The sequence below is a fragment of the Streptomyces sp. NPDC014907 genome, assembly GCF_055562975.1.
In genome coordinates this window covers 1,107,399-1,161,132 of record NZ_JBVHEG010000001.1, presented here as the reverse complement: position 1 = coordinate 1,161,132, position 53,734 = coordinate 1,107,399, and the positions used below count along the sequence as shown (strand labels likewise).

The following is a 53,734-nucleotide window of genomic DNA, read 5'->3' as shown; positions in this document are numbered from 1 at the left end:
AGCTCGTACTCCTCGCAGCTCCCCATCGTGGACCTCTCCGCCGCCGACCGCGGCCCGCGGGCCCGGAGGCTGCTCCACGCCCAGCTCCACTCCGCCGCCCACGACGTGGGCTTCTTCCAGCTCGTCGGCCACGGCGTGACCGAGGCCGAGACGCGGGCCCTCACCTCCGCCGTGCGCGCCTTCTTCGCGCTGCCGGAGGCCGACCGGCTCGCCCTCGACATCACCGGCTCGCCGCACTTCCGCGGCTACACCCGCGTCGGCGACGAACGCACCCGGGGCGCCCGCGACTGGCGCGACCAGCTCGACATCGGCGCCGAACGCCCCGCGCGCGTCCCCGCCCCCTGGGAGGCCCCGTACTGGTGGCTCGAAGGACCCAACCAGTGGCCCGAGGCCCTGCCCGAGCTGCGCACCGCCGCCCTGCACTGGATCGACCGCCTCGGCGGCGTCGCCGAGCGCCTGCTCCACGAACTGCTCGCCTCCATCGGCGCGGCCCCGGACTTCTACGACGACGCCTTCGGCCCGGACGCCCACCCGCAGCTCAAGCTGGTGCGCTACCCGGGCGGCGGCGGCGAGGGCGACGGCCAGGGCGTCGGCGCCCACAAGGACTACGGCTTCCTCACCCTGCTGCTCCAGGACCGGGTGGGAGGGCTCCAGGTCCAGCGCGAGGACGGGAACTTCCACGAGGTGCCGCCGCTGCCGGGCGCGTTCGTCGTCAACCTGGGCGAGCTGCTCGAAGTGGCCACCAACGGCTACCTGATCGCCACCAACCACCGGGTGGTCTCGCCGCCCGGGGCGACGGAACGGTTCTCCGTCCCGTTCTTCCACAACCCGCGCCTCGACGCCCGGATCGCCCCGCTGGACTTCCCGTACGCCTCCACGGCCCCGGGCGTCACGACCGACCCGGCGAACCCGCTGTTCGCGGAGTACGGGCGGAACGCCCTGAAGGGGAAGCTCCGCGCCCACCCGACGGTGGCGGCCCGCCACCACGCGGAGCTCCTGCCGCACCCGGAGGGTCAGCCGGTGATGTCGGCGTAGCCCTCGATCTCGCGCGGGTCCCGCCGGCCGGGACCCGTGTAGCGGGCCGAGGGGCGGACCAGGCGGCCGGTGCGCTTCTGCTCCAGGATGTGCGCCGACCAGCCCGCCGTACGGGCACAGCTGAACATCGACGTGAACATGTGCGCCGGGACCTCCGCGAAGTCCAGGACGATGGCCGCCCAGAACTCGACGTTCGTCGCCAGGACGCGGTCGGGGCGCCGGTTGTGCAGCTCCTCCAGGGCGGCCTTCTCCAGGGCCTCCGCGACCTCGAAGCGCGGCGCGGCCAGCTCCTTCGCCGTCCGTCGGAGCACGCGCGCGCGGGGGTCCTCGGCGCGGTAGACGCGGTGGCCGAAGCCCATCAGGCGCTCGCCCCTGTCGAGGGCCTGCTTGACGTACGCGGTGGCGTCGCCGGTCCGCTCGATCTCCTCGATCATGCCGAGGACGCGGGAGGGCGCGCCGCCGTGCAGCGGGCCGGACATGGCGCCGACCGCGCCGGAGAGGGCGGCGGCCACGTCGGCGCCGGTGGAGGCGATGACGCGGGCGGTGAACGTGGAGGCGTTCATGCCGTGCTCGGCGGCCGAGGTCCAGTACGCGTCGACGGCCTTGACGTGCTTCGGGTCGGGCTCGCCGCGCCAGCGGATCATGAACCGCTCGACGATCGACTGCGCCTTGTCGATCTCGCTCTGCGGGACCATGGGCAGGCCCTGTCCGCGCGCGGACTGCGCGACGTACGACAGGGCCATGACGGCCGCGCGGGCGAGGTCGTCGCGGGCCTGCTCGGGCGAGATGTCGAGGAGCGGTTTGAGGCCCCACACGGGCGCGAGCATCGCGAGCGCGGACTGCACGTCGACCCGGATGTCACCGGAGTGGACGGGGATCGGGAACGGTTCGGCGGCCGGCAGGCCGGGGTTGAAGGCGCCGTCGACGAGCAGCCCCCACACGTTGCCGAAGGAGACGTGGCCGACGAGGTCCTCGATGTCGACGCCTCGGTAGCGGAGCGCGCCGCCCTCCTTGTCGGGTTCGGCGATCTCCGTCTCGAACGCGACGACTCCTTCGAGTCCGGGTACGAAGTCGGACATCAGGCGGCTCCTCAATCGATGATCGATCAACCGGGTTGGTCGATGGCGGAAATCAACAGTCATCCAGCCGAAGAGTCTGTCCGGTTCCCATGATGCGGGGAAGCGTGACATCCGGCACACTCCACCGACCCGTCAGCAGAGGATTAGAGCCCTTCCGCGCCGGGCAGACTTGACCGCTGCCGCAGAATGGGCCCCGTGACCGACGCCGTGCCCGATCCCGCGACCGACCTCCCGGACCCCGCGACCGTGAACCCCGATCCCGCGACCGCCGATCCCGTGGCCGTGAACCCCGATCCCGTGGCCGGGGCCCCGGACCCCGCCGCCATGCGCGAGCAGTACCGCACCGTGGAACTCTCCCCGGACGACCTCGCGCCCGGCCCGGTCGCGCAGTTCGCCCGCTGGTTCAAGGAGGCCGTGGAGAGCCCGGCGATCCACGAGCCGAACGCGATGGTCGTCTCCACCGCGACCCCCGACGGCCGCCCCTCCTCCCGGACGGTCCTGCTGAAGCACTACGACGCGGCCGGCTTCGTCTTCTTCACCAACTACGCATCCCGCAAGGGCGGGGAGCTGGCGGCCAACCCGTACGTCTCGCTGCTCTTCCCCTGGCACCCGATGGCCCGCCAGGTCGTCGTCACGGGCCGCGCGGACCGCGTCGGGCGCGACGAGACGGCCGCGTACTTCCGCACCCGCCCGCACGGCTCGCAGCTCGGGGCCTGGGCCAGCCCCCAGTCCTCGGTGATCGCCTCCCGCGCGGAACTGCTCGCCCGCTACGAGGAACTGGCCGCCCGCCACCCCGAGGGCGAACAGGTCCCGGTCCCGCCGCACTGGGGCGGCATCAGGGTCGTCCCCGACACGGTCGAGTTCTGGCAGGGCCACGAGAACCGCCTCCACGACCGCCTGCGCTACGTCCGCGAGGACGGCGGCACGTGGCGGGTGGAGCGCCTGGCCCCGTAGGGGCCCGGAGACCCGGCGGGGCCCGGAGGCCCGGTAGGGGTCCGGAAGCCCCGTAAGGGTCCGGAGCCCCCGTAAGGGCCCGGAGACGCGGACGACCCGTGAGCCTTGGTCCCGTCCGAAGGGCTTCGGGCGGGAGCCGGCCGGACTGACCGGCGACTCACGGGTCGGGTGACTGCGTTGGTGTTCGGCAGAGGGCCTGCCGGGGTGCACAGAGTGCGACGGCAGGCCTCAGCCCGCAGTCACCTCACGAGTCCGAAAAGAAACCATGTTTTCGGATCACCTCCTTTCGCGTGTACCTCCACACTAGGTACCGCCCAGGCCCCCTTCAAGCGATTTAAAAGTCACCTCACGAGGCGGTGGCCGGGGCGATGACCACGGCCGTTCCGTAGGCGCAGACCTCGGTCCCGGCGTCCTGGGCCGTCGTGACGTCGAAGCGCGTGGCGAGCACGGCGTTCGCGCCACGGGCGGCGGCGGCCTCGACCAGGCGCTCCATGGCCTCGTTGCGGGTCTGCACCAGCGTCTTCGTCAGGCCCTTCAGCTCGCCGCCGATCACCGACTTCAGTCCGGCGCCGAGCTGCGAGCCCAGGTTGCGGGAGCGGACCGTGAGCCCGAACACCTCTCCGATGACCTGCTTCACCTCGTGTCCGGGCACGTCGTTGGTGGTCACGACCAGGATGTTCGAGCCCTGCGCAGGGCCGCCGGTGTAGTCGTCAAGGGGCATGGGACCGCCTCAGGTCGAGAAGAAAATGAAAGATCGAACACCTGCCCAACGACGCCGGCGCGGCGCCGGTTCACCAGGTCCGCGCGATCCGGTCCGCGTGATCCGGTCCCTGCGTGATCCGGCCCGGGCGCCCGTCCCCACCGGACGCCCGCAGCCTCCGGCCCCCGGCCCCCGGCCTCCGGCCCCCGGTCCGTCCTCCCGGCCCCGGTCCCGGTCACCGGTCACCCGGTCCGTCCTCCCCGGTCCCGGCTCCGGTCCGCCCGCCGCCGCTCCGCCCGCCGCCCGCCAGCAGGTGGACGAGGCTCGCGAGGGCGAGCACCGCCGTGCCCGCCACCAGTGCCAGCACCACTCCGATGACCACTCTCAGGATGAAGTCCGCGCCCATGTCCGTCCTCGTTCCGCCGTACGCCGTCTCTCCGCGTGCTACGGACGCGGGGCCGGACCGGTTCGGACGGGCGGGAGTCCGGGCGGCCTCCCGCGCGTTTCCGGAGGAGGGCACTTCGGCCGAAGCCGGTGTGTTCCGCGTCACGTTCCAGTTGAATGGTCACAGCATGGGGGGAGTGCCGGGTGAGTGCTTTCACGGGGTCCGCGAGCGACACCGCTTCCGTCTCCGGGGCCGGGGCCGATCTGCTGGCCGCGCTGCTCGACGGGATGGACGCGGCGCTGTGCGCCTTCGACGCCGACGGGACGGTCACGCACTGGAACCGGGAGGCCGAGCGGATGCTCGGCTGGTCCGCCGGGGAGGCGGTCGGACGGCACGGGTTCGGGGGGTGGGCGGCGCGCAGCGCGGACGCCGAGGAGACCCTCGGGCGCCTGATGGACACCATGAGGGGGACCGGGCGGCAGGTCCACGAGTTCGTCCTGCTCCGCAAGGACGGCGGGCGGGTGCTGGTGCGCAGCCAGGCGGCCGGGGTGCGCGGTGCCGACGGCGCGCCCGCCGGGGTGTACTGCGCGTTCAGCGAGGTCCACGTCCAGCTCGACCTGGAGCGTTCGGTCGCCCTGAGCGAGGCCCTGTTCGACGACGCCTCCTGGGGCGTCGTCCTGGTCGACGCCGATCTGCGCCCCGCCCTGGTCAACGCCCACGCGGCCCGTGCCTTCGGGGCCGGGCGCACGACCCTGCTCGGGCGCCCGCTGGGCGAGGTCGTCGTGCACGGGGTCGAGGAGCTGGAGGCCGCGTTCCAGCACGTCCTGGCCGAGGGCGCGGCGCCCGCGTCCGCCGGGGCGTGCGAGGTGTGGGTGACGCTGCGGACGCCCTCGGGGGAGCGGCGGCGGTGCTGGCGCAGTGGTTTCCTGCGGCTGTCCTCGCCGATGGCGGAGGCGGGGGCTGCGGCGCCGCTGGGGGTGGCCTGGCTGTTCCAGGACGTGACGGAGGAGCGGCTCGCGGCGCGGGAGGCGGACCGGCTGCGGTTCCGCTGGAGCCAGCTGCACCGGGCGGGCGCGGCGGCGGCCGAGTGCGAGGACCCGGCGGAGGCGGCGGCGGTCCTGCTGGAGTTCGCCCTGGCCGGGTTCGCGGACCACGCCCTGGTCGACCGGGCGCTGGGCGAACGGCACCTGACCCGGGCCCTGGCCGTCCCGGCGACCGCCCCCCGGCCGGCCTCCCCGCCCGTGGGCGGCGGCATCCCGCTGCGGTACGGGCCGAGGCACCCGGCGTTCCAGGCCCGGGACCGCACGGGCGCGGTCCGGGCGAGCGCCGGCCGCACCGCCGAGGTGTGGGCGGAGGCCCACCAGTGGCCCGGCGACGCGGCCCACGCCCTCTGCGTGGTCCTGCGCTCCCGGGGCCGGACCCTGGGCGTCCTCACCTTCCTGCGGGCCGCCTGCCGGCCGGCCTTCGAGCGGGAGGACGTGGTCTTCGCGGAGTCGGTGGCGACGGGGGTGGCGTCGGCGCTGGACCTCGGGGGCGCGGCGTAGGCACCGGCGGGGCCCCGGGACGGACGCCGTCGCGGCGGGGACGGGTCACCGCGGGCCCACGGGGAAGGGGCCCCTCATGAAGCCGATGACCGAAGGATTCCGCGGGGGCGAGCGGGGCGTGCGGGGCGAGCGGCTGCGGCGGTACGGCGTGACCGCGGCGGCCGTGGCGGCGGCGGCCACGGCCGGTGCCGTCGCCGTCGATCCGGACACCGCCTGGTACCGGGCGCTGCGCAAGCCCCCCTGGCAGCCGCCGCCGTGGGCGTTCGGGGCGGTGTGGACGCCGCTGTACGCCTCCCTCGCGGTCGCCGGCGGGCACGCGCTGGGCCGGACGCGCGGACGGGAACGGCTGCGGCTCGGCACGGCCCTGGGGGCGAACCTGATCCTGAACGCCGGATGGAACTGGCTGTTCTTCCGTCTGCGCAGCCCACGGGCCGCGCTGGCCGGAACGGCCCTGCTGGACCTCTCCAACGCCGACCTGATCCGCCGCACCGCCCGCGCCGACCCGGGGGCCGCCCGTGCCCTGGGGCCGTACGCCGCCTGGTGCGCCTTCGCCACCGCGCTCAACGCGTCCCTCGCCCGCCGCAACCCGTGACGGCGCGGGGCCCCGGCCGGGCGCACCGCCCCGGCGGGTCCCGCCGATCGTTTCGGCACGGGGCCGGAGGCTTGTGGAAGGAACCGGCCCGGCTGGTGACCCTCCATGTCCCGTGTGAAACTGGGAGGTGGGACTGTTCCGGGCCATGGAGGAACGCCCGGGCCGGCGGCTCGCGCCCCGCTCGGCGGGCGGCGCCGAGGTACCCCGGCCGCAATCATCAAGATTTCTTTTCGCGAAATGATTTCCTTAGTTTTTCGAGGAAAGTCATGTCTGAGAACGAGCGCGCCACAGGAGGCGCGACCTCGCCCCGGCCGGCCGGTGAACCCCCCTTCTCCCTGCTGTCCTCTGCGGCCGAAGAGGCCCTCCGGGGCCGGCGGGGCGGGAGTGCCACCGTTGTCGGGCGCATGGTCCTGCGGAATGCGGGTGGCGGTGGAGGTCGGCACGGCGGCCACGCCTGTGACGGTGAACTCGTCACCGACGTCTACTTCGACGGCCAGTGGCAACTGGGGATCTCCATCTGGTACGAGTGCGACAAGTACCTCGAAGTCGTCGGCTCGGTGCCGATTCCCGTTTCCGCTTTCTGAAAGGCCGGCTGCCGTCACGAACCAGGAGGTCCCGATCATGTCGTTCACACCCATGGTGTTGGGCGTCACGGCGGCCCATTGGGTGAAGACCCACCCCGAGCCCGGAATGACGGGTTTCAATCTGACCGGAATCGCCTTGGTGTCCGACGGCTCCGGCACGGGACAGGACTGGAACAGGTTCCAGGTGAGCTGGGCGGTGCAGCTGCCGACGCTCACGCCGGGCAAAAAACTGGCGCTGAAGTACTGGGCGCCCTTCGTGACCCCGAACGCCGTCTCGAACGACAACGTCGCGTCGAACGCGGGGTGGGCGGTCGACGCGTTCAGGCTGTTGGGAACCGGTGAGCCGAAGACCTCGGTGGAAGTCCAGGCGGATCTGGCCGTCCGGGACGCGGACGGCCGGATCCTCCGCCTCGGGTACGACGTGTACGTGCTCGGGACCGAAGTCTGAGGCGGGGCGCGGCTCGCGATCCCTTCGCTCCGGCGGGCCGTGGCGGGCCGTCCGGCACCGGCGCGTCCGCCTCGTCCGCGAGCGCGGGGGCGTCCCGGGCGGGCCGCCCCGGCCCTCGGCGCGGCGGCGCCGGCCCCGGGCCTCAGTGCCGGTAGAAGATCCGGTCCCCGTACTCCGTCATCACGCGCCCGTTCCACTCGTGGCCCCCGTCCACGTTCCCGGAGCGCAGCAGCGGCGGCTCGACGCCGCGCCGGACCAGCTCCTCGGCGGCGGCGGCCATCGTGGCCTGCATCAGGGCGCTGGTGACGACGGTGGACGCGGGCGCGAAGGGGGCCTCGATGCCCTCGTGGGTCAGCTCCGCGTCCCCGACCGCGATCCGGGAGTCGAGGACGATGTCGCAGTGGTCCTTGAGGTACGAGCCGGACACGTGGCGGGACTTCGTCTCCGTCGCGTACGCCACGGACGTGACGCCGATGACGGTGAGGCCGAGCGCGCGGGCGTTCATCGCCATCTCGACGGGCAGCGCGTTGCGCCCGGAGAGGGAGATGATGATCAGGACGTCCCCGGGGCCGACGGGGGAGGAGTCGAGGACCGCGCCCGCGAGGCCGTCGACCCGCTCCAGGGCGGAGCCCAGCGTGGCCGGCATGACGTCCACGCCGACGGTGCCCGGTACGGCGAGCAGGTTCATGAGCGCCAGGCCGCCGGCCCGGTAGACGACGTCCTGCGCGGCGAGGGAGGAGTGGCCCGCGCCGAACGCGAAGAGCCGGTTGCCGTTCGCGACGGCCTCCGCGATCGCCGCCCCGGCGGCGGCGATCTCGGCGGAGTCCCCGTCGCGCACCTCCTGGAGCAGGCCGATCGCGGCGTCGAAGAACTGTCCGGCCAGCTTGCTCTCGCCCATCGCGGCGGCTCCTTCTCGTCGTGGTCGCCGATCACGGTGCGGTCTGGACCATTGCTCTGTCAATACCGCCGTACCGGCGCGGCCCGGTTGCCGGTCCGATGCGTCAGAATTGGGGCAGGGCCAGCGCACGACTCATCGAGAGGCACGTATGTCCGGACTGATCGACACAACGGAGATGTATCTCCGCACCATCCTCGAGCTTGAGGAGGAAGGTGTGGTCCCCATGCGTGCCCGGATCGCCGAGCGGCTCGACCAGAGCGGCCCCACGGTGAGCCAGACGGTGGCGAGGATGGAGCGCGACGGGCTGGTGGCCGTGGCGAGCGACCGCCATCTGGAGCTGACGGACGAGGGCCGCCGCCTCGCCACCCGCGTCATGCGCAAGCACCGGCTCGCGGAGTGCCTGCTCGTGGACGTGATCGGCCTGGAGTGGGAGCAGGTCCACGCCGAGGCGTGCCGCTGGGAGCACGTCATGAGCGAGGCCGTGGAGCGGCGGGTCCTGGAGCTGCTGCGGCACCCGACCGAGTCCCCGTACGGGAACCCGATCCCGGGCCTGGAGGAGCTGGGCGAGAAGGCGGAGGCGGAGGCCTTCCTGGACGACTCGATGGTGTCGCTGGCGGACCTGGACGCGAGCGGGGGCAAGACGGTGGTCGTGCGCCGGATCGGCGAGCCGATCCAGACGGACGCCCAGCTGATGTACACGCTGCGGCGGGCGGGCGTGCAGCCCGGTTCCGTGGTCTCCGTGTCCGAGTCCCCGGGCGGTGTCCTGGTGGGCAGCAGCGGCGAGGCCGCCGAACTGGACGCGGAGGTCGCGGCGCACGTGTTCGTCGCGAAGCGCTGAGGCGCCGGCGGTCGGCGGTCTGCGCCGACGCGCGGTGCGTACGGGAGGAGGGGTGTCCGCCGGTCGGCGGGCACCCCTCCTCCCGCTGTCCGGGGCGGCGGCCCCCGCGCGCGTCCCGTTCGGGTCCGGGCCCCCGCGTGCCCCGTTCGGGTCCGCGTCCCGGTCCGTGTCCGGGCCCCGGTCCGCGTCCCGTTTCAGGTCCGCGTCCCGGTTTACGTCGGAATGGCCCCGCGCGTGCCCTTGCCGTGCCACGCTGGGCGGAGCGGAATCGGGAAGGGGTGGGACATGCGGCGGACGTGTTCCGCGCTCCTGACGCCGGCCGCTCCGGCGGGCGGACGGGGCCGGGCGACAGAAGACCCCGGCGCCTTCCGGCGCCGGGGTCCGTCCTCCCCGGTTTCGACCTGGAGCCCCGAGCTCTCAAGGTCGTTCCCGTCGGACCGTTTTTCCCCGAGCGGTCCGCCTCCCGCTCAAGATCTCCCCTCGGCGGCGGGCGTCAACCCTTGAGGGCTGTCACTCGAACGAGGGGTGTTGAGTGGCAGAAGAGTGTTCTCGAATACAGGTTCGATATCGTGGTGGGGTTCGACGGAAAGAGGGGGGTGCCGGAGACATGGCGCGACGACTCGACGTCACCGGGGCCGACGGCGTGCCGCTGGCGGCCTGGGACCACACGCCCGGCCCCACGGGCCGTGCCGGCAGGCGGAACCGGGGCCGGAACCAGGGGCTCGGCCGCGCCCGTGACCTCGGCGGCACCGTCCCCCGGCCCGGCCCGGACGCCGCCCCCCGCCCGGCTCCCCCGCATCCGGACGCCCCGCACCCGGCCCCTCCGCACCCGGTCCCTTCCCCTCCGTCCCCGGACGCCTCCGCCGCGCCCGCCGTGCTCCTCCTCCACGGCCTGATGGGCCACGCGGCCCACTGGGCCGGTGCCGCGAGCCGCCTCACCGGCGGGCACCGGATCGTCGCCCTCGACCAGCGCGGGCACGGCGCCAGCGGGAAGCCCGCCGACGGGCCCTTCACGCGCGAGGCGTACGTGGCGGACGCGGCGGCCGTGGTCGAGCGGCTGGGCCTCGGCCCCGTCACCCTGGTCGGGCACTCCATGGGCGCCCTGACGGCCTGGCAGCTCGCCGCCGACCGCCCGGACCTCGTCCGCGCCCTCGTCATCTGCGACATGCGGGCCTCGGCGCTCGGCGCGGCCTCGCAGCGGGCCTGGCAGGACTGGTTCCGGAGCTGGCCCGTGCCCTTCCCGTCCCTGGACGCCGTGCGCCGCTGGTTCGGCGACGAGGACCCCTGGGTGGAGACCCCGAACCCGGCCCGGGGCGCCTTCTTCGCCGAGGTGATGGCCGAGCACGTGGACGGCTGGCGCCCGGTCTTCGACCCGGAGCAGATGCTGGCCTCCCGGGCGACCTGGGTGCACGACGCCCACTGGGACTCGCTCGCCCAGGTCCGCTGCCCGACCCTCGTCGTCCGGGGCCTGGACGGCGAACTGGGCCGCGCGGAGGCCCAGGAGATGGTCAGGGTCCTCCCGCACGGGGAGTACGCGGAGATCCCCGACGCCGGGCACCTCCTCCACTACGAGCACCCGGACGCGTGGCGCGAGGCCGTGGAGCCGTTCCTGAACGGGGTCCTCACGCCGTAGGCCGGCGCGGGCGGCCCGCCCGGTTCACCAGGCGGGCCGGACCGGCCCCGGCGGGGCGAACCGGGCGAGTTCGCCGACGAGTTCGCCGAAGCGCTCCTCGCCCAGGGCCTCCCGCCAGGGTGCGACGGCGTCCCGGGCCGCCCGGTCGGCGGCGCGCGTGGCGTCCCGCCCCCTCCCGGTCAGCCCGAGGAGCTTGGCGCGGGCGTCGTGGGGGTGCGGGCGCCGCTCCACGTACCCCTTGCGGACCAGCTCCTCGACGAGCTGGGCGGCGGCCTGCTTGGTCACCCCCAGGTGCGCGGCCAGGTCGGCCGTGGTGGCGTCCCCCCGGGAGATCCGGACGAAGGCGAAGCCGTGCGCGGGCCGCAGGTCCTCGAATCCCTGCCGGGCCGTGCGGGTGTGGATCTCCTGCACCAGGTGCCCGGAGAGTGCGAGCACGAGCGAGGAGAAGGCCAGGGCGTCGTCCATGCCCTTGACTATAACTCGACAAGTTGCTTGTCTTTATGGACAAGCAACTTGTCCATAGTGAGGTCGGCATGCCCTTCATCCGCAGCACCGAGGCCGTCGAGCACGAGATCCACGGCGTCCGCTTCGTCTCCTACGTCCGTACGGGCACGGGCAGCCGCGACCTGGCCGCCTGGCGCGGCGAGATCCCGGCCGGCACGGCGGGCCGGGCCCATGTGATCAGTCAGGAGGAGGTGTTCTACGTCCTCTCCGGCCGCCTGCGCCTCACCGTCGACGGCGAAAGCGCCGAACTCGCCGCCGGTGACGCGGCGGTGGCGCCGGCCGGCTCCGAACTGACGGTCACCAACACGACCGACCGGCCCGCGCGCATGTGGGTCACCACCCGCACGGGCCTCACCGCCGAACTGCCCGACGGCACCACCCTCGCACCGCCCTGGGCCGCCTAGGCGTAGGGGCCCGCGGGGTTGTCGACGCGGGTGACGGGTGGGTGTCCGCCGAGTGCGGCGTGGAGCCCAGGCACCTCCACCACACCGGAGGCCTTCACCATGATCAGGACCCGACACCGTTGACAGCGCTCGTGATCCGCGCAGAGGCCGAGGTCATGACCGACCACTGCTGCGAGGCGCTCCTCCCGCGCGATCCGCGAGCACCTGCGCAAGCACGGCACCCGGGCGGTGATCCCGTCCTCGCCCGCCGGCGCACACACCGGCTGCGCCGGGACGGCGGGCCACCGGCCTTCGACCGCAGGGCATGCAAGCTGCGCCCCACCGTCGAGCGGTGCACTGACCGCCCGGAGCGGTGGCGCGGCATCGCCACCCCCTACGAGAAGACCGCCGTCATCCGCCTGGACGGCCTCCATGCCGTGGGCGTCTTCCCCGGGTCCGCCCGACGGCGTGGTCCCGGCCGGTGACCCGGGTGCTGTTCAGCGGCCGATGCCGTCCAGTTCGGCCATGTCGTCGTCCGAAAGGGAGAGGCCGGCGCCCGCGACGTTCTCGCGCAGGTGGGCGGTGGACGAAGTGCCGGGGATGAGAAGGATGTTCGGCGAGCGCTGGAGCAGCCAGGCCAGCGCGACCGACGTGGACGTCGCCCCCAGTCGGTTCGCGACCTGTGAGAGGGCCTCGGACTGCAGCGGCGTGAAGCCTCCCAGGGGGAAGAACGGCACGTAGGCGATGCCGTCGGCGGCGAGGTGATCCATGAGGTCGTCGTCGTGGCGGTGGGCGAGGTTGTACATGTTCTGCACGCACACGATCGGGGCGATGCCGCGCGCCTCGGCGACCTGCTCCCCGGTGACATTGCTGACGCCGAGGTGGCGGATCAGGCCCTCTTGCTGGAGGGCGACGAGCGTCTCGAATGCCTCGGCGATCGAGCCGGCCCGCGGGCCCTGGGCGTCGCCCATGCGCAGGTTGACCAGGTCGAGGGTGTCGACGCCGAGGGATTCGAGGTTTTCATGGACCTGCTTGCGCAGGTCTTCGGGGCGCCGGGCCGTGGGCCAGCCGCCCCGCGCGTCGCGGGTCGCACCCACCTTGGTGGCGATGAACAGCGACTCCGGGTAGGGGTGCAGCGCTTCGCGGATCAGCTCGTTCGTGATGCGCGGCCCGTAGGCGTCGCTGGTGTCGATGTGGGTGATCCCGAGGCTGACCGCCTCGCGCAGCACGGCCAGGGCGCCGTCGTGATCGGCGGGCGGCCCCATGACCCACGGGCCGGCGAGCTGCATCGCGCCGTAGCCGAACCGGGTGACGGACGAGTCCCCCAGCGTCCAGGTTCCGCCGGGAAGAGGTGCGGAGGGCGTGTTCATCGCGGTGCCTTTCACTTCGTGCGAGGGGGTGGCGTCTCCAGCCCCCGTGCACCACTCTCGGAGAGGAACTTCCCGTCGGGAAGTAGGCACTTTGAAGTGCGTAACACTCCAGAAGGTGGGAGGCGGAACCGGTGACGACGAAGGCCGGCAAGAAGGCGCGGGCCAAGGCGGAGTACAACGCGTTCCTGGCGGTGTGCCCGAGCCGTCTGCTCCTGGACCGGATCTCGGACAAGTGGGTCGTCCTGATCCTGTGCGCACTGGGCGGTGAAGCCCCCGAACGGTCCGGCGCACCGCACGCCCCGAAGGCGATGCGCTACTCCGAGCTGGCCCGGCTGTTGGCTGGAGTCAGCCAGAAGATGTTGACCCAGACCCTGCGGGCTCTCGAACGCGACGGCTTGCTCCTCCGCACCGTGACGCCCACGGTCCCCGTCACCGTCACCTACGAGCTGACCGACCTCGGCCTCTCGCTCCACCACCTGACACGCGGGCTCAGGCAGTGGGCCCAGACACACATGGAACAGGTTCTCGCCAACCGCGAGAGCCACGACGCACGAGCTTCCTGAGGGCCGTCCCGTGCGCTCGTGTGGTCGCGGGTGGGCACCAGGGTTCCGTCCACGATCAGTACGGTGTCCTTGCGGAACCGCCTGCGCGGCCGGAGCGCGGGCGACGGGCCGAGGTGGTCGATGACGCGGCCGGCCGCGGACTTGGAGGTGCCGAACGGCGGAGCGAGCTGCCGCAAGGTCGGATTCGTCCGCCAGTACGCAGCCACCAACAACACCCGGTCCTCCGGCGGCAGGCTCCACGGCCGGCCCTTGCGGACCGGATCCGCGCCCTCTCGCCGTAGAGCGGTGAGCGGCTTGCCGAGCTGACGTGGGCTCGGCCCGGTGAACGGGGCTGTCCAGGACGGCTCGGACGCCGTGATCACAGCAGTCGCAGCGAGATCGCCTCAAGGATCGACGCTGTGGAACGATGATCGTCATGGCAGGTCAGATCTGGGTGTCACTCATATCGTTGGGCGGTGTTGTCCTCGGCGGCGTGTTGTCCTACCTCGTTCAGCACAGGACTCAGCAGTCAGCGGAACGCGCCGAACAGCAACGGCAGCGGATCGCGCTGTCGGAGACCCGACGCGCGGAACGGCTGGCGCTGCTGGAGCGGTTCGTCGAGGTATCGGCAGAGGCGGAACGATGCGCCTACACCCGGCCGTCCGGGTGGGAGGACACCGATGACTGGTACCTCACGACCCGGGACGTCATGTACAGGTTGTGGGTCGCGGATCGGCTCCTCCGCATCCAATTCCCCCGGCCCGTGCATGAGGCCGCACACGCGCACTTCCTCGACCTCAACAGGACCGTGTGGCACGGCTTGCCCGACGGTGAGAGCGTGCGGGACCACCTGGAGGACAACCGGTCGGCGTTCCTCGACGCGGCCCGCGAGGTCATGGGGTAGCGCACCGCTGACTCCCGAAGACCTTTTGCGGGACAGCCCTTAGCGCGGCGGCGTTCTCCGTCTCTGCTGCCGGTCGGTGTCCATGCCGCCACCGGCGCGGCCTCGTGCCCGTCGGGCCGGCGGCCGTATCCGCCGGGGGAACGGACGGACGAGCCGGCTCGCTGTCGCGGGGCGGGAGTGCCGGACGAGCCGTTGCCCGTCAGGAGGAGCGGCGCCCGGCTCCCGGTCCGCTGGACATGCTCGCCGTCTGGATCGCCGTCGGCCGGACCGGTCTCGGGCACCAGCGGCTCAGTGGGCGGAACCCGACAGCTGCAAACCGATGACGCCCACGACCTGCCCCCTGTTGATCACGACCGAAGGCGCACCCTAGTAGTACCGGTGGCCCACGGCTTCGAGCAGGGCGACGGCGCCGACGTTGGCCACGGCCGTCGCGAGGAGGTATCCGACGGGCGCCCGGACCCCGGCGCCGGACGTCCTGGTCTGCCACCACACGAAGGCCGCGAGCAGGACGCCGGCGACCGGAAGCAGGACGGCGATGCCCGTGAAGTGCGGAACGGCCCCGCCGATCGCGATGATCCCGCAGGCGCCGAGCAGCACCCCGCGCCCGTCGGAGCGGACACCGGTACGGTCCGGACGGTCGTGCACCAGGGTCGCCGCTCCGATCAGGGCGGCCACCGCGAAGGGGACGACGGCGAACAGGCACGCGCGCCAGCTCAGGTCCGTCGGGAACAGCCAGGACGCCAGCAGGCCGAGCGCCGGACCGCCGCCCGCGATCGCGACGTAGGTCCCGAACGCCGTGCGGCGCTCCCGGGGGTCGGGGAAGGAGGCGGACACCAGGAGCGGCACGGACGACGAGACCAGCGCGGCGAAGGCACCCTGCAGGGCGCGGCCCGTGATCCACACGACGGAGGAGGGCGCCATGCCGCCGAGGACGGCTGCCGCCGCGAACCCCGCCAGGCCGACCAGCAGCGTTCTCCTGCCGCCCAGGAGGTTCGTGACGCGGGAGCCGAACAGCAGCAGGACGACGAAGGCCAGCGTGTAGGCGACGGGCGTGACGTCCAGGTAGACGGTGGAGGACACCTTCATGCCGTCGAGGGGGAGCCTCAGGTCGTCACCGGCTCCCCTCCACATCATCGCCGTGTGGGAGAACGCCGCGTCGAACAGCACGACCGACTGGGCCAGGGCGAGGGCCACCAGGCCCCACCAGCGCCGGGGCAGGGGGATCTCCGGGGCCGGGTCCGGGGAGCGGGCGGGAGCCGTCGGGACGTACGCGGGCGACGGGGGCGCCGTCCGGACGGGCCGGACGGGGGCGGCGGCCGGCCGTGCGGCGACGGCACCGGCGGGAGCCGCATCGGCGGGCGCGGTGGGAGCGGGTACGGCGGGGGCGGGCGGGGCGGGGGCGTAGTCCAGCAGGTGGGCGGCGCGGCGGCCCAGCTGGGCCAGTACCGCCCCCGGCAGCCACTCGCCGTCCTGGTCGCCCGTCGTGCGCGCGGCCACCTCACGGGGGGCGGGTCGCTCGGCCGGATTCTTGTGCAGACAGGCCCGTACGAGGTCGACGAGCGGCTCCGGTACGCCGGTCAGGTCCGCCTCCTCCTCCGCGATCCGGAAGAGGTGCGCGTTCAGACCGCTGTCCGTGGCGCCGAAGAGGAGACGCCCGGTGGAGGCGTAGACGAGGAGCGCGCCCAGGCAGAACACGTCGGACGCCGGGGTGAGTTCGAGGCCGCGCACCTGTTCCGGCGACATGAAGCCGGGCGACCCGATCAGCATGCCGGTGCGGGTGTGCAGACTGTCCCCGGCCAGGCCGTCCATCGCCCGCGCGATCCCGAAGTCGATGACGCGCGGGCCGTCCACGGTGATCAGCACGTTGGACGGCTTGAGGTCGCGGTGGATCAGCCCCGCCCCGTGCACGGCCTCCAGGGCGAGGGCGAGGCGGTTGGCGAGGGTGCGGACGGACCGCTCGGGCAGCGGCCCGAAGTCCCGCGCCACGACGGTGGTCAGGTCGGGTCCGGGGATGTACTGGGTCGCCACCCACGGCACGGCGGCCTCGGTGTCGGCGTCCAGGACGTCCGCCGTCCAGGCCCCGCCCACCCGCCGGGCCGCCGCCACCTCGCGGGCGAACCGCCTCCGGAACTCCGTGTGCTGGGCGTGCTCGGCCTGGACGACCTTGACCGCGACCGTGCGCCCCAGGTCGGAACGGCCCAGGTAGACCAGGCCCATCCCGCCCGCGCCGAGGCGGGCGATCAGGCGGTACGGGCCTATGGACGACGGGTCTTCCTCTGTCAGCTGTTCCACTGCGCTGTTCCCCCTGGCCGGCTGCGGAGTCCTCACCGTAGAACAAGGGCCGGAGCCGTCGGCGCGGATTGCCGGGAGAACCGGGCGGGCCGCCGTCACACCCCCGAGACGAACGCGGCCCAGGCGGCGGGGGAGACCTCGAAGAAGGGAAGGCCGGTGTCCTTGGAGTCGCGGACGTGGACGGTGTGGGCGCAGGTGGCGACCTCGACGCAGGCGCCGCCTTGGTCACCGCTGTAGGAGGACTTCACCCAGGTGACGGCGACCTCGACACAGTCGCCGCCCTGGCCGCTGCTGTAGCTGCTCTTGAACCAGTTGAGGTCGGTGCTCATAGCTCTCGTGCCACCTGTTCGATGATGCGTGCGGATTCCTCCGGGGTGTGGGCCTGCGCCCGCAGGGTGCTGTAGCGGGCGAAGACGTCTCCCACGTCCGGCTGCTCGCTCACAAAGTACCTTCCGCCCTGCCCTTCGACGTAGACAAGTTGACCTCGGCGTTCCTCGGTTTCGAGGAGGATGAAGGGCCCGTTCAACCCGGCGTGGGTCTTCGGGTTCTCCGGCATCACCTGGATCTCGACGTTGCGCAGTTTGGCCATGTCGAGGATGTGGAGGAGGTTCTTCCGGAGGACGTCCTCCCCGCCGAGCGGCTTGGTCAGTGCGGCCTGTTCCAGGACGAAGGTGACCAGTGGCTGGGGCTTGCGGAAGAACAGCTCCTGCCGCTTGAGCCGTGCGGCGACGCCCGCCTCTATCTCGTCGTCCTCCAGCGGCGGGACGGCCGAGTTGAAGACGGCCCGCGCGTAGTCGCCCGTCTGGAGAAGTCCGGGAATCAGGTGGTTCTCGTACCAGTGGATGCCCGCCGCCTTCGCCTCCTCCCACAAGTAGTCCTCGAACCACGCCGCGACACCGCTCGCCGTCACCTCCTCCGCCACCGCCAGAAGTGCACCTTGTGCACGCGTCATCTCGTCCGCGACGACGACGAAGTTGCCCTTCGCGCGCCGTTCCCCGCGCTCGATCATCGCCACCTGGGACTTGGAATATCCGGTCTCCCGGCCCAGCGCCTCCTGCGAGACGCCCGCGCGCTCGCGGTGGAAGCGCAGGAGGGCGCCGAACGCCTTCGAGGCTCCCGGGGCCTTCTTCTTCTCGTGGTTCACACCCGACCTCCCGAGTGCACAGTCCCGCACAACCGGACTGTGTCGCTGGTCACAGGAGACCACGGCCGGAAGGCTGGTCGCATGAATCTGCGCAAGACGCTTGACATCAAGCCCACTTGGGTTCCCCTGAACGGGCACGCCCTCCGGCACGCGGGCGTGCACTTCGACGCCGTGCGGATCGGCGGGTTCCTCGGCGAGGACGTGGCGTACCGCCTGATGGCGTTCACGGACTTCCGGGCGGGGCCGATCGTCCGGGAGGCGAAGGGGGCGCGGAACCTGTACTTCCTGGTTCCGCCGCGCACGGCGGCGGAGTACGTGTGGCCGGCGCCGGTGCGGGCGCTGAGCGGTGGTGGCGGGAGCGAGGCGTACGTGGGGATTCCGGCGCTGCACGGGTCGACGTGGCCGCTGGACTGGCGTTCACGGCCGACGCTCGAAGATCCGTTCGTGGAAACGGAGTTGTTGCATCAACTGGTGAAAAGTGCTGTACGGTAATCGCATCGTCACGCTCTGTAAGAGAGCGGCCCCCGAGGGTGCGCCAACACGCCTCGGGGGCCTTCACTTCTGGCCCCACCAAAGAAAGACCAGAAATGTTTCGTCATGTTATCGCTCCTGTCCGTTCGTACACCAAGGTTGCGAACGAAGTCGTACGCCATCCGCGTCTGAACAGCGACGCCAAGGTCCTCCTCCTCTACGTGCAGGGCCTCCCCGAGGCCGAGGCGGGCAAGTCGCTCGGGGAACACGCGGACGACCTGGGGATGCGGCCCCGGGAGTACCAGCGGGCGAAGAAGGCGCTGGCGGCGGGCGGGTACCTGCACGAGTGGAAGACGCAGGACCACCGGGGCCACTGGAGCACCTCCCAGTTCCTCTCCAACGTCACCCTCACGCGGGAAGAGGCGGCGGCCCTCCGGAACGGCGCACCGGCACGGAAGGCGGAGCGGACCGGCGGACCGAGTGGTGCGAACCCGGCGGTCGGTTCCCCGGGGGCGCGGTCGGTCGGCAGCCTTCCTCCAGGAGACGAAGACTGTGAGAAGACCTTCTCCCACCCACCCACCGAAGAGCCGCCGGGCGAAGAGCCGTCCACCGACGGGCCGTTCACCGAAGAACCCACCGGTGGGTCGTCCACCGAAGAGCCGCCCACCGGGGAACCACCGGCCGGGCCCGAAGTGGAGACGGCCGAACGCCTGCTGCTCTCCCTCCGGCACCAGAGCCGGGACCTGCTGCTCGGTGTCCGGGAGGCCAGGGGCCTCGCCGGGGTGGCGGCGGAGTGGCTGCGGCGCGGGGTCTCCGTGGCGGAGCTGCGCCACGCCCTGACGGCCCACCTGCCCGCCGGGGGCGTCCGGTCGGCGGTGGGGTTCCTGCGCCACCGCCTGACGGAGAAGCTCCCGGCCCCGGCGCCCCGCCCCGAGTGGCAGGAAGGGACGCCCGCCGCTTCCGCCACGGCCCGCGTCCGGAGCGAGATCGTCCTCTGCGAGGGGCCGGGCGACGACCACACCTTCCGCCGGGTCGGCGACGAGACCCACTGCGGTCCCTGCCGCCGGGAGGCGGCCCGGCGGCAGTACGCCCACCGCCACCCGGAGCCGGACGGAAGGCCGGTGTCCTGGCGCGACCGCTTCGGGGAGTACGCCCGCGGGGCCGTCTCCTGAACGGCCCGCCGGGGCGGCGCGGGACGCGTACCGGCCGGTTACCCCTTGCTCACCGCCGTCAGGATCTCCGGCAGCCGGTCCGCCGCGCGCGGGGCCGCCGTCCTGAGGCCCGCCCACAGCAGGAGGGCGCCGTACAGGACGCCGGCCGGGAGCAGGAGCCAGAGGAAGGAGTGCCGGTCGGCGAGGTGGCAGTACAGCGCCGCGCCGATCAGCGGGGCGCACAGCAGCGCGGCCACGAACATGCCGCCGAAGATCGAGATCCAGGCCAGCCCCGCCTGCCCCGGAGCCACGTTCTTGTAGCCGCTGTCCTGGGGGATCGTGTACGGGAAGAGCGCCGAGGACACCGCGCCCGTCCCCAGCATCGCGCCGAGCAGCCCGAGCGCCAGGCCCAGCGCCTCCGGCAGGCGCGACCAGTCGCCCAGGACGGCGGTGGTCACGACCGTGACGAGGATCGCGTACGGCAGGGTGACGGCGAGCATCGCGAGCGCCCGCGCCCGGAGTTCGGCGTACGCGTCGGCCTTCGTCGAGATCGTCTGCGCCACCATCCAGAACGCGGACGAGTCCTGGCCGAACTGGTTGTACATCAGCGTGCCGAGCATGCCGGAGGCGAAACAGGCCCAGTAGACCGAGCCCGCCCCCTGGACCGCGTTGAAGACCGGCACGATCAGGCCGAGGGCCAGCGAGGTCACCCAGGCCGCCTTCGTCTTCGGGTCCCGCCACGCGTACCGCAGGGTGCGCTCCATGACGGTGCCCGTGCGGCCCGCCGGCAGGACCCGGCCGAGGAACCCCGTACCGCCGTCCTCGCGGACGCCCGACGGGGCCGCGCCGATCGTGGAGCCGTCCGGCTCGACCATCAGCCGTTCCAGGCTCCGCCGCCACCAGCGCACGAGCACCGCGAGCCCCGCCGCCGCGAGCAGCAGCCGGACCGCCGCCACCGCGTACGAGCCCTCGCCCGCCGCCTCCACCGCGCCGATCGCCGAGGCCGGCGGCAGCCAGCCGACGACGGACACGGCCGGCGCGATCGAGTCGAGGCCGCCGGGCTGCCCGAGGCGCTGGGCGGCGAAGTTCACGACCTGCATGCCGACCGCGATGACCAGACCGCTCAGCAGCGCCAGGTCGCGCCCCTTGCGGGAGGTGAGGAGCCGGATGTTGGCGGCGGCCACGGCCCGCGACAGCGCCACGCACGTGACCGTCACCAGCGGTACGGCGATCACGGCGACGACCGCCCCGGCCGCGCCGTGCGCCACGGACAGCGCCGCGCCGAACGCCGTGAGGAAGGTCAGCACGGGGCCGATGCCCACCAGCGAGGCCACCAGGAGGGCCCGGATCAGCGGGCGCGGCAGGAGCGGCAGCATCACCAGGCGCGACGGGTCCAGGGTCTCGTCGCCGCTCGGCACGAACAGCGGCACCATCGCCCACGTGAGCGCGAAGATCCCGGTGAGGAGGACCGCGACCGTGCCGGCGGCGGTGCTGCCCCGGAGCGCGACGAAGGCGAGCACGATCCCCGCCGCGAAGAGCAGGGCGAAGACGCCGGAGGCGACGTACGCCGCGGTCCGGCCGCCCGACTGCCGCAGCCCGTTGCGCAGGAGGGAGAGCTTGAGCCGTACGAAGACGGAGGTGAGGGAGGGGGCGTCCCCGGCGGGCGCGGAGGGGACGGGGGGTGCCGTGGCGGTGGAGGCGCTCATCACCGGGCCCCGCCCGTCACGCCCGTGCCCGTGCCCGCCGTACCCGTGTCCGGCGTGCCCGTACTCGTTGTGCCCGTGCCCGCCGGGCCCGTGTCCGTGCTCGTACCCGCCGTACCCGTACCCGTGCTCGTGTTCGTGTCGTCCGGAGCCGTGTCCGTGCCGCCGGTGGTGGTCCCCGTACCGCCGCCACCGCCGTGGCCGCCGCCGCCGCCCAGCCAGTCCAGGGAGTCGCCCGCGCCGCGCTCGTTCGCGCCCACCAGTTCCAGGAACGCCGCCTGGAGCGAGGGCGCCGCGCCGCGCACCTCGGCCAGGGGGCCCTGCGCGCGGATGCGGCCCGCCGCCATCACGGCGACCCAGTCGCAGAGCGACTCGACCAGCTCCATGACGTGGCTGGAGAAGACGACGGTCGCGCCGGACGCGGTGTAGCGCTCCAGGACGCCCCGGATGGTCTGCGCGGAGACCGGGTCCACGCCCTCGAAGGGCTCGTCGAGGAAGAGGACCTCGGGATTGTGCAGGAGCGCCGCCGCGAGCCCGATCTTCTTCCGCATGCCGGTCGAGTAGTCCACCACCAGCTTGTGCTGCGACCCTGCCAGTCCGAGCACGTCCAGGAGCTGGGCGGCGCGCTTGTCCACCTCGGCGCCCGGCAGCCCCCGCAGCCGGCCGGTGTAGGCGAGGAGTTCGCGGCCCGACAGGCGCTCGAAGAGCCGCAGGCCCTCCGGGAGGACACCGATGCGGGCCTTGACCCGGGCCACCGATTCGGGACCGGCCCACACGTCGTGCCCGGCGACCAGGATGCGGCCCGTGTCGGGCCGCAGCAGGCCGGTGATCATGGAGAGGGTGGTGGTCTTCCCCGCCCCGTTGGGGCCCACGAGCCCGATGAACTTCCCGGCGGGCAGGACGAGGTCGATCCCGTTCACCGCCACCTGCTCGCCGAAGCGCTTCCACAGCCCCTCGACGCGCACCGCGGGCGTTCCCCCGTCCCCCGGCGCGGTGTCCGTCGTCCCGAACGCTCCCTCGGATGCCTGGTCGGGCATGTCGCGTCAACCCCCTGGTGGTTCCTGTGTTTTACGGCACCACCCTAAGCTTGCCCTTCGACCTTCCCCCTGCCGCGGGGACCTTGCGGTGAACCGTTTCGGCGCCGGAAGGCCGGACGGGGCTCGCCGCGCGGGCGGGGCTCGCCGCGCGGACGCGGCCGATGAGTTCGGGCGGCGAGGGGAGTCCGAGGGAAGACACCCGATCTCCGGAGGCTGACCCATGGCTGGACCACACGTTCTGGAAACCCGGAAGGACCTGGAGGGAGCGATCCACGTCGAGCGGTCCGCGCTCGCCCAGGACCTCGCCGGGCTCGGCGAGGCCCAGTGGGCGGAAGCGTCGCTGTGCGCACGCTGGACCGTGGAGGAGGTCGTGGCCCACCTGACGGCAGGCGCCCGTACGAGCATGCGGCGCTGGCTGCTGAGCATGCTGGCCGCCCGGTTCGACCCCGACCTGCACAACGACCGCCGGCTCGCGGAGCACCGTGGTGCCACACCCGAAGAGACCCTGCGCCGCTTTCGCGAGGTCGTCGACGGGCGCGCCGGACCCACGGGACACACCGCGGCCTGGCTGGGCGAAACGGTCGTGCACGGCGAGGACATCCGCCGGCCGCTGGGGCTCGTGCGGACGCCTCCGGTCGCCACGACGACCGCCGTGGCCCGGTTCTTCGCCGGCCGCGACTTCACCGTCGCGAGCAAGACCGCGATCGCGGGTCTGCGGGTCGAGGCCACGGACGGACCGTTCGCCACCGGCTCGGGGGACCTGCTGCGGGGACCGACCCTCTCGCTGGTGATGGCGATGGCGGGCCGCGCGGCGGCCTGCGAGGACCTGGAGGGAGACGGCGCGGCGATCCTGCGCGCCCGGCTGGGCTCGGGCGGAAGGGCGAGCTGAGGGCGGCCCTTCCGGGGGCCGGGGCCGGGGCCGGGGGCCGGACGGCCCCGGGAGCGGGGCCCCGTGGGGGACGAAGCCCCCGGACCCTCCCGCGAACGGTTCGGGGGCACGCCCCTCCGCCGGCCTCCGGGCATCGCGACCGATGCCCGGAGAACACCTCCCGAACCCCTCTTCCCTTATGGGGCAAGGGCGTTGGAGGATGCGTCCATGAATCAGCCTGCGGCCGAACCGCCCGCCGAAGCGGCGATCACGTACCTCACGGCGCTCCAGGGAAGACTGGCGGCCGACGGCTGCACGGTGACCCTGCCGCGCTGGAACGACCACCAGGTGGTGACCGGCTTCCGCGCCGACCGCAAGGCCCGCTGGTTCGGGACGAAGGCCGAGCTGTCCGTCTTCGCGGCGGCCGTCCCCGTGATCGACCTGGCCGTCCTGGGGGAGTTCACCGAGTGGGCCATGAGCTACGCCAAGAGCCTGCGCGGCGGGATACCCGGCGCCCGCAACGCGGCCCTGGTGCTTCCCGCCCTGGTGAGCGCGCGGGTCCGGCCCGAGGCGGCCCGGTGGGCCGCCCAGGACGCCCGGGTCCTCGACGCGACCCTGATCGGCCGCCCCCTCACGGTCGAGACCGCCCCCGACGCCGTACGGACCACGATGTACCGGGGGCGGACCGTCTGGGGCGGCATGTTCACGGGCCACGTACTGGAGAAGGCCGCCCTGTACTTCCCGTGAGCGCCCGGCGCCCCCGCCCGGGCTCCGCGCGGCTCCCGGACTCCGGCGCACCCGCCCGGGCTCCGCGCGGCTCCCGGACTCCGCGCGGCTCCCGGGCTCCACACCGCTCCCGGACTCCGCACGCGATCTCCCGGGCTCCGGCGCGCGGCTCCCGGACCTCCGGGCTCCGGCGCGCGGCTCCCGGGCCCCCGGGTCACCGCGGGCGGGACCTCGCCTCCGCCGCCTCCCGCCCGCACGCGTACGCGAGGGCGCTGATCAGCTCCTCCGCGTCGGGCAGCCAGCGGTTCGCCGGGGTGGGGCGGCGCGCCCACTGCACGGCGCCCCGGCCGCCGACCCGGGTGGGCGGGGCCGCCACGTAGTGCCCCTCGCCGCGCGTGACGAGGTCGAGGGAGGCCGGGACCCAGCCCAGCCCGCGGACGAGGTCCGGGACCTTGGCGGCGGCGCCGGGCAGGACGAAGAAGTACATCCGGCGGTCGGGGGAGCAGGTCACCGGGCCGAGGCCCAGCCCCATGCGCTCCATGCGGGCGAGCGCGAGGAAGCCCGCCGACTCGGAGACCTCGATCGCGTCGAAGGAGCGGCCGGCCGGCAGCAGGATCGAGGCCCGGGGGTGCTTCGACCACATCCGCCGGGCGCCGGCGCCGCTGCCGGTCGCCTGGGTCGACCAGTCGGGCCGGACCGCGTGGGCGCCGGGCAGCGCGCAGTCGTCGGCGCCGCAGGAGCAGCGCTCCCGGCCCTCCGCGGCCTCCAGCCAGGTGCCGGGGAACACGTCCCAGTGCCGCTCTTCCGCGTACCGCACGGCATGGTCCAGCAGCGTCTCGCCGCGCTGCTGGGGGATCTGTGCGGCTTCCGTGACTGCGATGGTCTTTTCCACGATAAGCACAACTCTCCCCGCCACCCGGGGTTACGGGCACGGCGGAGAAGCGGGACGGGGCACCGGCCCCGCGCGCGGGACGCACCGGTGCGATGCCGGCGCGGGCGGCGCCCGGCGGGAAGACCGGCCCGCACACGGGGCGCACCGGTGCACGGACGGGGGCGCGCGGAGGGGGCGGGGAGCCGTGGCGGGTACGCACCGGTGGACGCGTCGGAGAGGGCCCGTGGCCGACGTGTCCGGTTTCGCGCGTTCGCATCGGCATTGACCGGATATCCGCCGGGCAGTGATCCCTTCTCCAGCGATCACGCACGGCTTCAGGGGGTACTCATGGCAGCCAGGCCACTCATTCCGCGCCAGCTCAACGAACGGCTCCAGGCGCTCATCCAGGAGGCGGGCTGCTCCAACGCCGGCCTCGCCCGCAGGGTCAACACGGTCGGCGCGGAGCGCGGCCTCGACCTGCGGTACGACAAGACGTCCGTGGCGCGCTGGCTGCGCGGGCAGCAGCCGCGCGGCCGGGCACCCGGGATCATCGCGGAGGCGCTCAGCCGCAAGCTGGGCCGCACGGTCACGGTCGACGAGGTCGGCATGGCCGGCGGCCGCAACCTCGCCGCGGGCGTGGGGCTCCGGTTCGCGCCGACCGTGCCCGGGGCGATCGAGCAGGTCTGCGAGCTGTGGCGCAGCGACGTGGGGCACCGGGACTTCCTGTCGGGCTCCGCGGTGGTGTCCTCCGCCCTGGTCGAGCCGAGCCGGGACTGGCTCATCACCAGCCCGGACAGCCACGTCGCCCGCACGGCGGGCGCCCGCGTCGGCGTCTCGGACGTGGCGGCGGTACGGGAGACGACGGCCTCCCTGGTGGACCTCGACCGGCGCTTCGGCAGCGGGCACGTGCGCCCGGTGGTGGTCCACTACCTGGACAGCGTGGTGGCCGGGATGCTGTCCGGCTCGTACCGGGAGGCGGTGGGCAGACAGCTCTTCGGGGCGGCCGCCCGGCTGACCGAACTCGCCGGGTACATGGCGGTGGACACGGGCGAACCGGGCCTCGCCCAGCGGTACTACATCCAGGCGCTGCGGCTCGCGCAGGCGGCCGGGGACCGGGGGTACGGCGGCTACGTGCTCGCCGCCTCGATGAGCCACCTCGCCGCGCAGCTCGGAAACCCCCGGGAGATCGCCCAGTTGGCGCGGGCGGCGCAGGAGGGGGCGCGCGGGAAGGTGCCGCCCCGGGCGGAGGCGATGTTCCTGGCGGCCGAGGCGCGCGGGCACGCGCTGATGGGCGACGTCCGCGCCTTCGAGACGGCGGCGGGCGGCGCCGCGCGGGCCCTGGAGCGGGCCGACCCGGAGGCGGGGGACGAGCCCGCGTGGATCGCCCACTTCGACGGGGCGTACCTGGCGGACGAGATGGCCCACTGCTACCGGGACCTGGGACGCGCGGAGGAGGCGGCGCGGGCCGCGGAGGAGTCGATCGCCGGGCACCCGGCGACGCGGACGCGGCGGCGGGCGATCGGCCTCGCCCTCCTCGCCTCGGCGCGGGTCCAGCAGCGGGAGGTGGAGGAGGCCTGCCGGACGGGCGCGCGGGCGCTCGAACTCCTGGGCACGCTGCGCTCGTCGCGGGGCGCGGAGTACCTGGAGGACCTGAAGGAGCGCCTGGAACCGTACGCGGGAGAGCCCTCGGTGCGGGAGTTCGGGGTGCGGATGGAGCTGCACGCGGCCTAGAGGCGGTGACCCGCGGGGCCGGAGACGGCCGGGGCGCCCGCCCCCGCCGTCGGTCCGGCCCCGGCCCGGGTGCGGAACGTCCGGTCACGGGTCCGGGAGCCGGTGGTGGCGGTCCCCCGGGAGGCGCGTTCGCCGTCGTGCCGTTTTCCGGCCGGAGGTAGAATCGAGGCAGAGGCAACGGGTGACGACGACTTCCCCTCCTGCGAAGGCGCCGAGCGGTACGCGCCGAGGGTTCCGAAGAATCGCACCCCCGAAGGGGAGCCGCGCGGGGCGCGGCCGCCCCGCACCGTGAGGTCTCGTCCACGGCCAAGGCGATCACTATGGCTGACAAAGAGGCGCAGCACCTGTTGGGGCTGCAACGGAGCCGTGAAGCAGAACCCGAACTCCACGAAGGGACGCGTGAGGAACTGATCGGCCTCGTCGCCGAGGTCGACGAGGCGACGGCCGCGCGCATGCGCACGGCGGAGGAGCGCGTGAACGCCGTGCGGGCGCTGAGCGACCCGAGCGACATCGTCGAGTACTACAAGATGCAGGCGGCCAAGGCGTCGGCGGACGAGATCCTCATGCGCGACATGGCGAACAAGTCCCCGGAGGAGCAGCAGGCCCTCGTGGACCGGTGGCACGGCCTGACGGATTTCGGCACGTGCATCGTCTACCACGGCTACGGCTTCGCCGGCCGGGGCGTGACGTTCAGCATCACGTGGCCCAACTTCAACTGGTGGCCGTACGACTGCAACGACGCGGGTTCCTCGGTCAAGGCCTGGGGCGTGAACGTGCTCTGGGAGCACTCCTACTACCGGGGCAGGTCCGTCACGCTCGCCGGTTTCCCGTACGCCGAGTTCCCCGACCTCAGGGACTTCGGCTTCGACAACCTGGCCAGCTCCGTCGTGTGCGTGGGGTGACCGCCCCGCCCCGCCGCCCGCCGCCCCGCCCGGACGCGGCCGGCGCCTGCCCCGCGAGCCGGTCCGCTCGGCCCCGCGCCGGCCGCACCCGGTCATGTGAACCAGTTCTGTAACCGGTCTCACACGTGTGTGCGGACCGCGAGGCCCACCCGGTAGCGTGAACCGACGATTCCGTAGGTCCATCAGTAGGAGTCCCGGTGACGCAGAACGGACAGGGTCCGGAGCCGCAGTACCCGGCGGTGCCCCCCGCGCGCGACGGTGCCCACGGGGAAGCAGGGTCGTGGGACGGCGGCTGGGGCCCCGCCGGCGGCCGGCCGGGAGGGCAGCCGCTGCCGCCCGCGCAGCCCCTGCCCCCGGAGGCGGCACCGGGCTCCGCCGACATGCAGTCCACCCAGTACCTCCCGCCGGTCCGGGACCCGCAGCCGGGGTACGGCTATCCGCCCCCGGCCGGCGACATGCAGGCGACCCAGCACATGGCGCCGGTGCCGGGAGGGATGCCGCCGGCCCGGGGCCCGCAGCCGGGCTACGGCTACCCGCCCCCGGCCGACGCCGACATGCAGGCCACGCAGCACATCGCGCCGGTCCCGCCGCGGGGGGCGGGGGGCGACTCGACCCAGTTCCTGGGCACGGGCCCGCTCACGCACCGGGGCCAGGGCGGTCACGGTTCCGGCGACCCCGCCGGGGCCTCGGACGCGACCCGGTACATCACCCCCATTTCCCCGGCCGAACCCGGTGAGCGGCAGCCGCCCCCCGAGTTCGACAGCCTGTTCCGCACGGAGGCCCCCCGCGCCCCGCAGGGCCACCCGGCGCCGCCCCCGGCCCCCGCTCCGTACCAGCAGCCTCCGCAGCACCACTACCAGCAGCAGCACCAGCAGCCGCCCCCGCAGCAGTACGGCTACCAGGACGCCTACGACGACGAGCCCGCGCCGCGCCGCAAGTCGCCGGTCGCGCTGATCGCCGTCGTCGTCGTCGGCTGCGCGGCCGTCGGTCTCGGCGCGGGGGCCCTGCTCAGCGGCGGGGACGAGAAGAACGCCGGGACGGACGGGAAGCCGGCGGCCAGTTCCGTCGCGCCCTCCACCGGGGGGAAGACCGAGAAGCCCGCCGACCCGGCCGATCCGGCGGAGCCGCAGGCGCGGGAGCTGAGCAAACTCCTCGCGACCAGCAGCGACAGCCGTGACACGGTGATCAGCTCGGTCGAGTCCATCAAGCAGTGCAAGAACCTGGACAAGGCCGCTTCGGACCTGCGGGGCGCCGCCGAGCAGCGCCGGAGCCTGGTCACCAAGCTCCAGTCGCTGTCGGTCGACAAGGTTCCGGACAACGCCGCGCTGACCGCCGCCCTGACCAGGGCCTGGCAGGCCTCCGCGTCCGCCGACGACCACTACGCGGCCTGGGCCGACCAGATGAAGTCGGACAAGGCGTGCAAGGGCGGCAAGGCCCGCTCGACCAACCACCTGTCGGCGGCGAGCAAGAAGAGCGAAGAGGCCACCAACGCCAAGAAGAAGGCGTCCGGGCTGTGGAACCCGACCGCCGCGAAGTACGGCCTGGAGAAGCGGACCCCCACCCAGCTCTAGGACCCCCGCTCCCCGGCCCGCGATCCCCGACCCGCGACCCCCGCCCCCCGGCCCGCGACCCCCGGCCCCCTCCCGGGGGCCGCCCGACCTCCGTCCGGGGGACCCGCCCCGGCCCTCCCGGCCGTACGGGAGGCAGGGTCAGGAGGCGCCGAGGACGGTCTCGCCGACGTCGACGAAACCGGGCCGCTGTGCCACGAGACGTCCCTGGCGGACCACCTGGAAGGTCACCTCGCGGTTGACGATCCGGGGGAAGCCCGGGGCGCCGAGCAGGTCCTCGTACTTCCAGCGCAGGGCGGGGGTGAGGCCCCCCGTCTCGATCCGCGCGCCCCGGTCGAGGGCCTGGGAGATCCGTTCGGCCGTGACGCGGTCCCGGTCCAGGCCCTCGACGACCTCCTTGAGGACCGTGTACGCGATCCAGGTGGTCTGGACGCCCGGGTCGGCCGGGTCGACCCGGTTGTCGGCGAACGCGTGCTCCTTGACGACCTCGCGCATCAGCGCCCACCTCCTGTCGCCCGCCTCCGGGTACCAGCCGGTGACGAACGCGCCCTCGAAGGGGCTCCGGGCGCCCCCGGTGCTGTCGATCACGGGCTGGCCGACGCTGCCGAGGATCGAGGAGATCCGCACGCCGCCGCTCTTCCCGCCGCCGCTCTTCCCGGCACCGTTCTCGCCGTCACCGCCCCTTCCGTCACCGCCCCTTCCGGCGCCCCCCTCCGCGTTGTCCCCCGTGTTCTCCTCCCCGGGGAGACGGCGGAAGGAGTCGAAGAAGATGGGGGTCCGCTCGCCGAGCACGGCGGTCACGCAGCCCCTCCCGCCCCCGGCCGCCGCGCGTGCCCGCCCGGCCTGCCGGGTGTACTCGGCGACGTCCTCGGCGGCCGGGATGTCGACGGCGCCGCGGTGGCGCGCCCTGCGCAGCCCGGCGTCGAGCAGATCGGGGAACCGGTCCCCGACGACGGTGTCGGGCCGGACGAGGGAGACCCTGTCGCAGACGTCCGCCAGCTGCGCGCCGTGCCCGGCGACGAGGGTGGCCTGACCGCCGTTGACCGGATACGAGAGCGGGCTGGTGAACTCGTCCTCCGTGATGCCGTACCCGCCGATGTAGGGGATGCCGGCCGCTTCGAGGGGGGCCATGAAGGCCCGGCCGTTCTGGCTGTACGAGCCGACGACGGCGACCGCGTTCTCGCGGACGGCCCGGCGGGCGCAGGCGGCGGCGCTCGCGGAGGAGTTCTGCTCGTTGCAGGTGAGGACGCGCAGCTCGTGGCCGTCGATGCCGCCGCGGGAGTTGACCCACCGGGCGTAGGCCTGCGCCATGGCGGGCATGCCCGGCATGTTGGTCGCCCGGGTCCGGTCGGGCGCCCAGGTCATCACCGTGACGGGCTCCCTGGAGCCCCCCGTGGCTCCGGGGAGCACGCCGCATCCGGTGAGCAGCGACGCCCCGGTCGCCGCGGCCGTGACGTACGCGAGAAGTGGGGTCAGTCGCCTGCCGCTCATGGAAAGCCAGGTTTCCGCCCCGTCCGTAACGCGGAAGGGGGTGCGGGTCAACGGTGCGTGACGAAGGGGTGAACAGCGGGGGCCGGAGGGGGCGCATGCGTCCGACGGGAAGGGGAACGTACGATCGAACGGTGTCCAGTCCCGTGTCCAGCCCCGCTCCCGGTCCGGTTCCCGGTCCCGGTCCGGTTCCCGGTCCCGGTTCGGTGAACTCTTCCCGTCGCGGCCGTCGCTCCTCCACCATGGGCGGCATGCCGCTCAACGACATGCCGTGGTGGCGCTGGCGCAGCAACGTGCGCTCGGCGCTGCACATGCTCTCCGACCCCGTGTTCCACGAGACGGTCTGGCTGGCCGGCCGGGAGGGGTACGGCGACGTCACCGACGCCGTCTACCGCCTGGTCGAGGAGACCTGGCTCGACAACTGGTCCGCCGAGAAGTACGTGGGATCGATCTTCCGGGACTCCGGCGAGGCCGCCCTCGTCGACGTCGCCGTCCTGCGGGTGCTGCGCATCCTGCACCAGGTCGGTCCCGACGCGCCCGTCTCCGCGTACCTGGAGCACCCGGGATGGCCGGAGGCCGTACGGGCGGCCCGCGAGGCCCACGTACGGCTCGCCCTGGCCGACGGCGAGGACCCCGGCATGCCGCCGCGCTCCCTCGACCTGCTCCGGGCCATGACCCGGGCGTGAGGCGGTCCCGTCCGGTGGACGGTGTGCCCCGGCCCCGGCCGGGTGTGGCAGGCTGAGGGGATGACCGACCAGTACGTCCTCACCCTCTCGTGCCCCGACAAGCAGGGCATCGTGCACGCCGTGTCGAGCTTCCTCTTCATCACCGGCTGCAACATCGAGGACAGTCAGCAGTTCGGGGACCGGGACACCGGCCTCTTCTTCATGCGCGTCCACTTCTCGGCCGAGGCGCCGGTGAACGTGGAGAAGCTCCGGGCCGGCTTCGCGGCCGTCGGCGACGCGTACGGGATGGAGTGGCGCATCCACCGGGCCGACGAGCGCATGCGCGTCGTGCTCATGGTGTCGAAGTTCGGGCACTGCCTGAACGACCTGCTGTTCCGCTCCCGGATCGGGGCGCTGCCGGTGGAGATCGTCGCCGTCGTCTCCAACCACACGGACTTCGCGGAGCTGGTCGGCTCGTACGGGCTGCCGTTCCGGCACATCCCGGTCACCCGGGACACCAAGGCGGCGGCGGAGGCGGAGCTGCTCGACCTGGTCCGCGAGGAGAACGTCGAGCTGGTCGTCCTCGCCCGCTACATGCAGGTCCTCTCCGACGACCTGTGCAAGCAGCTCTCCGGCCGGATCATCAACATCCACCACTCCTTCCTCCCGAGCTTCAAGGGCGCCAAGCCGTACCACCAGGCGCACGCCCGGGGCGTGAAGCTGATCGGGGCGACCGCGCACTACGTGACGGCGGACCTGGACGAGGGCCCGATCATCGAGCAGGAGGTCGAGCGCGTCGGCCACGACGTCACCCCCGACCAGCTCGTCGCCATCGGCCGCGACGTGGAGTGCCAGGCCCTCGCCCGCGCCGTCAAGTGGCACGCGGAGCGCCGCATCCTCCTCAACGGCCACCGCACGGTCGTCTTCGCGTAGCGCGCGGCCCGTCCGTCACAGCCGGCTCAGCGACACCGCCGCTCCCAGGACGTCGCGGATCGCCTCGCGGTCCCCTTCCTGGCCGACCGCCGCCTCCTCGGGCGAGACGCGTCCCGCCACGAGCCGGCAGAACTCGACGCCGTCCATCGCGATCTGCCCCACCGACTGCTCCGGGTCCCCGACCGCGGCCGGGGAGTCGAGGGCGACGTACCAGTGGCCGCCGCCCGCGCCCTCGACCTCCAGGTGGAGGGAACGGCCGGGGGAGCCCGCCGCGACCAGGCCCCGGGCGGGCGAGGCGAGACCGGAGCGGCGGCGCTCGGCCAGGGCCGCCGGGAGCAGCCGCACCGCCAGGTCGACCATCCCGCGCAGATGGGCGCCGCCGGGCGGATCGTACGGGTACGCCACCGCGTGCGCGATGTCGTCCGCGTGCAGCCAGCACGCGAAGGCCCGCTCCAGGAGCGAGTCCCGCAGCGGCAGCGCGAAGTCCTTGTAGGTGACCGTCAGATCGGCGACCCCGCGCCCGGCGAACGAGGCCGCGCGGATCAGGGAGTGGCTCTGCTCCCGCCAGGGCCCGCGCAGCGCCCGGCCCGGCGGCCGCTCCAGGCCCGACCAGAACGCCTCCGTCCGCTCGGTCGGCGACAGTTCGGGCGTGCCGGGGCCCAGCGGGTCGTCGAGTCCGAGGGCCGCGGACACCAGGCCGTCCACCGCGAAGAGGTGGCCGATCACCCCGGCGACGGTGGCCTTCCGCCGGGCCGGGCGGTCCTTCTCGTACCACCTGAGCCGCACCGGCGCGTGCCACTCGGAGTCGCCGATGTCCCGCAGCAGCGCGTCGAGCCGGGCGGTCTCCGCGTCGTACGGCGTGACCCAGCCGGGGATCGGGACGCGGGCGGGACGGCGGCCCAGGCAGCTCTCCAGGACCCGCGAGCGCAGCAGCGGGTCCAGGTCCAGGTCGCGGTCCTCGTGGAGCAGGGCCACGGCGTCGCGGAGCCGCAGCGCCTCGTCGGCGCACGGGGCGCAGCCGGCGAGGTGGTCCTCGACGGCCCTGGCCTCCCCGGCCGAGCACGCCGAAAGTGCCCAGGCCCCGAGCAGGGACTTGAGCACTCCGTGGGTGAGGACCGGCGTCTCCGGTTCCGCCGTCATCTCCGTCGCCGTCTCCGTCGTCGGGCCTGTCGTGGGGTCCGCCGTCAGGTCCGCGTGGTCGTCCGCCGACCGGCGCGGGCCCGGTATCGGGGAGGCGCGCGCGACGCCTTCCGCCTCGTCGCCCGCCCCGCTCACGGCATCCGTCCGCCGCCGGGCGGGGAGGTCCCCCCGAACGGCCGGGTGTTCGCCGTGGAGAGGAGCTGGAGGCCGAGCCGGAGGCGCCGCCGGGCCTCGTCCTCGGTGACCCCGAGGTCGGCGGCGGTCTGGCGGTAGTCCCGCCGCCGGAAGTAGGCGAGTTCGAGCGCCTCCCGCAGCGGCGCGGGCATCGACGTCACGATGTAGTCGGCGCGGGCCGCCACCGAGACCCGCCGCACCTTCCGCTCCAGCTCCTCGGCGGAGCCGGTCCCGGTCTCGGCGTACGCCGTCGCCTCCGTCCGGCGCAACCGGTCCACGGCCTGCCCCTGGGCCAGCCCGGCCACCCACGAGCGCATGCTGCCCTGCCGGGGGTCGTACGCGTCGGGGTTCTCCCAGATGTGGCCGAAGACGTCGCGGGTGACCAGGCCGGCCGCGTCGTCGTCGTCGAGGACCCGGTGGGCGAGGCCGTGCACCAGCGAGGCGAACCGGTCGTACAGCTCGCCGAGCGCGGCGGCCTCCCCGTGCGCCAGCCGCTGCTGCATCCTGCGGTCCCAGCGCGGTGGTGTGTCCTTCGCCATGCGCCCCTCCGCCCCCTGCCGGCCTCCTGGTTCCCTTCCAAAGTAATGCGCCGTGCCGGGAACGCACTCCTGTTTGCCGCAAGTGCGCCCTTGACGCGGACCCGGATGGTAAGGAAGGGGCCGTCCCCTCACGGGGGCCCCGGCCCCGGCGGAACGGTCACGGAGCGTCAATGCCGGGCCCGCGCCTTCCGGTCCGGCCGTCACGGCCCGGAGTCGTCCGGCGGCTCCGGTCCTCTCCGCGGGATGCGAGCGCGGGCCGGACCGGACCGTCCCGGTGTCGTCCCCCGGGGCGGTTCCGGAGCCGGGGCCGTGCGCCGTCCGCGCCCCCGGGGAGCGCTCCGCGCGCTCCTGTTCGACTCCCGGCGGAGCGCGTCGCACAGTATGGACCACGCGTACTCCTTCGCGCTGGAATATGCCCGAAGTGCTTGTTGCGGTGACTGTACGTCAACCATGCTGTCTCGCAAGGGAATCACGTTCCGTGAGGACGTCGATGGCTGTGAGGCGCGAGGCGATGTGTCCGCCGGTTCGGATGGTGTGAACGGTGCAGGTGCTTCAGGTGCAGTTGCAGGTCGGGCCCGACCCGGCAGAGGTGGGGCGGGCCCGGAGGTGGGCCAGGTCGCGGCTCGCCGGTTCGGGCGTGAAGGAGGACGAGCCGCTGGCGGAGGCGCTGGTACTGATCATCTCCGAGCTCGTGACCAACGCCGTGGTGCACACGGGCTGCCCGGCCGTGCTGCGGATGCTGTTCGCGGCGGAGGGCCGGGTGCGGGTCGAGGTGGCCGACGCGAGCGACCGTCCGCCGGAGCCCCGCCGCGCGGACGGCGACGACACCAACGGGCGCGGCCTCGAGCTGGTGGACGGCCTCGCGGACCGGTGGGGATGGCAGGCCGAGGGGGCGGGCAAGAGCATCTGGTGCGAGGTGGACCGGGCCCCGGTCGCGCCCGTCCCCGTGGTCACGCCGGCGGCCTCGATGGCGCCCGGCCGGGTGCCCTGTTGACGGTTCGTGGTGTTTTGCCCACCCTGGGACGAGTGATCCGTGGCGAGGGGAGTCGAGGGCCGCGCGCCCTCGGCGTGTACGGATCGCGTCCGGGCGGCGGCGGCCGTGCCGTGCTCGGGGCGCGCGCGAGCACGCCGCCGCCCGGACGTTCAGCCCTCCGGCGCGGGCCCCGGAACCGCCTCCGCGCCCCCGGCGCGGAACGTGCGCCGGTAGGACGACGGGGTCACCCCGATCGCGTCCATCAGGTGCGTCCGCAGGGACTGCGCCGTGCCGAAGCCCGCGTCCCGCGCGACCCGTTCGACGGGCAGGTCGGTGGACTCCAGGAGGTGCCGGGCCCGTTCGATCCGCTGCCGGACGAGCCACTGGCCGGGACTGACGCCCGCCTCGTCACGGAAGCGGCGGGTGAACGTCCGTACGCTCATCGCCTCCCGTCCGGCCAGGTCCCGCAGCCGGATCGGTTCGTGGAGGTGGGCGAGCGCCCATGCCCTGGCCGCCGCCGTGCCCTGCGTCCCGGCCTCCGGCAGGGGCCGCGCGATGTACTGGGCCTGGCCGCCGTCCCGGTGCGGCGGGACGACGGTCCTGCGGGCCACGTCGTTGGCGACGGCCGACCCGTGGTCACGGCGCACGATGTGCAGGCACAGGTCGATCCCGGCGGCCACGCCCGCCGAGGTGAGGACGTCGCCGTCGTCGACGAAGAGCACGTCCGCGTCCACCCGCACGCCCGGGAAGAGCCGCTGGAAGTGCTCGGCCGACGCCCAGTGGGTGGTGGCCGGGCGCCCGTCGAGGAAGCCCGCGGCGGCGAGCACGTACCCGCCGGTGCAGATGGAGACGAGCCGGGTGCCGGGCCGGATGTGCGCCAGGACGGCGGCCAGTTCCGGCGGCAGCCGCCCCTCCTCGTAGACCGGCCCCAGCTCGTACGAGGCGGGAACGACGACCGTGTCGGCGGTGGCCAGGGCCTCCGGGCCGTGTTCCACGTGCACGGAGAAGTCGGCGTCGGTCCGGACCGGCCCGGCGGTCGGGGCGCAGGTCACGATCTCGTACAGGGGCCGCCCGGCGGGGTCCAGGGCGCGGCCGAAGATGCGGTGCGGGATGCCCAGTTCGAAGGGCAGGAGGCCGGGCAGGGCGAGGACGACGACGCGGTGCGGCGGCCGCGCCGCCGGCGGCACGGGCGCCGGTGACGACACGGACGGCGGCGGCACGGACGGCTGTGGCACGGACGGCTGTGGCGGCACGGGTGGTACTCCCTCCGGGAAACGGGGCCGGCCGGGGGCCGTCGCCGACGGCCGTCCCGCCCGTGACGGAGCATACGTACGGCGACCGGGCCCGGTACGGGCGCCCGTACCGCCCCGCCCCCCCCCCGCCGTGGGTGGCCCGATCCTTTGGAAAGGTGACATCCGGGCCGATGGCGGGGGCCGGGCGCGGACCGGGATGCTCGGCGGCATGGCTCAGACAACCGAGATCCCCGCCCCCCGCGCCTCCGGGGACGGACCGGCCCGCACCCCCCGCGTCCACCGCGCCTGGTCCGTCGCGGCGGTCACCTTCGTCACGATCGTCGGGGCCGCGGCCTTCGCCTCCCTGCCGGGCCTGCTGATCGAGCCGCTGCACGACGAGTTCGACTGGTCGCGGGGCACGATCGGCTTCGCGGTCTCCGTGAACCTCGCCCTCTACGGGCTGACGGCCCCGTTCGCCGCCGCCCTCATGGACCGCTTCGGCATCCGCCGGGTCGTCGCGGCGGCCCTCGCGGTCATCGCCGCCGGCTCGCTCCTCACGGTGTGGATGACCGCCGCCTGGCAGCTCGTCCTCCTCTGGGGCGTTCTCGTCGGCCTCGGCAGCGGCTCCATGGCCCTCGCCTTCGCCGCGACCGTCACCAACCGCTGGTTCACCGCCCGCCGGGGCCTGGTGACCGGCATCCTCACCGCCGCCGGGGCGTCGGGCCAGCTCGTCTTCCTCCCCCTGCTCTCCTGGCTGGTCGAGCACCACGGCTGGCGGCCCGCCGCCGTGACCACGGGACTCGCCGCGCTCGCCGTCGTCCCGTTCGTCTGGCTCCTGCTCCGCGACCACCCGGCGGACACCGGGCTCGCCCCGTACGGCGGGGAGTACGCCGCGAAGCCCGCCCCCGTCCCGGGCGCCGCCCGCCGGACCGTCACGGTCCTCGTCGAGGCGGCCCGCACCGGCCCCTTCTGGCTCCTCGCCGGCTCCTTCGCGATCTGCGGCGCCTCCACGAACGGCCTCGTCAAGACGCACTTCGTACCCGCCGCCCACGACCACGGCATGCCCGTGACGGCGGCGGCCGGACTGCTCGCCGTGATCGGCGTCTTCGACGTCGCCGGCACGATCGCCTCCGGCTGGTTCACCGACCGGTTCTCCGCACGCCGGCTCCTCGCGGTCTACTACGCGCTGCGCGGGATCTCGCTCCTCTTCCTGCCGATCCTGCTCGCGCCGTCCGTGCACCCGCCGATGCTGTTCTTCATCGTCTTCTACGGCCTGGACTGGGTGGCCACGGTCCCGCCCACGATCGCCCTGTGCCGCGAGCACTTCGGCGCGGACTCCGCGATCGTCTTCGGCTGGGTCCTCGCCTCCCACCAGGTCGGCGCGGCGGCCGTCGCCTTCGCGGCCGGCCTGGCCCGCGACGCCTTCGGCACCTACGACGTCGCCTGGTACGCCTCGGGCGCCCTGTGCGCGGCGGCGGCCCTGATGGCCCTGGTGATCAGCCGGCCCCGGACCGAGGCGGTGCTCCCGGCGGGGGCGTGACGTCCCCACGGGGTGACGGCCGGGCCCGTACGCCGGGGAGCCCCGGGGCGGCGGGCGAACCGCCGTCCCGGGGCTCCCCGTCATCCCGGAAGCTCCGGGAGGGCCCGGCCCGGTCCCTCCTCGAGCCAGGACGGGTCCGCGAGGAGGGCCCGCAGCTCGTTGACGAGCCGTGCCGTGTGGAAACCGTCCGCGGCGGCGTGGTGCACCTGCACCGCCAGCGGGAGCAGGACCCGGCCGTCCCGCTCGGCGTACCGGCCGAGGGTGAAGATCGGCGCGAGGTGGTCCCAGCCGTTGCCGCCGATGTTGAGGTTGAACCCGGTGAAGGACGTCCAGGGCAGGCTCGACACGTCGAACGCGTTGGCCGGCGGCGCCCCCCGGGGGAAGAAGTCGGTGGCGCGGCCGTGCTCCGCGAGCAGGGGGGCGGCCACGTCGTGGAACGCGCCGAAGTCGGGGTCGTGGTCGGCCCACACGCACGCGAACGTCTCGCGTTCCGGGTTGAACACCGTGAAGGCGGGGTGCACGACGGGCCAGACGGCCGGCTCGCCCGACGCGGTGAGGCACATCCTGAACTCGTCGTGACGGTTGACGACCGTGGAGAGCGCCCAGACCTGCGCGACGTAGGACTTGCGCCGCGAGCGCCGCAGCGCCGCGGCGAACGCGGTCACGTCCAGCTCCACCGTCATCGAGTACGTGCACGGAACGCGCCGGCGGTAGTGCTCGAAGTGCTGTCGGCGCGGCCACGCGTCGAGGTCGATCGGGAGGGGAACGTCCATCCGCCCATCGTGTCAGCCGCCGGGGCGGGGCCCCACCGAATTGCCGGGGCCGCCGCCCGAGGGGGCGGCCCGCTCCGGCCGGCGGCCACGGCACCGGGGGCGGGCCGGGCGCCGCCGCAGGAGGTCTCAGGCGCGCCCGGCCCGCGCCGCCCGGCGTGCGATCGCCCGCGCGATCTTCTCCGCGTCGATCGCCAGCTCCCGGAGCATCCCGCTGATCGGGTTCGTGAAGCCCGTGAAGTACAGGCCCGGGGCCTCGCGCGGGCAGCGGGCGCCGTGGACGGCCGGCCGCCCCCGGTCGTCGAGCACGCCCAGGTGGCCGACGAGCGGTTCCAGGGCGCGGCGGTAGCCGGTCGCCGCGATCACCGCGTCCGGGGCGATCCGGGTGCCGTCCGCGAGGAGCACGCCGTCGTCCTCGAAGCCCTCGACGGCGGCGACGACCTCGACCTTCCCGGCCCGTACGGCGGCGACCAGGCCCACGTCCTGCACCGGTATCGCCCCCTGCCGCTGGCGGGTGGCGAGGCCCGTGTCCGGCCGGGGCAGCCCGTACGCCGTGAGGTCGGGCGCGGCGGTGCGGGCCATCAGCGCCCCCAGCCGGTCCACCACCGGCACCGGCAGCCGCCGCACCAGGATGCCGGTGCGCTGGGCGGGCCAGCCGAGCGTCGTGCGCCGCACGATGTGCGGGGCCGTCCGCACCGCGAGCCGCACCCGCGCCGCGCCGCCCCCGGCGAGGTCGGCGGCGATCTCGGCGCCCGTGTTCCCGGCGCCCACGACCAGGACGTCCTTCCCCCCGTACGGTCCCGGGTTCCGGTACGCGCGCGCGTGGCTCAGCTCGCCCCCGTACGCGTCGCGGCCGGGCCACGCCGGGACGTGCGGGGTGTGGTTGTACCCGGTGGCCACCACGACCGCGCTCCCGGTGAGCCGGCGCCCGCCGGTCGCGTGCAGGACCCAGTCCTCCCCGGACCGCTCGACGCGGAAGACCTCGACGCCCGTCACGATCTCCAGTTCGTGCTTCTCGGCGTACTTCTCCAGGTAGCGCACCACGTCGGCGCGGGCGACCCAGCGCCCGAACGAGCGGGGCATCCCCAGGCCCGGGAGGGCGGAGAGCCGCCGGGTGGTGTGCAGCCGCAGCCGGTCGTAGTGGGCGCGCCAGGACGCGCCGACGGCGCCGGACTTCTCCAGGACGACGGTCCGCACGCCCCGCCCGCGCAGGGCGGCGGCGACCGCGAGGCCGCCGGGCCCGCCGCCGATGACGTAGACGGGGTGGGCGGACGGTTCATGGGGGGTGGTGACCATGAATGCCCAGCGTAATGACGTGTACACGGAGTGGGTCTCGGCCGGGAGGGGGTTCGGTTGCGAATCGGTCACGCGCCCGCCCCCTCCCGGGTGTTCAGAGCGCGCCGATGTTCCGCCAGAGCTGGTTGGCGCCCGAACCGCAGGTGAAGGTCGTGGCCGCGAACGAGCCGGTCGTCAGGCACATGCCGTTGCTCGTGTTCTTGAGGGCCCGGCCGCCGGACGAGGAGGAGGACACCTTCCAGGACTGTGCGCCCGCCCCGTTGCAGGCGGCGGTCGTGACGGCGGTGTTGCCACCGGGCTGGAGGCATCGGCCGGACCTCTTGCTGACCAGTCGGAAGGTGCCGTTCGCGCCGGACACGTAGGTCCAGGAGAACCCGTAGTCGGCACTGCCGTCCTTCGAGCCGCACGCGACCGTGCCGACGCGGTCGCCGAAGCCCTGGTTGTACTCCACCAGGCAGTTCCCGCTGTTCGCGTTCTCCAGGGAGTACGTCCCCGAGGGTGCCGAACCGCCGCCGGTCGCCGGGGGCGGCGCGGGTTTCTGGGTCGTCGGCTGCGGGGCGGGGCGGGTCGTCGTCCCGCCGCCGGAGGGAGCGGTCGGGTTCGGGGCCCCGCCGCCTCCGCCTCCCGCGCCGGAGCCCGAACCCGAGCCCGAACCGGCGGGCAGGGAGCCGCCCCCGCCCCCGCCCCCGGCGGGCGGCGGCGCGGGCGGGAGCGGGGCGCCGGGGGAGGCGCCCGGCGGTGCCGAGGACGCCCCCGTGGACGGCGACTGCGACGCCGTGGGCGTCCCCGTGGAGGGCGTGCCCGTCCCCGGCGACGCCGTCCCGGGCACGGCGGCGGGCTGCGAGGCGACGGCGGACGGCGGCACGGAGGTCTCCGGGGCCGCGCCGAGCCGGCCGATCTCGTACGGGCCGAGGGCCACGGTCAGGGTGGTGCCGGTCGCCACGACGACGGGCACGGCGAACACGGCGAACCGGCCGCGCCGCTTCCGCCGCTCGCCGGGCGCGGTTCCGGTGACGCCCGCCGTGCCGGGGGAGAGGGTCACGGGCGCGTGCGGGCCCCGCGGGGTGAGCGAGGCCGTCGGCACGTCGGGGACGCCCGTGACGGCCGGGTCGGTCCGTTCCAGCTCCGCGAGCTGTTCGGCCGTGGGAGGGCCGGAGGCGAACTCCGCGCGCTCACCGATGCGTTCGGTGACGGCGGCGGGCCACGCGGCCCCTTCCGCCCCCTTCGCGGCGAGGGCGGCCAGTTCGTCGGCGGTCGGCCGGTCCGCCGGGTTCTTCGCGAGGCACTTCCGTACGAGCTCCGCGAGCGCGGGATCGTCCTGCGCGAGGCGTCCGACGTCGGGTTCGGAGTGCACGACCCGGTACAGCAGGCCGGGACCGGAGCCGTCGCCGAACGGCGGCCGGCCGTTCGCCGCGTACAGCAGGAGGCTGCCGAGCCCGAACACGTCCGCCGCGCCCGTCAGCTCCCGGTCCGCGACGGCCTGCTCGGGGGCCATGTAGGCGGGCGTGCCGATGACCATGCCGGTCCTGGTCAGCCGGCTCTGGTCGGCGGCGCGGGCCACGCCGAAGTCGATGAGGGAGAGGCCGTCCCCGGTCAGCATCACGTTGGACGGCTTGAGGTCGCGGTGCACCATGTCGGCGCCGTGCACCACCCGCAGTCCGGCCGCCGCGTCCCGCAGGAGCCGCCACAGGGCCGCGCCGGTCAGCGGGCCGCCGTTGAGCCGGATCGCCTCGTTGAGGGTGATCCCCGGGATGAACTCGGTGGCGAACCACGGCGGTTTCGACGTGCGGTCGCTCGCCAGGAGCCTGGTGTTGGCCCCGGCGGGCAGCCGGGCCAGGTTGTCCAGCTCGTGCCCGAAGTGGCTCAGGAAGTCCGCGTCCTCGGCGAGGACCGGCAGCACCCGCTTCACGGCGGCGAACTTCCCCGGGACGGCGCCGAGGTAGACCCGCCCCATGCCGCCGGACCCGAGCACGCCGAGCAGCCGGAACGCGCCGATCCGCCGTGGGTCCTCCGGTTCCAGCGGCGTCGCCCCGCTGCCGTTCAGGTTGTCGAGTGCCGCGTTCTCTTTCGGTTCCCCCTGCATGGGCGACACAGTATCCGAGCGTGCCCGACAGCTGAACGGCGTTCGTTTTCATGGGGTTTGACCTCAAGGGGCGGTGCGGGCCGGAAGGGGGACCGCACCGCCGTCCCGGACGTCAGGAGAAGAGGTCGTAGGCGGTGGTTCCGTCCGGGTAGAGGCCGGTGTTCCGGCGCGACGTGAAGACGTTGTTCCAGACGCCCCGGCTGCCGTAGAGGTACGTGGACCGGGGGGTGACCGCGAACAGGTCGGCGGTGCCGTACCGGTCGGCGTTGCCGAGGGGCACGAGGTGGGTGTACGCGTTCCAGCCGCCGCCCACCCTGATGCGGGGGCCGAGCGTGCCGTCGCCGAGACCGAGGTACATCCAGAGGACCCCGGAGGCGTCGCGGGCGATGACGTCCCCCGCCGGCGCGCCGGCCGTGTTGCCCATGGCGGCGACCAGGTTGTAGGCGCCCCAGTTGGTGCCGATCCTCCTGCGGTCGCCGAGCGGGGCGTTGACGTTACCGGTGCCGGGGTAGAGCCACAGCGCGCCGGCCTTGTCGACGGCGAGGAGGTCGCTCCTCCCGTCGCCGTTCAGGTCGCTGCCGCCGGTGATCCTGTTGTGGACGCCCCAGTTGGTGCCGATCTTCTTCCGGGACGTGAAGCCGCCGTCGCCCTTGCCCTGGTACAGCCAGAGGCCACCGCTCCTGTCCCGCGCGACGAGGTCGTCCGTGTCGGAGCCGCCGAGGTCGCCCGCCACCGCGATCCGGTCGTACACGTTCCAGCCGCCGCCCACCAGGGAGCGCCCGGCGGGCATCATCTCCTGGTCGGGGAAGCGCGTGTTGTCGCGCCACAGCCGGCCGTCCGTATCCCGCGCCAGGACGTCCGGGGCCCCGTCGCCGTCGAAGTCGTGCCGGGCGGTGACGGGACGGACCACGGTGAGTTGCCCCCGGGCGCTCACGGGATCGCCGATGCCGTTCGCGGGGGTGGCGGTGAACTCCCAGGTGTACGCGCCGGCGGGCGCGTTCCTCGTGTCCAGGAGTCCGTCCCAGCGGTAGGAGACCGTGAACGGGGGCTTCTCCGTGTACGCGCCCTGGAACACGGCGTGCCTGGTCGACCCGCTCGCGGTGTGGCGCAGCGTCAGGCTCGCCCTCACGTTGGTCCGGGCGAGCGTCCAGGAGAACAGCGCGTCGGGGTAGGTGGAGCCGAGGGTGACCGTCTCCGGGACCGACGGCACCGGCGTGCCGAGGCCGGTCGACTCGCCGCTGCCCGCGACGAGGGCGGCGACCGGGGTGCCCCCGGCGTCGAGGGAGACGCGGTACAGGCCCTCGCCGTGCTCCTTCGTGCCGCCGCGCACGAGCAGGCTGCCGTCGGGGGCCACGGCCGAGGACGAGCGGTGGTCGAGCAGCCGCACCGTGGCGGCCGGGTCCCGGAGGGAGCGCGCGGTCAGCGGGACCAGTTCCGGGTACTGGGCGTTCATCAGCCCGCGGGGGTCGGCGGTGAGGGTCCAGTCGCCCAGGATGTCGACCCGCGCCCGGTCGCCGCCGTCCAGCCGGGTGGTCGTGGTCTTCCCGGTGGCCCGGTCGAGGACGTTCAGGTCGACCTTGCCGCTGCCGAGCTCCACCGTCCACGCGACGGAGGTGTCCGACGCGGCGACGCTGGACGCCCATCCGGCGGTGGACCACGACGCGGCGACGGTGCCGGTGGCCAGGTCGACGACCGCCACCATGGGTTCGGTGGTTCCGTGGCCCACCACGAACCGGCCGGGGCCGGCGGGTGTGATCCCGGGCCGTCCCGCGCCCGGCTTCGCGATGCCGGGCACCTTCCGGTCCGTGATTTCTTCGCCCTCCTTGCGGACCAGGTGCAGTCCGTCGCCGGTCCACAGGAGGAGCGTCCCGTCGATGAACCCGGCCGGGGTGTACGAGACTCCCCGGTCGCTCAGGTCGACGGTCACGGGCTCGGCGCCCGAGGCCGTGTCGTAGAGCCGGAAGACGTTCGGGGCGACGGTCACGGCGACGGTGTCCGGGGCGGTGCCGTTGATCGGGGTCCCGGGCAGCTCGGTCGTGGCGCCGGTCTCCAGGTCCGTCCAGAGCGTCTTCTCGCCCTTGGTGAGGAAACCTTTCTTCCCCGCGCTGACGATGTCGCTCCGGACGGGGAAGGCCACCGGGGCCTGCTGCCCCACGGCCGTGGCCGCGCTCGTGGTACCGGCCGCCGTGACGGCGAGTGCCGGGACGGCGGAGAGCGCGCCGGCGGTCAGTGTCAGGACGGTGGTGACCGCGGCGGCCAGCGTGCCGGCTGTGCGAGACATGAGGGCATCCCCCTGTGTGAGTGTTCAGGGGCGCTTCGCGTGCCCCGGTCCAGGAGACCCGTGGACCGCCGGGAGGGTTGTACGGGAACCGGAGCGGGCGCGAAGGGAAAACGGACGGCCGCCGCGGAAGGGCTGCTACGCCCGCTCCGCCAGCGCCGCCAGGACGTGCGGGGCCGCCTCCGCGAGGGTCGGGAAGTGCCGGTGGGCGTCCGGGTGCGGGGCCGGGACGTTGACCGTCCAGACCGTCATCCCCGCGTCGAGGCCCGACCGCACCCCCGAGGGCGCGTCCTCGATCACCAGGCACTCCGCCGGGTCCGCGCCCAGCCTCTCGGCGGCGGTGAGGTACGGGACGGGCGACGGTTTGCCCTCCGCCACCGAGGCCGCGTCCACGATCAGCCCCGGGAGCGGGAGCCCGGTCCGCCCGAACCGGCCCCGCACCCGGTGCTCGTAGTTCGACGTCACCAGGGCCCACCGGTCCGCCGGCAGCGCGGTCAGCAGCCCGGCGGCCCCGTCGAAGGCCGCGTACGTGCCCGTCCGCACGTCCTCGTCCTCCAGGGCGTGCAGGAGGGCGAGGCACGCGGCCGGGTCCTCGGCCGGCACGACCGCCGCGAACGTCTCCACGGGACGGGTGCGCAGCGCGACGGCGTACACCTCGTCCCCGTCGAGCCCGTACCGCGCGGCCCACGCGTGCCAGACGCGGCGCTGGTTGGCGACGGCGTCCATGAGGGTGCCGTCGACGTCGAAGAGGACGAATTTCTTCCTGGTCACACGGTGGAGGCTACGTCCACGAACGCGGCCCAGGCGGCCGGGGCCACCGCGAGCTGGGGGCCGTGCGGGACCTTGGAGTCACGGACGTGGACGGTGGTGGGGTGGGCGGCGACCTCGACGCATTCGCCGCCTTCGCCGCCGCTGTAGCTGGACTTGCGCCACTCGTAGGCGAGTTCGACGCAGTTGCCGCCTTCGCCGCCGCTGTAGCTGCTCTTGAACCAGGCAAGATCTGCGGTGCTCATAGCTCTCCCAGCAATTTTTCGAGGTACTCCAGGGACTCCCCGGGGGTGAGTGCCTGTGCGCGCATGATCCCATACCGCTCGGTGTACATCCGGACCTCTTCGGGGTCGGTGATGAGGCGGGCGTGCTGGTAGCTCTCGATGTACGCGACCTCTCGTCGACCCCTCAGTGTCAGCAGCGTGAATACGCCTTCCAGGGCCGGGTGTTCCTCGCGGTCGGTCGGCATGATCTGGAGGTGGACGTTCCGAAGCTTGGCGACCTCGATGAGGCGCTTGAGCTGCTCCCGGAAGGCGTTTCGGCCCCCCAAGGGGCGGCGCAGTACGTCCTCTTCGATGACGAAGCTCATCGTCGGAGCGGGCTGCTTCTCGAAGATGGCCTGGCGGGCGAGCCGGTCGGCCAGCCGTTTCTCGATGGTCGCCTCGTCGTAGAGCGGGCGGCGGTGCCGGAAGACGGCGTCCGCGTATCCGGGCACCTGGAGGATGCCCGGCATGACCTGAGGTGCGTAGTAGTGCAGCGTCACCGCTTCGGCCTCCGCCCTGGCGTAGCTGCGGAACCAGTCCGGGTGCCGCACCCTGACCCTCGCCAGAGCTTCCCGCACGTCGTCCGCCGCAGCTGCCAGCGCCCCGCCCGCCTTCACCAGCGGGTCCACCCGTACCAGGAAGTCCGGCTGCGGAGTCCGTACCCCCCGTTCCACCGAGGAGATCAGGTCCTCGCTGCAATGCGCCAGGTCGGACAGTTCTGCCTGGCTCAGGCCCGCGTTGCGCCGCAGGACCTTCAGCATCTTCCCCAGCGCCCGGAAAAGGTGCGCCGTACCGTCCGTCTCGGAGGGCCGTTCCGGCCTCTCCTCCTCGTTCCCCGACATCCGTACCGCCTTCTTGGCGTGCCCGTACCGTTACGCAGCGTCGTCGCGTCGCTGCTGGTCAGCGTAGGGCCGGGGCTCCACTCTCGGGGCATGAAGACAGAAACCGCCACCCCGACCGGTGAGTTCGTCCTCCGTCTGTCGGCCACGCGCCGGGGCGCGCGCCTGGCGCGTCTGCTGGGCGTGAACCAGCTCCACGACTGGGGCGTGACCGGCCCCGGAGCCGAGGCCGCCGAGCTGGTCCTCGCCGAACTCGCGAGCAACGCCGTCCTCCACGGCCGGGTTCCCGGGCGGGACTTCGAGGTGCGGATGGAGCGGGGCGACGGCCACGTGCGGATCGAGCTGACCGACGCGCGCGGCGAGCGGCGGCCGTCACCGTCCGCGACGCCCGGCGAGGGCGGCTACGGGCTGCTGCTCGTCGCCGCCCTCGCGACCACGTGGGGCGTGAAGGACCGGGAGGTCGGCAAGACGGTCTGGGCGACCGTCCCGCTGACCTCCCGCTGATTCCTCAGAGGTAGAGGTTCCGGGCGGGATCGTCTCCGGTCATCGAGGACACCGAGACCATCGACCTCGGCCGGAACGGCCGCTTCCAGTCCCCGGTCCCCTTGTAGAGGACGACGTCGGCCGGGTTGCCGCCCGCGCCCGTCGCGTACAGGTCGGGCCGTCCGTCCCGGTCGGCGTCCCCGACGCCGACCAGGTGGCCGTACGAGCCCCAGCCGCCGCCGATCTTCGTGCGGGGCGCGAACGTGCCGTCGCCCTTGCCGAGGTACAGCCAGAGGACGCCGTCCCTGTCGCGGGCGACGAGGTCCCCGGCGGTCCCGCCGCCGATGTTCCCGGTGGCGGTGACCTGGTTGTAGGCGCCCCAGCCGCCGCCGATCCTCTTGCGTGCGCCGAACGGGGCGCTCGCGTTGCCGGTGGCCGGGTAGAGCCACAGCGCGCCCGCGCGGTCGGCGGCCACGAGGTCGGGCCGGCCGTCGCCGGTCAGGTCGGAGCCGCCGGTGAACGTGTCGTACGTTCCCCAGCCGCCGCCGATCCGCGTCCGCCCGCCGAGCGGGGCCCTGCCGTCGCCCGTGCCCCGGTACAGCCACAGGACGCCCGAGCGGTCCCGGGCCACCACGTCGGACACCGCCGAGCCGCCCAGGTTCCCGACCGCCTCGATCCGGTCGTAGACCTGCCAGCCGGAGCCGACGAGCAGACCCGGGTTCTGGTCGAGCTGGTCCCCGTACGAGGAGGGGAACGTGTCGCCGATCCACAGGCGGCCCGCCGTGTCCCGGGCCAGCACGTCCGGGGAGCCGTCGGCGTCGTAGTCGTGGAGGCCGGGCCCGCGGGTCACCGTGAACGAGCCGGAGGTCCGCAGCTCGGGCCCGATGCCGTTGAGCGGCTTCGCCGTGATCTCCCAGGTGTACGGGCCGCCGGACGCGCCCGTCCACAGATCGGGGACTCCGTTCCAGGCGAGCCGGCCCTCCCAGGTGTACGGCACCGCGTGCGGGTCGTACTCGGGCACGTTGAGCGGGAGGACGTCGTCCGACAGGGCCTCGCCCGTCCGGGTGTTGCGGATCTTGACCCGCATCTCGACCTCGGACCGGCTGAGCTGCCAGACCATGGTGAACCGGCCGCCGGTCCTGTCGAGGTCGACGACCTTCGGGATGTTGTGTCCGAGCAGCGTGACCTTGGTCGAGAGGCCGGAGGAGGCGACCCGGGTGACGGCCGGGACGCCGTCCGCGCCGGGGACGATCCGGTAGAGGCCCTCGCCGCCGTCGATCGTGCCACCCTGCACGGCCAGCACCCCGCCGGGGGCCACGGCCGAGAGCGTCATGTCGTCCATGAGCTTCCGGGTCGTGCCGTTCCCCAGGTGGCGCGCGGTCACGGCGTACGCCGGGGACGGGTTGCGCTCCTCGTAGCCGTGGCTCTGCGCGTACACCAGCCAGTCGCCGACCAGGCCGACGGAGTCGGCGCCGGCGGGCAGGGCGATCCGCTGAGTGCCGGTGCCGGTGGCGGGGCTCCGCTCGGTGACGACTGCCGTGGCCGCGCCCCCGGTGCCGAACTCCAGCCGGACGACGTGCTTGCCCGACAGGGCGATCACGGGCTGCCGGTTCGGGTCGCCGGGGAGGAGCGCGGTCTTCGTGAGCGCGGCGGTGGCGAGGTCCACGGTGGCCCAGTGCCGCCGCTCGTCCGCGCCCGTGCCGGTGAGGTACGTGAGCAGGGCGGTGTCGGACGTGCCCTCCTGGACCACCGGGTTCCGCGCGTCCTTCGGCAGGCCGGTCACGGTCCGGTCCGCGAGACCGCCCCCGTCACCCCGGGAGAGGAGGTGCACGTCGTGCCCGCCCGAGGCGTTGGACACCCTGACGAGCACGGTCCGGCCGACGGCCCCGACGTAGCGGCCGTCGCGGCCGGCGACCCCGGACGAGAAGGACAGGAAGTCCTGGTCCGTCGTCATGTCCCGGAGCGTGACGTACCCGTCCGGCGTCACGCACACGGCCACGTCGGAGGCGCGCGCGACGGTGACCAGGTTGTCACCCGACCACGGCTCCCGCCTGCTGCCGTCGGAGTAGCGCGTCCAGACGGCGTGGGGGCCCCGGTCGTCCACGGTCCGGGTCATGAATCCGGTCGTGCCGGCCCCGACGAGATCCGCCCGGCCGGCCGGGTAGGGCACGATCGCCGGGGCGGCGGTGGCGGCCGGGGCGGCGGAAGGAGCCGCGGCGGGTGCGCCGGTCGCCGCCGCCGGGGTCGCCAGGCCGGTGCCGGTGGCGGCGAGGACGGCGACGACGGCCGCGGCGAGACGGCGGCGGGGCGTACGCGTGTGGATCAAAGGGGTTCCTCCCCCGGAAGACGTGGTGCGGCGACGGTCCGCCGTCGCGAGTGGGACGCGGGGGGAGGTCGAATGGTTGTGCGCCGGTGAGACGGGCGTTCCCTGCCCTCGGCGGACCGGTAGACGTACGTGCCGTTCGGCCCGTACGCGATCAGGCCGGGGCGGCCGTCGCCGTCGACGTCGCCGCCCGGCAGGGAACCGGCCGCGACCACCCTCTGCCCGCCGAGCGGACCCCATGCGACGAGCTCGGCCCTCTTGTCGGAGTGGTACTGCCCCACGCCTGGTGCCCGCGCCGACCGGCACCACCGACCCGTCGGCGTACGCGTGCCACTCCAGGACGGCGTTGCCGGGGGCGTCCTCGCGGGAGGTGAGGCAGCTGGCGGAGCCGACGCTGACGACCTCGGCGTCGAGCGGCAGTCCCGGCCCGGCCGGGAGGTCGTACGGAAGCGCGAGGACCGTACGGGGGGGCGGCGGTGGGCGTGTGTCCTCGATGCCCCGAGGAGCACGGCGCCCGGCCGGACCGGGCGGTGGGGAAGCGCTCCGCCGGTCAGGCCTCCCAGGCGCGGGGACGGGCCAGCTCTTCCCATTCGGGGCGGAGCAGCGAGAACACGGCGAGGTCGTGGCGGCGGCCGCGGTGGAGGCAGGCGGAGCGGCTGGTCCCTTCCCGGGTGAAACCCGACTTGGCCAGGACGGCAAGCGCGGGGACGTTGTCGGTGTGCGTTTCCGCCGTGAGCCGGTGCATCGGAAGCTCGCCGAAGGCCAGGTCGACCACGGCGTCCAGGGCCGCGGTGCCGTAGCCGTGCCCACGATGCCGGGCGGCGAGCATCAGCTCGACCTGAGCGGTGCCGTTGGTGATGTTCTGGCCGGTCAGCGCGACGTGGCCGACGGGGATGCCACCGGGCGAGATGATGAGGAAGTCGTCGCGGTCATCGTCTTCGACGTCGCGCTCGACGCGCTCACGCACGGCGGTGAGTGAGCACGGCCAGATGCCGATCTGGTGGGCGGCCACGGGATCGGACCTCCAGCCGTGCATGAGCTCGGCGTCGTCCACGTCGAGCGCTGCGAAGCCGACGGACCCGGCCCTCCAGACGAGTTGCCTTTCGGCCTCCGCGTCATGTTCGTCGTCCGCGATCGACATGTTCTCGGTCATGGGCGGATGCTAGGGGCTTCCCGGGGGAGGGGCCATCGGGTTTCTCCGCTCGGTGACGCGCCGTCATGCCTGGTCAGCCGTTTGCGCGCGGCCCGAACACGTCCGGCCCGTCGGCCGACCCGTCAAGGAGACACGCTCCGGCCCCGCTCCACCACGCCCCGCGCGTACGCGGCCTGTCCCGCGTGCTGGAGGCCGTCCCCGATCACCGACACCAGCCGGACGCCGAGGGTGACCGGCGGGTCCCAGTCCGTGTCCACCACCCGGTCCAGCTCCGCGTCCCCCACCGCGCCGACCAGTGCGGCGGTCCGGTCGCGCACGGCGTCGTGGTAGCCGAGCAGCAGCTCCGCCGGGGCGCGGACCCGCCCCACCTCGGCGCTCGTCTGGCCGTACCCGGTCGCCGCGTCGGGGAACGGGAGGCCGAAACGGGCCGCCCAGCCGTCGGCGGTCCACACCTGTTCCGTACCGAAGGCGTCCGCGAGGTGGTCGTCCTGGACGCGGGTCAGGTGCCAGACGAGCCAGGCGATCGGATTGGCGTCCGGATCGATCCGGACGGCCAGCTCGTCCTCCGTGAGGCCCTCCACGGCCCCGTGGACGGCCTCGCTCACCCGGCCGAACGCGTCGGTCAGCAGGTCGGCGGTGTTCATGGGTCTCCTTCCGGTGCCGCTCACGCGGTGTCGCGGTGCCGTTCGCGCGGTGTCGCGGTGTCGCTCGCGCGGTGTCGCTCACGTGGCGTCGCGGTGCCGCTCACGCGGTGTCGCGGTGCCGCTCGCGCGGTGGGGGCTGCGGCCGGGAGCGCTCCTCCCGCCAGCGTTCCACCACCGCCTCCACGTCGAACGGCCTCAGGTCCAGCGGGGGGCCGGGCGGCGGACGCAGCAGGGCCTCGGCGATCTTCGTGTTGATCTCGCCGAGGAGGCGGCGGACCCGGCCCTCCGAGACGGCCGCGGCCACCGCCGCCTCCGTGTCCTCGGCCTCCTTGCGCAGGGCGAGGGAGGGCGGCAGCACGGACGCGCCCTCGCGGTGCATCTTGCCCTTGATCCACCACAGCTCGTCGTACGGGGCCGAGTCGTCCGGAAGGGGCTTCCCGAAGCCGGGCAGGCTCCGGAACTCGCCCCGTTCCGCGGCCTCGCGGATCTGCCTGTCCACGAACGACTCGAAGCTCACTCCGGGCGGCTTGCGTTCGGTCATGTGTCCAGACTACGTATCCCGCCCGCCCGGAGTGTGGTCGTCGCGGTCTACTGCGCCGCGCGGTCTTCCGGCACCCTGGGGTCCGCCCGACGCACGCCACCCCCCACGTTCCGCCCCTCTCGCCACCGCCTCGCACCGGAGGACGCATGCGTGCACGGATCACCCCGCTCGGCACCCTTCTCGCGCTCGTCGCGGGCCTGCTCACCGCGCTCGTCACCACGACCCCCGCCCAGGCCGCGCCGCTCTTCAAGGCGCCCTTCCCCTGCGGCCAGAAGTGGACCTACAGCCACCACTCGGCCGAGGTCCGCCTGGCGCTCGACTTCGTCCGTTCGGACGGCGGGACGACCGCCGGGACCCCGGTCCTCGCCTCGGCCTCCGGCACCGCCTACCGCTACTCCCAGCCGTCCGGCGCCGGGAACTACATCGTGATCGACCACGGCGGCGGCTGGAAGACGTACTACTTCCACCTCGCCGCCTACGCGGTCGCCCACGGCGCCGGCGTCTCCCAGGGCCAGCAGATCGGCACCACCGGCTCCACCGGCAACAGCTCCGGCGCCCACATCCACTACGAACAGCTCTACAACGGCGTCGGACAGAACGTCGTGATCAACGGCGTCTCCCTCGCGCCCTACCCCGGCTCCTACGGCTCCAAGCACCTGACCAGCGACAACGGCTGCGCGGGCGAGAGCGGGAAGTACTGGGTCGACACCTTCGCCAACGCCACCGGCTACGCGCAGGCGAACACGAACGACCCGCAGGGCGTCCTGAACGCCGGCACGAACTACGTGTACTGCAAGGTCTGGGGCCAGGAGGTCCGCGACGCCTCCGGCAACTACAACCACTGGTGGCTGCGGACCGACCTCGACACCGTGTACGCCGGGAAGAACGGCCGGGGCGCGTACGTCTCCGCCTACTACCTGTCCCGCTGGGGCAACGACGAGGCCCGCGACAACAGCGGAACCGTCATCCCCACCTGCTGACCGCCCCCTTCCGGGAACCCGGAGACCCGGGAACCCGGAGACCCGGGAGACCGGCCCCGGAAAGGGCAGGAGCCCCGCTCGTGCCGCGAGGCACGGAGCGGGGCTCCTTGGGTACTGCTCTAGTCGTAGGCAATCGCCCACCCAGGCACTTAGGCCGGGGTGACGTTCTCCGCCTGCGGGCCCTTCGGGCCCTGCGTGACGTCGAAGGTCACGGTCTGGTTCTCCTCGAGCGAACGGAAGCCGTTCGCGTTGATCGCGGAGTAGTGAACGAAGACATCCGGGCCGCCGCCGTCCTGGGCGATGAAGCCGAAGCCCTTTTCAGCGTTGAACCACTTGACGGTTCCGGTAGCCATAAGCCCTCCTTGGGCCAAAGGGTTGCCCTGCTCCAGAACCTGCAAAGAAGTCTGAAAACTACAAAAGCCTGCGGGTCACATGCTCCGCAGGCTCTGTACTGCAAGGGAAACCAAACTGCAACTTGCGTCGAGCCTAGCACGCAGACCCCACGAGACGGTAGAGGTAAAGATCACGTCACCCATGTGTTTGAACGCCTCCGGACCGCTGACGCGCGTGCCCCGGCGATGTCCACCGTACGAGACGGGTCTAGCCTCGCGATGTGGACAAAGCAACCGACGACCACCAGCGCAGCCGGCCCCGCGTGGGGCACATCCAGTTCCTGAACTGCCTCCCCCTCTACTGGGGCCTGGCGAGGACGGGGACGCTCCTGGACCTGGAGCTCACGAAGGACACCCCCGAGAAGCTCAGCGAACAGCTCGTCCGGGGCGACCTCGACGTCGCCCCCGTCACCCTCGTCGAGTACCTCCGCCACGCGGACGACCTGGTCGCCCTCCCGGACATCGCCGTCGGCTGCGACGGCCCGGTGATGTCCTGCGTGATCGTGTCGCAGCGGCCCCTCGAAGAGCTCGGCGGCGCGCGCGTGGCGCTCGGCTCCACCTCCCGCACCTCCGTGCGCCTCGCCCAGCTCCTCCTTTCCGAGCGGTACGGCGTGGAGCCCGACTACTACACCTGCCCGCCGGACCTCGGCCTGATGATGCGGGAGGCCGAGGCGGCCGTCCTCATCGGCGACGCGGCCCTCCGGGCCTCGCTGCACGACGCGCCCCGGCTCGGCCTCCAGGTCCACGACCTGGGCCTCATGTGGAAGGAGTGGACGGGCCTCCCGTTCGTCTTCGCCGTGTGGGCGGCGCGCAAGGACTACCTGGCGCGCGAACCGGAGACCGTCCACGAGGTCCACCAGGCGTTCCTCGCCTCGCGCGACCTCTCCCTCGAAGAGGTCACCAAGGTCGCCGAGCAGGCCGCCCGCTGGGAGGACTTCGACGCGGCGCTCCTGGAGAAGTACTTCCGCACCCTCGACTTCCGCTTCGGGCCCGACCAGCTCGCGGGCGTCCGCGAGTTCGCCCGCCGGACCGGCCCCACGACCGGCTTCCCGGCGGACGTCACCGTCGAGCTGCTGCCGCCCGCCGCACGCCCGGCTCCGTAGCCGGGCCCGCGGCCGGGTCCGCCACGGGGCCCTGGAGCCACCGGCTGACCCACTCCAGGGTCCCGGCGCCCAGGCCCGCCAGATAGCTCCGGGCGTTGTGCCCGCCGCCCGGGATGACCTGGAGGCGGCTCTTCACCGGCCCCCCGGTGTGCTCCCGGACGAACCGGCGCACCACCGGGCCGATCCCGGTCTCCCGCGAACCGAGCTGGAACGCCAGGTACACGGCGTTCCCCGGCGTGTCCGGGCGGCGGGCCAGGGCCGCGGCGAGCCGCCCGGG

Annotated in this window: 54 protein-coding genes and 2 pseudogenes (2 of these 56 only partly in view); 26 read left to right on the top strand and 30 right to left on the bottom strand. The window is 73.8% G+C overall.

Features of this window, described 5'->3' with window-relative positions; translation table 11 throughout:
- Positions 1-1,035, top strand: partial view of an isopenicillin N synthase family dioxygenase gene (locus ACZ3IL_RS05320; protein WP_467386702.1) — the 3' portion only. The gene continues 6 nt to the left of window position 1, outside the view; 1,035 of the gene's 1,041 nt are visible here — the last part of the coding sequence; the start codon falls outside the window, past its left edge; it ends in the stop codon at positions 1,033-1,035.
- Here ACZ3IL_RS05320 and ACZ3IL_RS05315 read toward each other — a convergent pair.
- Positions 1,014-2,114, bottom strand: coding sequence for a citrate synthase 2 (locus ACZ3IL_RS05315; RefSeq protein ID WP_467386701.1), 1,101 nt, complete (start codon positions 2,112-2,114; stop codon positions 1,014-1,016). The two genes, ACZ3IL_RS05320 and ACZ3IL_RS05315, sit on opposite strands and share 22 nt — an antisense overlap.
- Before the next feature lie 186 nt (positions 2,115-2,300).
- Between ACZ3IL_RS05315 and pdxH the strand changes: the two genes are divergently transcribed.
- Positions 2,301-3,068, top strand: coding sequence for a pyridoxamine 5'-phosphate oxidase (gene pdxH / locus ACZ3IL_RS05310; protein ID WP_467386700.1), 768 nt, complete (start codon positions 2,301-2,303; stop codon positions 3,066-3,068).
- A gap of 346 nt (positions 3,069-3,414) precedes the next feature.
- Here pdxH and ACZ3IL_RS05305 read toward each other — a convergent pair whose 3' ends face one another.
- Both ACZ3IL_RS05305 and ACZ3IL_RS05300 read right to left on the bottom strand, forming a co-directional pair.
- Positions 3,415-3,789, bottom strand: coding sequence for a YbjQ family protein (locus ACZ3IL_RS05305; protein WP_467386698.1), 375 nt, complete (start codon positions 3,787-3,789; stop codon positions 3,415-3,417).
- A 214-nt stretch (positions 3,790-4,003) separates the two neighbouring features.
- Positions 4,004-4,174 carry a hypothetical protein gene (locus ACZ3IL_RS05300; RefSeq protein WP_467386696.1) on the bottom strand — a complete coding sequence of 57 codons (171 nt, stop codon included), beginning with the start codon at positions 4,172-4,174 and terminating at the stop codon, positions 4,004-4,006.
- A 182-nt stretch (positions 4,175-4,356) separates the two neighbouring features.
- On the opposite strand from ACZ3IL_RS05300, the gene ACZ3IL_RS05295 reads away from it, so the two are divergent.
- The 4 genes from ACZ3IL_RS05295 to ACZ3IL_RS05280 all read left to right on the top strand — a co-directional run bounded on the left by ACZ3IL_RS05295 (position 4,357) and on the right by ACZ3IL_RS05280 (position 7,321).
- The gene (locus tag ACZ3IL_RS05295) at positions 4,357-5,697 is read left to right on the top strand and encodes a PAS domain-containing protein (RefSeq protein ID WP_467386694.1); all 1,341 of its coding nucleotides are present in this window, start codon (positions 4,357-4,359) and stop codon (positions 5,695-5,697) included.
- A gap of 76 nt (positions 5,698-5,773) precedes the next feature.
- On the top strand, positions 5,774-6,289 hold the full coding sequence (locus tag ACZ3IL_RS05290; RefSeq protein WP_467386692.1) for a TspO/MBR family protein: 516 nt from the start codon (positions 5,774-5,776) through the stop codon (positions 6,287-6,289).
- Between the two features lie 266 nt (positions 6,290-6,555).
- Positions 6,556-6,873: a hypothetical protein gene (locus ACZ3IL_RS05285; RefSeq protein ID WP_467386690.1), complete on the top strand. Its 318-nt coding sequence runs from the start codon at positions 6,556-6,558 to the stop codon at positions 6,871-6,873.
- 37 nt (positions 6,874-6,910) lie between these two features.
- Complete coding sequence (locus ACZ3IL_RS05280) at positions 6,911-7,321, top strand: hypothetical protein (RefSeq protein ID WP_467386688.1); 411 nt, start codon at positions 6,911-6,913, stop codon at positions 7,319-7,321.
- Between the two features lie 142 nt (positions 7,322-7,463).
- Here ACZ3IL_RS05280 and ACZ3IL_RS05275 read toward each other — a convergent pair whose 3' ends face one another.
- Entirely contained in the window at positions 7,464-8,219 is a 756-nt protein-coding gene (locus tag ACZ3IL_RS05275) for an SIS domain-containing protein (RefSeq protein ID WP_467386686.1), read from the bottom strand.
- A gap of 148 nt (positions 8,220-8,367) precedes the next feature.
- Between ACZ3IL_RS05275 and ACZ3IL_RS05270 the strand changes: the two genes are divergently transcribed.
- Positions 8,368-9,057: a metal-dependent transcriptional regulator gene (locus ACZ3IL_RS05270; RefSeq protein WP_053644941.1), complete on the top strand. Its 690-nt coding sequence runs from the start codon at positions 8,368-8,370 to the stop codon at positions 9,055-9,057.
- 607 nt (positions 9,058-9,664) lie between these two features.
- Positions 9,665-10,690: an alpha/beta fold hydrolase gene (locus ACZ3IL_RS05265; RefSeq protein WP_467386683.1), complete on the top strand. Its 1,026-nt coding sequence runs from the start codon at positions 9,665-9,667 to the stop codon at positions 10,688-10,690.
- A 24-nt stretch (positions 10,691-10,714) separates the two neighbouring features.
- Here the strand turns inward: ACZ3IL_RS05265 and ACZ3IL_RS05260 are convergent, their stop codons facing one another.
- Positions 10,715-11,155 carry a MarR family winged helix-turn-helix transcriptional regulator gene (locus tag ACZ3IL_RS05260; RefSeq protein WP_467386681.1) on the bottom strand — a complete coding sequence of 147 codons (441 nt, stop codon included), beginning with the start codon at positions 11,153-11,155 and terminating at the stop codon, positions 10,715-10,717.
- 68 nt (positions 11,156-11,223) lie between these two features.
- Between ACZ3IL_RS05260 and ACZ3IL_RS05255 the strand changes: the two genes are divergently transcribed.
- Together ACZ3IL_RS05255 and ACZ3IL_RS05250 are read left to right on the top strand one after the other, a co-directional pair.
- Positions 11,224-11,598 (top strand): cupin domain-containing protein, encoded by a 375-nt coding sequence (locus ACZ3IL_RS05255; RefSeq protein ID WP_467386832.1) that lies wholly within the window; start codon positions 11,224-11,226, stop codon positions 11,596-11,598.
- Positions 11,599-11,729: 131 nt separating this feature from the next.
- A complete protein-coding gene (locus ACZ3IL_RS05250) occupies positions 11,730-12,062 on the top strand; it encodes a hypothetical protein (RefSeq protein WP_467386679.1) in 333 nt (110 codons plus the stop codon).
- A gap of 12 nt (positions 12,063-12,074) precedes the next feature.
- On the opposite strand, the gene ACZ3IL_RS05245 is transcribed toward ACZ3IL_RS05250, so the two are convergent.
- Entirely contained in the window at positions 12,075-12,947 is an 873-nt protein-coding gene (locus ACZ3IL_RS05245) for an aldo/keto reductase family oxidoreductase (protein WP_467386677.1), read from the bottom strand.
- Positions 12,948-13,078: 131 nt separating this feature from the next.
- On the opposite strand from ACZ3IL_RS05245, the gene ACZ3IL_RS05240 reads away from it, so the two are divergent.
- Entirely contained in the window at positions 13,079-13,510 is a 432-nt protein-coding gene (locus ACZ3IL_RS05240; RefSeq protein WP_467386675.1) for a winged helix-turn-helix transcriptional regulator, read from the top strand.
- An 11-nt stretch (positions 13,511-13,521) separates the two neighbouring features.
- On the opposite strand, the pseudogene ACZ3IL_RS05235 reads toward ACZ3IL_RS05240, so the two are convergent.
- Positions 13,522-13,872: pseudogene (locus ACZ3IL_RS05235) on the bottom strand (helix-turn-helix domain-containing protein); the annotation flags it as partial.
- Positions 13,873-13,916: 44 nt separating this feature from the next.
- Here ACZ3IL_RS05235 and ACZ3IL_RS05230 point away from each other — a divergent pair.
- Positions 13,917-14,393: a hypothetical protein gene (locus ACZ3IL_RS05230; protein WP_467386673.1), complete on the top strand. Its 477-nt coding sequence runs from the start codon at positions 13,917-13,919 to the stop codon at positions 14,391-14,393.
- Between the two features lie 366 nt (positions 14,394-14,759).
- Here ACZ3IL_RS05230 and ACZ3IL_RS05225 read toward each other — a convergent pair whose 3' ends face one another.
- The 3 genes from ACZ3IL_RS05225 to ACZ3IL_RS05215 all read right to left on the bottom strand — a co-directional run bounded on the left by ACZ3IL_RS05225 (position 14,760) and on the right by ACZ3IL_RS05215 (position 17,829).
- On the bottom strand, positions 14,760-16,685 hold the full coding sequence (locus tag ACZ3IL_RS05225) for an MFS transporter (RefSeq protein WP_467386671.1): 1,926 nt from the start codon (positions 16,683-16,685) through the stop codon (positions 14,760-14,762).
- 95 nt (positions 16,686-16,780) lie between these two features.
- Entirely contained in the window at positions 16,781-17,014 is a 234-nt protein-coding gene (locus tag ACZ3IL_RS05220) for a DUF397 domain-containing protein (RefSeq protein ID WP_467386669.1), read from the bottom strand.
- Positions 17,011-17,829, bottom strand: coding sequence for a helix-turn-helix domain-containing protein (locus tag ACZ3IL_RS05215; RefSeq protein WP_467386667.1), 819 nt, complete (start codon positions 17,827-17,829; stop codon positions 17,011-17,013). Before ACZ3IL_RS05215 ends, ACZ3IL_RS05220 begins: the two co-directional genes overlap by 4 nt.
- Positions 17,830-17,910: 81 nt before the next feature.
- On the opposite strand from ACZ3IL_RS05215, the gene ACZ3IL_RS05210 reads away from it, so the two are divergent.
- A complete protein-coding gene (locus ACZ3IL_RS05210; protein WP_467386665.1) occupies positions 17,911-18,321 on the top strand; it encodes a hypothetical protein in 411 nt (136 codons plus the stop codon).
- A 95-nt stretch (positions 18,322-18,416) separates the two neighbouring features.
- Positions 18,417-19,472 (top strand): hypothetical protein, encoded by a 1,056-nt coding sequence (locus tag ACZ3IL_RS05205; protein ID WP_467386663.1) that lies wholly within the window; start codon positions 18,417-18,419, stop codon positions 19,470-19,472.
- A gap of 38 nt (positions 19,473-19,510) precedes the next feature.
- On the opposite strand, the gene ACZ3IL_RS05200 is transcribed toward ACZ3IL_RS05205, so the two are convergent.
- Both ACZ3IL_RS05200 and ACZ3IL_RS05195 read right to left on the bottom strand, forming a co-directional pair.
- Positions 19,511-21,157, bottom strand: a complete 1,647-nt coding sequence (locus ACZ3IL_RS05200) for a transporter (protein ID WP_467386661.1) — start codon at positions 21,155-21,157, stop codon at positions 19,511-19,513.
- Positions 21,158-21,357: 200 nt separating this feature from the next.
- Positions 21,358-22,191: pseudogene (locus ACZ3IL_RS05195) on the bottom strand (ABC transporter ATP-binding protein); the annotation flags it as partial.
- Between the two features lie 220 nt (positions 22,192-22,411).
- Here ACZ3IL_RS05195 and ACZ3IL_RS05190 point away from each other — a divergent pair.
- Positions 22,412-23,080, top strand: coding sequence for a maleylpyruvate isomerase family mycothiol-dependent enzyme (locus tag ACZ3IL_RS05190; protein ID WP_467386659.1), 669 nt, complete (start codon positions 22,412-22,414; stop codon positions 23,078-23,080).
- Between the two features lie 207 nt (positions 23,081-23,287).
- Positions 23,288-23,806, top strand: a complete 519-nt coding sequence (locus ACZ3IL_RS05185; protein ID WP_467386657.1) for a hypothetical protein — start codon at positions 23,288-23,290, stop codon at positions 23,804-23,806.
- Positions 23,807-23,999: 193 nt separating this feature from the next.
- On the opposite strand, the gene ACZ3IL_RS05180 is transcribed toward ACZ3IL_RS05185, so the two are convergent.
- Positions 24,000-24,686, bottom strand: coding sequence for a bifunctional DNA primase/polymerase (locus tag ACZ3IL_RS05180; protein WP_467386655.1), 687 nt, complete (start codon positions 24,684-24,686; stop codon positions 24,000-24,002).
- 318 nt (positions 24,687-25,004) lie between these two features.
- On the opposite strand from ACZ3IL_RS05180, the gene ACZ3IL_RS05175 reads away from it, so the two are divergent.
- The 3 genes from ACZ3IL_RS05175 to ACZ3IL_RS05165 all read left to right on the top strand — a co-directional run bounded on the left by ACZ3IL_RS05175 (position 25,005) and on the right by ACZ3IL_RS05165 (position 28,860).
- A complete protein-coding gene (locus ACZ3IL_RS05175; RefSeq protein ID WP_467386653.1) occupies positions 25,005-26,387 on the top strand; it encodes a transcriptional regulator in 1,383 nt (460 codons plus the stop codon).
- A gap of 320 nt (positions 26,388-26,707) precedes the next feature.
- Entirely contained in the window at positions 26,708-27,289 is a 582-nt protein-coding gene (locus ACZ3IL_RS05170; RefSeq protein ID WP_467386651.1) for a hypothetical protein, read from the top strand.
- A gap of 197 nt (positions 27,290-27,486) precedes the next feature.
- Positions 27,487-28,860, top strand: a complete 1,374-nt coding sequence (locus ACZ3IL_RS05165; RefSeq protein WP_467386650.1) for a hypothetical protein — start codon at positions 27,487-27,489, stop codon at positions 28,858-28,860.
- A 138-nt stretch (positions 28,861-28,998) separates the two neighbouring features.
- Here ACZ3IL_RS05165 and ACZ3IL_RS05160 read toward each other — a convergent pair whose 3' ends face one another.
- Positions 28,999-30,348 (bottom strand): ABC transporter substrate-binding protein, encoded by a 1,350-nt coding sequence (locus ACZ3IL_RS05160; protein ID WP_467386648.1) that lies wholly within the window; start codon positions 30,346-30,348, stop codon positions 28,999-29,001.
- A 239-nt stretch (positions 30,349-30,587) separates the two neighbouring features.
- On the opposite strand from ACZ3IL_RS05160, the gene ACZ3IL_RS05155 reads away from it, so the two are divergent.
- A complete protein-coding gene (locus tag ACZ3IL_RS05155) occupies positions 30,588-31,031 on the top strand; it encodes an SCO4402 family protein (protein ID WP_467386830.1) in 444 nt (147 codons plus the stop codon).
- A 60-nt stretch (positions 31,032-31,091) separates the two neighbouring features.
- The gene (gene purU, locus ACZ3IL_RS05150) at positions 31,092-31,943 is read left to right on the top strand and encodes a formyltetrahydrofolate deformylase (RefSeq protein ID WP_467386646.1); all 852 of its coding nucleotides are present in this window, start codon (positions 31,092-31,094) and stop codon (positions 31,941-31,943) included.
- A 15-nt stretch (positions 31,944-31,958) separates the two neighbouring features.
- On the opposite strand, the gene ACZ3IL_RS05145 is transcribed toward purU, so the two are convergent.
- Both ACZ3IL_RS05145 and ACZ3IL_RS05140 read right to left on the bottom strand, forming a co-directional pair.
- Positions 31,959-33,218, bottom strand: coding sequence for a zf-HC2 domain-containing protein (locus ACZ3IL_RS05145; RefSeq protein ID WP_467386644.1), 1,260 nt, complete (start codon positions 33,216-33,218; stop codon positions 31,959-31,961).
- Positions 33,215-33,796: a sigma-70 family RNA polymerase sigma factor gene (locus tag ACZ3IL_RS05140; RefSeq protein ID WP_467386642.1), complete on the bottom strand. Its 582-nt coding sequence runs from the start codon at positions 33,794-33,796 to the stop codon at positions 33,215-33,217. Before ACZ3IL_RS05140 ends, ACZ3IL_RS05145 begins: the two co-directional genes overlap by 4 nt.
- A gap of 541 nt (positions 33,797-34,337) precedes the next feature.
- Here ACZ3IL_RS05140 and ACZ3IL_RS05135 point away from each other — a divergent pair.
- Positions 34,338-34,790, top strand: a complete 453-nt coding sequence (locus ACZ3IL_RS05135; RefSeq protein WP_467386640.1) for an ATP-binding protein — start codon at positions 34,338-34,340, stop codon at positions 34,788-34,790.
- A 149-nt stretch (positions 34,791-34,939) separates the two neighbouring features.
- Here ACZ3IL_RS05135 and ACZ3IL_RS05130 read toward each other — a convergent pair whose 3' ends face one another.
- Positions 34,940-35,956: a GlxA family transcriptional regulator gene (locus tag ACZ3IL_RS05130; RefSeq protein ID WP_467386828.1), complete on the bottom strand. Its 1,017-nt coding sequence runs from the start codon at positions 35,954-35,956 to the stop codon at positions 34,940-34,942.
- Between the two features lie 274 nt (positions 35,957-36,230).
- Here ACZ3IL_RS05130 and ACZ3IL_RS05125 point away from each other — a divergent pair, with 274 nt between their 5' ends.
- Entirely contained in the window at positions 36,231-37,541 is a 1,311-nt protein-coding gene (locus tag ACZ3IL_RS05125; RefSeq protein WP_467386638.1) for an MFS transporter, read from the top strand.
- A gap of 80 nt (positions 37,542-37,621) precedes the next feature.
- On the opposite strand, the gene catA is transcribed toward ACZ3IL_RS05125, so the two are convergent.
- The 7 genes from catA to ACZ3IL_RS05090 all read right to left on the bottom strand — a co-directional run bounded on the left by catA (position 37,622) and on the right by ACZ3IL_RS05090 (position 45,841).
- Positions 37,622-38,314 (bottom strand): type A chloramphenicol O-acetyltransferase, encoded by a 693-nt coding sequence (catA, locus tag ACZ3IL_RS05120; protein WP_467386636.1) that lies wholly within the window; start codon positions 38,312-38,314, stop codon positions 37,622-37,624.
- Between the two features lie 126 nt (positions 38,315-38,440).
- Positions 38,441-39,607: a flavin-containing monooxygenase gene (locus ACZ3IL_RS05115; protein WP_467386633.1), complete on the bottom strand. Its 1,167-nt coding sequence runs from the start codon at positions 39,605-39,607 to the stop codon at positions 38,441-38,443.
- 94 nt (positions 39,608-39,701) lie between these two features.
- Positions 39,702-41,690, bottom strand: a complete 1,989-nt coding sequence (locus tag ACZ3IL_RS05110) for a protein kinase domain-containing protein (RefSeq protein WP_467386631.1) — start codon at positions 41,688-41,690, stop codon at positions 39,702-39,704.
- Positions 41,691-41,802: 112 nt separating this feature from the next.
- A complete protein-coding gene (locus tag ACZ3IL_RS05105) occupies positions 41,803-43,971 on the bottom strand; it encodes an FG-GAP repeat domain-containing protein (RefSeq protein ID WP_467386629.1) in 2,169 nt (722 codons plus the stop codon).
- Positions 43,972-44,106: 135 nt separating this feature from the next.
- On the bottom strand, positions 44,107-44,739 hold the full coding sequence (locus ACZ3IL_RS05100; protein WP_467386627.1) for an HAD family hydrolase: 633 nt from the start codon (positions 44,737-44,739) through the stop codon (positions 44,107-44,109).
- On the bottom strand, positions 44,736-44,981 hold the full coding sequence (locus tag ACZ3IL_RS05095) for a DUF397 domain-containing protein (RefSeq protein ID WP_467386625.1): 246 nt from the start codon (positions 44,979-44,981) through the stop codon (positions 44,736-44,738). Before ACZ3IL_RS05095 ends, ACZ3IL_RS05100 begins: the two co-directional genes overlap by 4 nt.
- Entirely contained in the window at positions 44,978-45,841 is an 864-nt protein-coding gene (locus ACZ3IL_RS05090) for a helix-turn-helix domain-containing protein (protein WP_467386623.1), read from the bottom strand. Before ACZ3IL_RS05090 ends, ACZ3IL_RS05095 begins: the two co-directional genes overlap by 4 nt.
- Positions 45,842-45,931: 90 nt before the next feature.
- Between ACZ3IL_RS05090 and ACZ3IL_RS05085 the strand changes: the two genes are divergently transcribed.
- Complete coding sequence (locus ACZ3IL_RS05085) at positions 45,932-46,342, top strand: ATP-binding protein (protein WP_467386621.1); 411 nt, start codon at positions 45,932-45,934, stop codon at positions 46,340-46,342.
- A 4-nt stretch (positions 46,343-46,346) separates the two neighbouring features.
- On the opposite strand, the gene ACZ3IL_RS05080 is transcribed toward ACZ3IL_RS05085, so the two are convergent.
- The 4 genes from ACZ3IL_RS05080 to ACZ3IL_RS05065 form a co-directional block, all read right to left on the bottom strand.
- Positions 46,347-48,647 (bottom strand): FG-GAP repeat domain-containing protein, encoded by a 2,301-nt coding sequence (locus tag ACZ3IL_RS05080; RefSeq protein WP_467386619.1) that lies wholly within the window; start codon positions 48,645-48,647, stop codon positions 46,347-46,349.
- A 547-nt stretch (positions 48,648-49,194) separates the two neighbouring features.
- Positions 49,195-49,797: a GNAT family N-acetyltransferase gene (locus tag ACZ3IL_RS05075; protein WP_467386617.1), complete on the bottom strand. Its 603-nt coding sequence runs from the start codon at positions 49,795-49,797 to the stop codon at positions 49,195-49,197.
- 122 nt (positions 49,798-49,919) lie between these two features.
- Positions 49,920-50,441, bottom strand: coding sequence for a mycothiol transferase (locus ACZ3IL_RS05070; protein ID WP_467386615.1), 522 nt, complete (start codon positions 50,439-50,441; stop codon positions 49,920-49,922).
- Between the two features lie 100 nt (positions 50,442-50,541).
- Positions 50,542-50,982 (bottom strand): DnaJ family domain-containing protein, encoded by a 441-nt coding sequence (locus ACZ3IL_RS05065; RefSeq protein WP_467386613.1) that lies wholly within the window; start codon positions 50,980-50,982, stop codon positions 50,542-50,544.
- A 146-nt stretch (positions 50,983-51,128) separates the two neighbouring features.
- On the opposite strand from ACZ3IL_RS05065, the gene ACZ3IL_RS05060 reads away from it, so the two are divergent.
- Entirely contained in the window at positions 51,129-51,962 is an 834-nt protein-coding gene (locus ACZ3IL_RS05060; RefSeq protein WP_467386611.1) for a M23 family metallopeptidase, read from the top strand.
- Between the two features lie 149 nt (positions 51,963-52,111).
- Here the strand turns inward: ACZ3IL_RS05060 and ACZ3IL_RS05055 are convergent, their stop codons facing one another.
- Entirely contained in the window at positions 52,112-52,315 is a 204-nt protein-coding gene (locus ACZ3IL_RS05055) for a cold-shock protein (RefSeq protein WP_388688281.1), read from the bottom strand.
- A gap of 260 nt (positions 52,316-52,575) precedes the next feature.
- Between ACZ3IL_RS05055 and ACZ3IL_RS05050 the strand changes: the two genes are divergently transcribed.
- On the top strand, positions 52,576-53,457 hold the full coding sequence (locus ACZ3IL_RS05050; RefSeq protein ID WP_467386608.1) for a menaquinone biosynthetic enzyme MqnA/MqnD family protein: 882 nt from the start codon (positions 52,576-52,578) through the stop codon (positions 53,455-53,457).
- Here ACZ3IL_RS05050 and ACZ3IL_RS05045 read toward each other — a convergent pair.
- Positions 53,414-53,734, bottom strand: the 3' portion of a protein-coding gene (locus tag ACZ3IL_RS05045) for an alpha/beta hydrolase (RefSeq protein ID WP_467386606.1). Its footprint extends 771 nt past the window's final position; 321 of the gene's 1,092 nt are visible here — the last part of the coding sequence; its start codon lies off the right edge, out of view — the gene reads right to left on this strand; the stop codon is at positions 53,414-53,416. The two genes, ACZ3IL_RS05050 and ACZ3IL_RS05045, sit on opposite strands and share 44 nt — an antisense overlap.

What these genes read in the sequence shown, in the direction of transcription:
- ACZ3IL_RS05090 (WP_467386623.1), bottom strand. Translation starts at nt 45,841, where the DNA reads ATGTCGGGGAACGAGGAGGAGAGGCCGGAACGGCCCTCCGAGACGGAC.
- ACZ3IL_RS05065 (WP_467386613.1), bottom strand. Translation starts at nt 50,982, where the DNA reads ATGACCGAACGCAAGCCGCCCGGAGTGAGCTTCGAGTCGTTCGTGGAC.
- ACZ3IL_RS05280 (WP_467386688.1), top strand. Translation starts at nt 6,911, where the DNA reads ATGTCGTTCACACCCATGGTGTTGGGCGTCACGGCGGCCCATTGGGTG.
- ACZ3IL_RS05110 (WP_467386631.1), bottom strand. Translation starts at nt 41,690, where the DNA reads ATGCAGGGGGAACCGAAAGAGAACGCGGCACTCGACAACCTGAACGGC.
- ACZ3IL_RS05085 (WP_467386621.1), top strand. Translation starts at nt 45,932, where the DNA reads ATGAAGACAGAAACCGCCACCCCGACCGGTGAGTTCGTCCTCCGTCTG.
- ACZ3IL_RS05105 (WP_467386629.1), bottom strand. Translation starts at nt 43,971, where the DNA reads ATGTCTCGCACAGCCGGCACGCTGGCCGCCGCGGTCACCACCGTCCTG.
- ACZ3IL_RS05055 (WP_388688281.1), bottom strand. Translation starts at nt 52,315, where the DNA reads ATGGCTACCGGAACCGTCAAGTGGTTCAACGCTGAAAAGGGCTTCGGC.
- ACZ3IL_RS05175 (WP_467386653.1), top strand. Translation starts at nt 25,005, where the DNA reads ATGGCAGCCAGGCCACTCATTCCGCGCCAGCTCAACGAACGGCTCCAG.
- ACZ3IL_RS05125 (WP_467386638.1), top strand. Translation starts at nt 36,231, where the DNA reads ATGGCTCAGACAACCGAGATCCCCGCCCCCCGCGCCTCCGGGGACGGA.
- ACZ3IL_RS05305 (WP_467386698.1), bottom strand. Translation starts at nt 3,789, where the DNA reads ATGCCCCTTGACGACTACACCGGCGGCCCTGCGCAGGGCTCGAACATC.
- ACZ3IL_RS05155 (WP_467386830.1), top strand. Translation starts at nt 30,588, where the DNA reads ATGGGCGGCATGCCGCTCAACGACATGCCGTGGTGGCGCTGGCGCAGC.
- ACZ3IL_RS05300 (WP_467386696.1), bottom strand. Translation starts at nt 4,174, where the DNA reads ATGGGCGCGGACTTCATCCTGAGAGTGGTCATCGGAGTGGTGCTGGCA.
- ACZ3IL_RS05190 (WP_467386659.1), top strand. Translation starts at nt 22,412, where the DNA reads ATGGCTGGACCACACGTTCTGGAAACCCGGAAGGACCTGGAGGGAGCG.
- ACZ3IL_RS05075 (WP_467386617.1), bottom strand. Translation starts at nt 49,797, where the DNA reads ATGACCGAGAACATGTCGATCGCGGACGACGAACATGACGCGGAGGCC.
- ACZ3IL_RS05285 (WP_467386690.1), top strand. Translation starts at nt 6,556, where the DNA reads ATGTCTGAGAACGAGCGCGCCACAGGAGGCGCGACCTCGCCCCGGCCG.
- purU (WP_467386646.1), top strand. Translation starts at nt 31,092, where the DNA reads ATGACCGACCAGTACGTCCTCACCCTCTCGTGCCCCGACAAGCAGGGC.
- ACZ3IL_RS05275 (WP_467386686.1), bottom strand. Translation starts at nt 8,219, where the DNA reads ATGGGCGAGAGCAAGCTGGCCGGACAGTTCTTCGACGCCGCGATCGGC.
- ACZ3IL_RS05115 (WP_467386633.1), bottom strand. Translation starts at nt 39,607, where the DNA reads ATGGTCACCACCCCCCATGAACCGTCCGCCCACCCCGTCTACGTCATC.
- ACZ3IL_RS05230 (WP_467386673.1), top strand. Translation starts at nt 13,917, where the DNA reads ATGATCGTCATGGCAGGTCAGATCTGGGTGTCACTCATATCGTTGGGC.
- ACZ3IL_RS05270 (WP_053644941.1), top strand. Translation starts at nt 8,368, where the DNA reads ATGTCCGGACTGATCGACACAACGGAGATGTATCTCCGCACCATCCTC.
- ACZ3IL_RS05200 (WP_467386661.1), bottom strand. Translation starts at nt 21,157, where the DNA reads ATGAGCGCCTCCACCGCCACGGCACCCCCCGTCCCCTCCGCGCCCGCC.
- ACZ3IL_RS05245 (WP_467386677.1), bottom strand. Translation starts at nt 12,947, where the DNA reads ATGAACACGCCCTCCGCACCTCTTCCCGGCGGAACCTGGACGCTGGGG.
- ACZ3IL_RS05255 (WP_467386832.1), top strand. Translation starts at nt 11,224, where the DNA reads ATGCCCTTCATCCGCAGCACCGAGGCCGTCGAGCACGAGATCCACGGC.
- ACZ3IL_RS05060 (WP_467386611.1), top strand. Translation starts at nt 51,129, where the DNA reads ATGCGTGCACGGATCACCCCGCTCGGCACCCTTCTCGCGCTCGTCGCG.
- ACZ3IL_RS05185 (WP_467386657.1), top strand. Translation starts at nt 23,288, where the DNA reads ATGAATCAGCCTGCGGCCGAACCGCCCGCCGAAGCGGCGATCACGTAC.
- ACZ3IL_RS05220 (WP_467386669.1), bottom strand. Translation starts at nt 17,014, where the DNA reads ATGAGCACCGACCTCAACTGGTTCAAGAGCAGCTACAGCAGCGGCCAG.
- ACZ3IL_RS05290 (WP_467386692.1), top strand. Translation starts at nt 5,774, where the DNA reads ATGAAGCCGATGACCGAAGGATTCCGCGGGGGCGAGCGGGGCGTGCGG.
- ACZ3IL_RS05095 (WP_467386625.1), bottom strand. Translation starts at nt 44,981, where the DNA reads ATGAGCACCGCAGATCTTGCCTGGTTCAAGAGCAGCTACAGCGGCGGC.
- ACZ3IL_RS05265 (WP_467386683.1), top strand. Translation starts at nt 9,665, where the DNA reads ATGGCGCGACGACTCGACGTCACCGGGGCCGACGGCGTGCCGCTGGCG.
- ACZ3IL_RS05170 (WP_467386651.1), top strand. Translation starts at nt 26,708, where the DNA reads ATGGCTGACAAAGAGGCGCAGCACCTGTTGGGGCTGCAACGGAGCCGT.
- ACZ3IL_RS05260 (WP_467386681.1), bottom strand. Translation starts at nt 11,155, where the DNA reads ATGGACGACGCCCTGGCCTTCTCCTCGCTCGTGCTCGCACTCTCCGGG.
- catA (WP_467386636.1), bottom strand. Translation starts at nt 38,314, where the DNA reads ATGGACGTTCCCCTCCCGATCGACCTCGACGCGTGGCCGCGCCGACAG.
- ACZ3IL_RS05210 (WP_467386665.1), top strand. Translation starts at nt 17,911, where the DNA reads ATGAATCTGCGCAAGACGCTTGACATCAAGCCCACTTGGGTTCCCCTG.
- ACZ3IL_RS05140 (WP_467386642.1), bottom strand. Translation starts at nt 33,796, where the DNA reads ATGGCGAAGGACACACCACCGCGCTGGGACCGCAGGATGCAGCAGCGG.
- ACZ3IL_RS05070 (WP_467386615.1), bottom strand. Translation starts at nt 50,441, where the DNA reads ATGAACACCGCCGACCTGCTGACCGACGCGTTCGGCCGGGTGAGCGAG.
- ACZ3IL_RS05315 (WP_467386701.1), bottom strand. Translation starts at nt 2,114, where the DNA reads ATGTCCGACTTCGTACCCGGACTCGAAGGAGTCGTCGCGTTCGAGACG.
- ACZ3IL_RS05160 (WP_467386648.1), bottom strand. Translation starts at nt 30,348, where the DNA reads ATGAGCGGCAGGCGACTGACCCCACTTCTCGCGTACGTCACGGCCGCG.
- ACZ3IL_RS05205 (WP_467386663.1), top strand. Translation starts at nt 18,417, where the DNA reads ATGTTTCGTCATGTTATCGCTCCTGTCCGTTCGTACACCAAGGTTGCG.
- pdxH (WP_467386700.1), top strand. Translation starts at nt 2,301, where the DNA reads ATGGGCCCCGTGACCGACGCCGTGCCCGATCCCGCGACCGACCTCCCG.